This window comes from Halorientalis litorea (assembly GCF_023028225.1).
GTDB classification, from domain to species: domain Archaea; phylum Halobacteriota; class Halobacteria; order Halobacteriales; family Haloarculaceae; genus Halorientalis; species Halorientalis litorea.
The window spans coordinates 2363221-2416939 of the sequence record NZ_CP095482.1 but is presented as its reverse complement, the minus strand read 5'-3'; the positions used below and the strand labels follow the sequence as shown (position 1 = coordinate 2416939).

The 53719-nt window shown below is 66.8% G+C and carries 59 protein-coding genes (1 of these 59 cut by a window edge); 21 read left to right on the top strand and 38 right to left on the bottom strand.

Going from position 1 to position 53719, the window contains the following annotated elements; genetic code table 11:
- Window positions 1–84 precede the first annotated feature (84 nt).
- A complete protein-coding gene (coaBC, locus tag MUG95_RS12970; RefSeq protein WP_247008454.1) occupies window positions 85–1245 on the top strand; it encodes a bifunctional phosphopantothenoylcysteine decarboxylase/phosphopantothenate--cysteine ligase CoaBC in 1161 nt (386 codons plus the stop codon).
- Window positions 1246–1292: 47 nt separating this feature from the next.
- Here the strand turns inward: coaBC and MUG95_RS12965 are convergent, their stop codons facing one another.
- Complete coding sequence (locus tag MUG95_RS12965) at window positions 1293–1727, bottom strand: type II toxin-antitoxin system VapC family toxin (protein ID WP_247008452.1); 435 nt, start codon at window positions 1725–1727, stop codon at window positions 1293–1295.
- Entirely contained in the window at window positions 1728–1973 is a 246-nt protein-coding gene (locus MUG95_RS12960) for an AbrB/MazE/SpoVT family DNA-binding domain-containing protein (RefSeq protein ID WP_247008444.1), read from the bottom strand.
- A 104-nt stretch (window positions 1974–2077) separates the two neighbouring features.
- On the opposite strand from MUG95_RS12960, the gene MUG95_RS12955 reads away from it, so the two are divergent.
- Window positions 2078–2848, top strand: a complete 771-nt coding sequence (locus tag MUG95_RS12955; RefSeq protein ID WP_247008442.1) for an SDR family NAD(P)-dependent oxidoreductase — start codon at window positions 2078–2080, stop codon at window positions 2846–2848.
- Here MUG95_RS12955 and MUG95_RS12950 read toward each other — a convergent pair.
- Genes MUG95_RS12950 through MUG95_RS12910 form a run of 9 tightly spaced genes read right to left on the bottom strand, consistent with a single transcriptional unit; the run spans window position 2845 to window position 10834 of the window.
- Window positions 2845–4560 (bottom strand): Na(+)/H(+) antiporter subunit D, encoded by a 1716-nt coding sequence (locus tag MUG95_RS12950; protein ID WP_247008440.1) that lies wholly within the window; start codon window positions 4558–4560, stop codon window positions 2845–2847. The genes MUG95_RS12955 and MUG95_RS12950 overlap by 4 nt on opposite strands.
- Window positions 4560–6314: a proton-conducting transporter transmembrane domain-containing protein gene (locus tag MUG95_RS12945; RefSeq protein WP_247008438.1), complete on the bottom strand. Its 1755-nt coding sequence runs from the start codon at window positions 6312–6314 to the stop codon at window positions 4560–4562. Before MUG95_RS12945 ends, MUG95_RS12950 begins: the two co-directional genes overlap by 1 nt.
- Window positions 6311–7807: a monovalent cation/H+ antiporter subunit D family protein gene (locus MUG95_RS12940; RefSeq protein ID WP_247008436.1), complete on the bottom strand. Its 1497-nt coding sequence runs from the start codon at window positions 7805–7807 to the stop codon at window positions 6311–6313. The genes MUG95_RS12945 and MUG95_RS12940 overlap by 4 nt, the downstream gene beginning before the upstream one ends.
- Complete coding sequence (locus MUG95_RS12935; RefSeq protein WP_247008434.1) at window positions 7800–8156, bottom strand: cation:proton antiporter subunit C; 357 nt, start codon at window positions 8154–8156, stop codon at window positions 7800–7802. The genes MUG95_RS12940 and MUG95_RS12935 overlap by 8 nt, the downstream gene beginning before the upstream one ends.
- Window positions 8153–8641 (bottom strand): MnhB domain-containing protein, encoded by a 489-nt coding sequence (locus tag MUG95_RS12930; RefSeq protein ID WP_247008432.1) that lies wholly within the window; start codon window positions 8639–8641, stop codon window positions 8153–8155. The genes MUG95_RS12935 and MUG95_RS12930 overlap by 4 nt, the downstream gene beginning before the upstream one ends.
- A complete protein-coding gene (locus MUG95_RS12925; RefSeq protein ID WP_247008424.1) occupies window positions 8638–9174 on the bottom strand; it encodes a DUF4040 domain-containing protein in 537 nt (178 codons plus the stop codon). The genes MUG95_RS12930 and MUG95_RS12925 overlap by 4 nt, the downstream gene beginning before the upstream one ends.
- Window positions 9174–9488, bottom strand: a complete 315-nt coding sequence (gene mnhG / locus MUG95_RS12920; protein WP_247010492.1) for a monovalent cation/H(+) antiporter subunit G — start codon at window positions 9486–9488, stop codon at window positions 9174–9176. Before mnhG ends, MUG95_RS12925 begins: the two co-directional genes overlap by 1 nt.
- A gap of 3 nt (window positions 9489–9491) precedes the next feature.
- Window positions 9492–9767 carry a monovalent cation/H+ antiporter complex subunit F gene (locus MUG95_RS12915; RefSeq protein ID WP_247008421.1) on the bottom strand — a complete coding sequence of 92 codons (276 nt, stop codon included), beginning with the start codon at window positions 9765–9767 and terminating at the stop codon, window positions 9492–9494.
- Window positions 9764–10834, bottom strand: a complete 1071-nt coding sequence (locus tag MUG95_RS12910) for a monovalent cation/H+ antiporter subunit E (RefSeq protein ID WP_247008419.1) — start codon at window positions 10832–10834, stop codon at window positions 9764–9766. The genes MUG95_RS12915 and MUG95_RS12910 overlap by 4 nt, the downstream gene beginning before the upstream one ends.
- A 420-nt stretch (window positions 10835–11254) precedes the next feature.
- Here MUG95_RS12910 and MUG95_RS12905 point away from each other — a divergent pair, with 420 nt between their 5' ends.
- From MUG95_RS12905 to MUG95_RS12895, 3 genes are all read left to right on the top strand, one after another.
- On the top strand, window positions 11255–11776 hold the full coding sequence (locus tag MUG95_RS12905) for a type IV pilin domain-containing protein (protein WP_247008417.1): 522 nt from the start codon (window positions 11255–11257) through the stop codon (window positions 11774–11776).
- Window positions 11777–11928: 152 nt separating this feature from the next.
- Entirely contained in the window at window positions 11929–12477 is a 549-nt protein-coding gene (locus tag MUG95_RS12900) for a type IV pilin domain-containing protein (protein ID WP_247008415.1), read from the top strand.
- A gap of 154 nt (window positions 12478–12631) precedes the next feature.
- Entirely contained in the window at window positions 12632–13192 is a 561-nt protein-coding gene (locus MUG95_RS12895; RefSeq protein ID WP_256463854.1) for a type IV pilin domain-containing protein, read from the top strand.
- A 130-nt stretch (window positions 13193–13322) separates the two neighbouring features.
- Here the strand turns inward: MUG95_RS12895 and MUG95_RS12890 are convergent, their stop codons facing one another.
- Entirely contained in the window at window positions 13323–13913 is a 591-nt protein-coding gene (locus MUG95_RS12890; RefSeq protein WP_247008411.1) for a DUF7110 family protein, read from the bottom strand.
- A gap of 215 nt (window positions 13914–14128) precedes the next feature.
- Between MUG95_RS12890 and MUG95_RS12885 the strand changes: the two genes are divergently transcribed.
- Window positions 14129–15163 carry an NAD(P)/FAD-dependent oxidoreductase gene (locus MUG95_RS12885; RefSeq protein ID WP_247008409.1) on the top strand — a complete coding sequence of 345 codons (1035 nt, stop codon included), beginning with the start codon at window positions 14129–14131 and terminating at the stop codon, window positions 15161–15163.
- Window positions 15164–15210: 47 nt separating this feature from the next.
- Window positions 15211–16671, top strand: a complete 1461-nt coding sequence (locus MUG95_RS12880) for an amidase (RefSeq protein WP_247008407.1) — start codon at window positions 15211–15213, stop codon at window positions 16669–16671.
- A gap of 57 nt (window positions 16672–16728) precedes the next feature.
- Here the strand turns inward: MUG95_RS12880 and MUG95_RS12875 are convergent, their stop codons facing one another.
- From MUG95_RS12875 to MUG95_RS12835, 9 genes are all read right to left on the bottom strand, one after another.
- Complete coding sequence (locus MUG95_RS12875; protein ID WP_247008405.1) at window positions 16729–17667, bottom strand: ferritin family protein; 939 nt, start codon at window positions 17665–17667, stop codon at window positions 16729–16731.
- A gap of 115 nt (window positions 17668–17782) precedes the next feature.
- Window positions 17783–18502 carry an ATP-binding cassette domain-containing protein gene (locus tag MUG95_RS12870; RefSeq protein WP_247008402.1) on the bottom strand — a complete coding sequence of 240 codons (720 nt, stop codon included), beginning with the start codon at window positions 18500–18502 and terminating at the stop codon, window positions 17783–17785.
- Window positions 18503–18504: 2 nt separating this feature from the next.
- Complete coding sequence (locus MUG95_RS12865) at window positions 18505–19575, bottom strand: ABC transporter permease (protein WP_247008400.1); 1071 nt, start codon at window positions 19573–19575, stop codon at window positions 18505–18507.
- Between the two features lie 54 nt (window positions 19576–19629).
- Window positions 19630–20787, bottom strand: a complete 1158-nt coding sequence (locus tag MUG95_RS12860) for a hypothetical protein (RefSeq protein WP_247008398.1) — start codon at window positions 20785–20787, stop codon at window positions 19630–19632.
- A gap of 122 nt (window positions 20788–20909) precedes the next feature.
- Window positions 20910–22595, bottom strand: a complete 1686-nt coding sequence (locus MUG95_RS12855) for an AMP-binding protein (RefSeq protein WP_247008396.1) — start codon at window positions 22593–22595, stop codon at window positions 20910–20912.
- Window positions 22596–22728: 133 nt separating this feature from the next.
- Complete coding sequence (locus MUG95_RS12850) at window positions 22729–22983, bottom strand: DUF6199 family natural product biosynthesis protein (RefSeq protein WP_247008394.1); 255 nt, start codon at window positions 22981–22983, stop codon at window positions 22729–22731.
- Between the two features lie 68 nt (window positions 22984–23051).
- Complete coding sequence (locus MUG95_RS12845; protein ID WP_247008392.1) at window positions 23052–23372, bottom strand: 2Fe-2S iron-sulfur cluster-binding protein; 321 nt, start codon at window positions 23370–23372, stop codon at window positions 23052–23054.
- Between the two features lie 45 nt (window positions 23373–23417).
- Window positions 23418–24116, bottom strand: a complete 699-nt coding sequence (locus tag MUG95_RS12840) for a type 1 glutamine amidotransferase (RefSeq protein ID WP_247008382.1) — start codon at window positions 24114–24116, stop codon at window positions 23418–23420.
- Window positions 24117–24149: 33 nt separating this feature from the next.
- Complete coding sequence (locus MUG95_RS12835) at window positions 24150–25250, bottom strand: glutamate-cysteine ligase family protein (protein WP_247008380.1); 1101 nt, start codon at window positions 25248–25250, stop codon at window positions 24150–24152.
- Window positions 25251–25680: 430 nt separating this feature from the next.
- On the opposite strand from MUG95_RS12835, the gene MUG95_RS12830 reads away from it, so the two are divergent.
- Window positions 25681–27090 carry a geranylgeranyl reductase family protein gene (locus MUG95_RS12830; RefSeq protein WP_247008378.1) on the top strand — a complete coding sequence of 470 codons (1410 nt, stop codon included), beginning with the start codon at window positions 25681–25683 and terminating at the stop codon, window positions 27088–27090.
- Between the two features lie 33 nt (window positions 27091–27123).
- Here MUG95_RS12830 and MUG95_RS12825 read toward each other — a convergent pair whose 3' ends face one another.
- Complete coding sequence (locus MUG95_RS12825) at window positions 27124–28401, bottom strand: amidohydrolase (RefSeq protein ID WP_247008376.1); 1278 nt, start codon at window positions 28399–28401, stop codon at window positions 27124–27126.
- Between the two features lie 60 nt (window positions 28402–28461).
- Window positions 28462–28782: an uS10/mL48 family ribosomal protein gene (locus tag MUG95_RS12820; RefSeq protein WP_247008373.1), complete on the bottom strand. Its 321-nt coding sequence runs from the start codon at window positions 28780–28782 to the stop codon at window positions 28462–28464.
- A 108-nt stretch (window positions 28783–28890) separates the two neighbouring features.
- Between MUG95_RS12820 and MUG95_RS12815 the strand changes: the two genes are divergently transcribed.
- The gene (locus MUG95_RS12815) at window positions 28891–29316 is read left to right on the top strand and encodes a bis(5'-nucleosyl)-tetraphosphatase (RefSeq protein WP_247008372.1); all 426 of its coding nucleotides are present in this window, start codon (window positions 28891–28893) and stop codon (window positions 29314–29316) included.
- Window positions 29317–29387: 71 nt separating this feature from the next.
- Here MUG95_RS12815 and MUG95_RS12810 read toward each other — a convergent pair whose 3' ends face one another.
- Window positions 29388–30170 carry a DUF7847 domain-containing protein gene (locus MUG95_RS12810; RefSeq protein WP_247008370.1) on the bottom strand — a complete coding sequence of 261 codons (783 nt, stop codon included), beginning with the start codon at window positions 30168–30170 and terminating at the stop codon, window positions 29388–29390.
- Window positions 30171–30261: 91 nt separating this feature from the next.
- On the opposite strand from MUG95_RS12810, the gene MUG95_RS12805 reads away from it, so the two are divergent.
- The gene (locus tag MUG95_RS12805) at window positions 30262–31341 is read left to right on the top strand and encodes a DUF5787 family protein (RefSeq protein WP_247008368.1); all 1080 of its coding nucleotides are present in this window, start codon (window positions 30262–30264) and stop codon (window positions 31339–31341) included.
- Here the strand turns inward: MUG95_RS12805 and MUG95_RS12800 are convergent.
- Window positions 31338–31820 (bottom strand): DUF5797 family protein, encoded by a 483-nt coding sequence (locus MUG95_RS12800; protein WP_247008366.1) that lies wholly within the window; start codon window positions 31818–31820, stop codon window positions 31338–31340. The genes MUG95_RS12805 and MUG95_RS12800 overlap by 4 nt on opposite strands.
- 188 nt (window positions 31821–32008) lie before the next feature.
- Here MUG95_RS12800 and MUG95_RS12795 point away from each other — a divergent pair, with 188 nt between their 5' ends.
- Window positions 32009–32782 carry an enoyl-CoA hydratase/isomerase family protein gene (locus MUG95_RS12795; protein ID WP_247008364.1) on the top strand — a complete coding sequence of 258 codons (774 nt, stop codon included), beginning with the start codon at window positions 32009–32011 and terminating at the stop codon, window positions 32780–32782.
- 66 nt (window positions 32783–32848) lie between these two features.
- Here MUG95_RS12795 and MUG95_RS12790 read toward each other — a convergent pair whose 3' ends face one another.
- Genes MUG95_RS12790 through MUG95_RS12780 form a run of 3 tightly spaced genes read right to left on the bottom strand, consistent with a single transcriptional unit; the run spans window position 32849 to window position 35519 of the window.
- The gene (locus MUG95_RS12790) at window positions 32849–33334 is read right to left on the bottom strand and encodes a Mut7-C RNAse domain-containing protein (protein ID WP_256463853.1); all 486 of its coding nucleotides are present in this window, start codon (window positions 33332–33334) and stop codon (window positions 32849–32851) included.
- Window positions 33331–35067 carry a DNA polymerase/3'-5' exonuclease PolX gene (polX, locus tag MUG95_RS12785; RefSeq protein ID WP_247008362.1) on the bottom strand — a complete coding sequence of 579 codons (1737 nt, stop codon included), beginning with the start codon at window positions 35065–35067 and terminating at the stop codon, window positions 33331–33333. The genes MUG95_RS12790 and polX overlap by 4 nt, the downstream gene beginning before the upstream one ends.
- A complete protein-coding gene (locus MUG95_RS12780; protein WP_247008360.1) occupies window positions 35067–35519 on the bottom strand; it encodes a DUF5788 family protein in 453 nt (150 codons plus the stop codon). Before MUG95_RS12780 ends, polX begins: the two co-directional genes overlap by 1 nt.
- A 139-nt stretch (window positions 35520–35658) precedes the next feature.
- Between MUG95_RS12780 and MUG95_RS12775 the strand changes: the two genes are divergently transcribed.
- From MUG95_RS12775 to MUG95_RS12755, 5 genes are read left to right on the top strand one after another with little or no spacing between them, the layout of a single operon-like run.
- The gene (locus tag MUG95_RS12775) at window positions 35659–36627 is read left to right on the top strand and encodes a rhomboid family intramembrane serine protease (protein WP_247008358.1); all 969 of its coding nucleotides are present in this window, start codon (window positions 35659–35661) and stop codon (window positions 36625–36627) included.
- A gap of 1 nt (window position 36628) precedes the next feature.
- Window positions 36629–37441, top strand: coding sequence for an endonuclease V (locus tag MUG95_RS12770; protein ID WP_247008344.1), 813 nt, complete (start codon window positions 36629–36631; stop codon window positions 37439–37441).
- A 35-nt stretch (window positions 37442–37476) separates the two neighbouring features.
- Window positions 37477–38304 (top strand): SDR family oxidoreductase, encoded by an 828-nt coding sequence (locus MUG95_RS12765; RefSeq protein WP_247008342.1) that lies wholly within the window; start codon window positions 37477–37479, stop codon window positions 38302–38304.
- Complete coding sequence (locus tag MUG95_RS12760) at window positions 38305–39636, top strand: glycerate kinase type-2 family protein (RefSeq protein ID WP_247008340.1); 1332 nt, start codon at window positions 38305–38307, stop codon at window positions 39634–39636.
- A gap of 47 nt (window positions 39637–39683) precedes the next feature.
- The gene (locus tag MUG95_RS12755; protein WP_247008337.1) at window positions 39684–39884 is read left to right on the top strand and encodes a hypothetical protein; all 201 of its coding nucleotides are present in this window, start codon (window positions 39684–39686) and stop codon (window positions 39882–39884) included.
- On the opposite strand, the gene MUG95_RS12750 is transcribed toward MUG95_RS12755, so the two are convergent.
- The gene (locus MUG95_RS12750) at window positions 39881–40966 is read right to left on the bottom strand and encodes an ArsA family ATPase (protein WP_247008335.1); all 1086 of its coding nucleotides are present in this window, start codon (window positions 40964–40966) and stop codon (window positions 39881–39883) included. The two genes, MUG95_RS12755 and MUG95_RS12750, sit on opposite strands and share 4 nt — an antisense overlap.
- A gap of 440 nt (window positions 40967–41406) precedes the next feature.
- Window positions 41407–42453 (bottom strand): RNA-guided endonuclease TnpB family protein, encoded by a 1047-nt coding sequence (locus MUG95_RS12745; RefSeq protein ID WP_247008333.1) that lies wholly within the window; start codon window positions 42451–42453, stop codon window positions 41407–41409.
- A gap of 109 nt (window positions 42454–42562) precedes the next feature.
- Here MUG95_RS12745 and MUG95_RS12740 point away from each other — a divergent pair, with 109 nt between their 5' ends.
- Entirely contained in the window at window positions 42563–43330 is a 768-nt protein-coding gene (locus tag MUG95_RS12740; RefSeq protein WP_247008331.1) for a VOC family protein, read from the top strand.
- A 6-nt stretch (window positions 43331–43336) separates the two neighbouring features.
- Here MUG95_RS12740 and MUG95_RS12735 read toward each other — a convergent pair whose 3' ends face one another.
- Window positions 43337–43492 carry a DUF7563 family protein gene (locus tag MUG95_RS12735; RefSeq protein WP_247008329.1) on the bottom strand — a complete coding sequence of 52 codons (156 nt, stop codon included), beginning with the start codon at window positions 43490–43492 and terminating at the stop codon, window positions 43337–43339.
- 62 nt (window positions 43493–43554) lie between these two features.
- On the bottom strand, window positions 43555–46017 hold the full coding sequence (locus MUG95_RS12730) for an ATP-dependent DNA helicase (RefSeq protein WP_247010490.1): 2463 nt from the start codon (window positions 46015–46017) through the stop codon (window positions 43555–43557).
- A 164-nt stretch (window positions 46018–46181) separates the two neighbouring features.
- On the opposite strand from MUG95_RS12730, the gene MUG95_RS12725 reads away from it, so the two are divergent.
- Window positions 46182–47447, top strand: a complete 1266-nt coding sequence (locus tag MUG95_RS12725; protein ID WP_247008327.1) for an MFS transporter — start codon at window positions 46182–46184, stop codon at window positions 47445–47447.
- Here the strand turns inward: MUG95_RS12725 and MUG95_RS12720 are convergent.
- Window positions 47435–48535: a pyridoxal phosphate-dependent aminotransferase gene (locus MUG95_RS12720; protein WP_247008325.1), complete on the bottom strand. Its 1101-nt coding sequence runs from the start codon at window positions 48533–48535 to the stop codon at window positions 47435–47437. The genes MUG95_RS12725 and MUG95_RS12720 overlap by 13 nt on opposite strands.
- A gap of 210 nt (window positions 48536–48745) precedes the next feature.
- Between MUG95_RS12720 and MUG95_RS12715 the strand changes: the two genes are divergently transcribed.
- Window positions 48746–49546, top strand: coding sequence for a hypothetical protein (locus MUG95_RS12715; RefSeq protein ID WP_247008323.1), 801 nt, complete (start codon window positions 48746–48748; stop codon window positions 49544–49546).
- On the opposite strand, the gene MUG95_RS12710 is transcribed toward MUG95_RS12715, so the two are convergent.
- The 5 genes from MUG95_RS12710 to MUG95_RS12690 form a co-directional block, all read right to left on the bottom strand.
- A complete protein-coding gene (locus MUG95_RS12710; protein ID WP_247008321.1) occupies window positions 49543–49902 on the bottom strand; it encodes a DUF5658 family protein in 360 nt (119 codons plus the stop codon). The genes MUG95_RS12715 and MUG95_RS12710 overlap by 4 nt on opposite strands.
- Before the next feature lie 287 nt (window positions 49903–50189).
- Window positions 50190–50663 (bottom strand): PKD domain-containing protein, encoded by a 474-nt coding sequence (locus MUG95_RS12705; protein WP_247008319.1) that lies wholly within the window; start codon window positions 50661–50663, stop codon window positions 50190–50192.
- Window positions 50660–51208 (bottom strand): signal peptidase I, encoded by a 549-nt coding sequence (locus MUG95_RS12700; RefSeq protein ID WP_247008312.1) that lies wholly within the window; start codon window positions 51206–51208, stop codon window positions 50660–50662. Before MUG95_RS12700 ends, MUG95_RS12705 begins: the two co-directional genes overlap by 4 nt.
- Window positions 51205–51831, bottom strand: coding sequence for a TasA family protein (locus MUG95_RS12695; RefSeq protein ID WP_247008310.1), 627 nt, complete (start codon window positions 51829–51831; stop codon window positions 51205–51207). Before MUG95_RS12695 ends, MUG95_RS12700 begins: the two co-directional genes overlap by 4 nt.
- A gap of 53 nt (window positions 51832–51884) precedes the next feature.
- Entirely contained in the window at window positions 51885–52547 is a 663-nt protein-coding gene (locus MUG95_RS12690; RefSeq protein ID WP_247008309.1) for a TasA family protein, read from the bottom strand.
- A 191-nt stretch (window positions 52548–52738) separates the two neighbouring features.
- Between MUG95_RS12690 and MUG95_RS12685 the strand changes: the two genes are divergently transcribed.
- Entirely contained in the window at window positions 52739–53266 is a 528-nt protein-coding gene (locus MUG95_RS12685; protein ID WP_247008307.1) for a CinA family protein, read from the top strand.
- A gap of 60 nt (window positions 53267–53326) precedes the next feature.
- A protein-coding gene (locus MUG95_RS12680) for a metal-dependent hydrolase (RefSeq protein WP_247008305.1) crosses the window boundary here: on the top strand, window positions 53327–53719 show its 5' portion. It continues 102 nt past the right edge of the window; only the first 393 of its 495 coding nucleotides appear in the window; the start codon lies at window positions 53327–53329; its stop codon lies off the right edge, out of view.

Sequence of the window (53719 nt, the reverse complement as noted above, 5' to 3'; positions counted from 1 at the left end):
GTTTGTGTCCGGGACGGGCGGCGAGCGGCGACGGTACCTCGCGGCCCCCGGAATTTACCACGGAGAGCCACCAACCGCCGTGCAATGCTCGATGGAGTGAACGTCGCACTCGGTATCTCGGGGTCCATCGCCGCGGTGAAGACGGTCGAACTCGCCCACGAACTGCGCCGTCGCGGCGCGACGGTCAGGGGCGTCATGACCGAGAGCGCGCGCGGCATCGTCCACCCGTGGGCCGTCGAGTTCGCCACCGAGAACCCCGTCGTCACCGAAATCACTGGACGAGTCGAGCACGTCGAACTCTGTGGCCGCGACGGGTGGGCCGACGTGTTGCTGGTCGCCCCCGCCACCGCGAACACCGTGGGGAAGATGGCGGCGGCCGTGGACGACACCACGGTGACGACGTGTGCGACGACGGCACTGGGTGCGGACGTACCGGTGGTCGTCGCGCCCGCGATGCACGAACCGATGTACGACCACCCCGGCGTGCTGGACACCATCGACCGCGTGGAGTCGTGGGGCGTCGAGTTCGTCGACCCGCGCATCGAGGAGGGGAAGGCGAAGATAGCGACGGAGGACGCCATCGTCACCGCCGTCGCACGGGCGACGACGCCGGACTCGCTGGCCGACCAGCACGTCGTCGTCACGAGCGGTGCCACCACCGAGTCCGTCGACCCCGTGCGGACGCTCTCGAACCGGGCGTCGGGAAAGACCGGACGTGCGGTGGCGAAAGCCTGCTGGATTCGCGGCGCGGACGTGACGCTCGTCCACGATGGGGACAACGTGCCCTACGCGGACGTGGAACGGGTCGAGAGTGCCGCCGAAATGCTTGCCGGCGTACAGGCCCACGCCGACGACGCCGACGCGCTGGTCTCGGCGGCGGCCATCTCGGACTACACCGTCGATGCCGCCGGTAAGAAGATTCGGTCGGGACAGGACGACCTCACCGTCGAGTTGACGCCGACGCCGAAACTCATCGACACCGTGCGCGAGGCCCACCCCGACCTCACCATCGTCGGCTTCAAAGTGGAGACGGAGGGCGGCGAGCGCGAGCTAATCGAGCGCGCCCGCGAGACGCTCCGGCGGGCGGGACTGGCCTTCGTCGTGGCCAACCGCGCCGACGTGATGGGCGAGGCCGAGACGGCGGCACTCGTGGTCCGAGAGGACGCGGCGGACGACTACGCCGGGAGCAAGTCGGGACTTGGCGCGCGTGTGGCCGAAGAGTTGGCGGCGGAGCTGGGTGCGTAGGCCCGAAGACTACGGTCGAATCTTCACGGGTCGAGAACGTGTCCCAGTCAGTCGGGGTCGTATGGATTGGTCGCGGTATCGAGGCGGTAGACGTCCGCGACGGCATCGAAGTCGTCGTCGAACGCGTAGAGGTATCCCAGCCCCTCGGCTTGCATGTGCGCGACGATGCAGGCGTCGACCAGCGAGAATCGCTCGTACTGGCGGAAGAGTGCTTTCGACGTGGCGAACGCGTCCGCAGTCAGGGAGTCGACGTGGAACCGCGCGTTCTCCTCGACGCGGTCGAGGAAGTCCACTGCGGCGTCGTGACCGGCCCGAGTCGTCAATCCGTTCAGCGTCTCCGCGAGCACGTAGTCGAGCACAACCGCTTCCGGGAGGTCACCGGAGTCGATTGCCTGTAGAATCGGAAGCGCGGCGTCGTGTGCACCGTCACGACGGTACGCCGCCGCGAAGAGGACGGTCGTATCGACCAGCGCACGAGGCATCTACTCGACGCCCCACGCGTCGTGGTCGGCCGTGACCGTCGTCCCGCGGTCACCGTCGTATCCCCCGAAGTCACTGAACGTCCCGCGACGCTGCTGGACGACTTCGACGCGGAGCGTCCCGTCGCCCTCGACGTGCCAGCGGAGTCTGTCACCGTCGTCGATATCGAGTTCGCGGCGGATGTGAGCGGGGATGTTCGCCTGATTCCCCGACACTTTGCTCTCCGACTCGGGACCCTCGCTACTCATACATCAAGCTAGAAGACGACGCGCCATAAAACGTAGTGTGTGGGCACACTTGCTCCGACGGCGGCGACCCAACGAATTTCCCGGTGGCCTCCGTGGGCAGTGCCATGCTGGAAGAGGTCACCACGTTCGTCACCGGCGCGAGCCAAGGTATCGGGCGGGAAATCGCACTCACGATGGCCGACTACGGCGCGAACGTCGCGCTCGCGGCCCGGGGCGAGGGCATCTACGAGACGGCCGCGGACATCGGGGACGACGACCGGACGCTCGCCGTCGAGACGGACGTGACCGACGAGGAGAGCGTCGCCGCAGCCATCGAGGCCACGGCGGAGTCGTTCGGCGGCCTCGACTGTCTCGTCAACAACGCCGGTATCGCCGGCCCGGTGGACCCCTACGACCGGGTGGAGGAGGCCGACTGGGAGCAGGTGCTGAACGTGAACCTCACCGGCGCGTGGCGGTGTGTCAAGCACGCCGGCCCCTACCTCCGTGAGAGCGACCGCGGGAGCGTCGTCAACATCGGCTCTATCGGCGGGAAGCGACCGTACCCGAACCGGACACCCTACGCCGCCTCGAAGATGGGACTCGTGGGGTTGACGCGGACGCTGGCCTACGAACTCGGCCGCGACGACGTGACGGTCAACGTCGTCCAACCCGGACCCGTAGCGGGCGACCGTATCGAGGACGCCATCGCGGCACAGGCGGAGTTGGCGAGCGTCGAGAACGCCGAACCCGCCAGCATCGGAGACGACGACTTCGCGCTCCCGGACTACCTCATCCAGCCAGAAGACGTGGCCGAACAGGTGGCGTACCTCGCCGGGCCACACGCCCGCAAGATAACGGGACAGGAGATAGCCGTCGACGCCGGCGGCACCTACTAGAGGACCAACACCAGCGCGAGTGCCAGCGCGGCGGTCACCAGCAACACCGAGGTGCCGATGTCGGCTTCGAGGTCGACACGGTCGGTTCCCACGAGGTCACCGACGGCCCGCCCCGGGTCGCTGACGGCGGCGACGACGCCGCGGGAGGCCCGGACGACGAGGCGGTCCGTCGCGGCGAACGTCTCGGTGGTCACGAACACCACGGCACGCGTCGCGTAGAACGTGAGCGGGTTGTAGAGGCTATCGATGTCGGGGACGCGCCCGACGAGGGAGAGCGGCGACTTCAGCAGGACGAAGCCGACGACGCCAGTGGCCGCCAGCGCGACGCCCTCGATGAGGTGGCCGGTGGTGAACGCGGTAAATTTGAAACTCCCCGGGACGATGGCGTACAGCGCGCCGGGCGCGACGCCGTAGACGACACACAGGCCCGCCACAGTGACCATTGCGACGCTCTGTCCGAGGTTGGCGTCCCGGACCTCGCCGTCGTACTCGCCGTGGTAGAAGGCGTAGTAGCCCAGTTTGATGAACGAGAGGAAGGTGCCAACGCCCCCCGCGAGCAGGAGGTACCACAGCACGTCGATGTGTTCCTTGTGGGCCGCCGAGATGACCATCGTCTTGGAGACGAAGCCGTTGAACCCCGGGAAGCCCGCGATGGAGAGCGCGGCGACGGTGAACGTGACGGCCGTCAGCGGCATCTTCCGGCCGAGGCCGCCGACCTTCTTCAGGCTCTCCTCGCCGGTGCGATAGATGACGACGCCGACGGTCATGAACAGCAGGCTCTTGTAGAGGATGTGGTTGAACACGTGCCCGAACGCGCCCGCCGTCGCCAGCGCGGTACCAATGCCGACGCCCGCGACCATGTAGCCCACCTGTGACTGGATGTGATAGGAGAGCAGGCGGCGCATGTCGTTCTGGAGGAGTGCCATCCCCGCGCCGAAGAGAGCCATCAGCCCCCCCATGTACGCGATGGCGAGTTGGCCCTCGGGGAAGACACGGTACATGCCGTAGACGCCCGTCTTGGTCGTGAACACGCAGAGGAAGACGCTGGCGGCCACGTGCGGGCGCGGGTACGTGTCCGGGAGCCACGCGTGCAGGCCGACGAAGCCGACGTTGACCCCGATACCGATGGCCGCCAGCACGGGGGCGACGACGCCGGCCATCCCCGTGGCGTCGGCGAACAGCACCGACCCGACTTCGGCGTAGTGCCAGACGACGGCCCCGAGCAGGAGCGTCCCGCCGACGCCGTGGAGCAGGGCGTAGCGGAACGCCGCCCGAACCGCCCGGCCGCCGTAGTGCCACACCAGCAGCGTCGAGGTGACGGCCATCAGCTCCCAGAAGAAGACGAGTGTGAGCCAGTCGCCGCCGAACACCGCACCGAGGCTGGTACCGACGTAGCCCAGCGCGAAGGCCGTCTGAGCGGCCTCGGCCTCGCTGGCCCACGAGTACAGCACCGCCACCGCACCGATGAACCCGAAGATGAGGCCCATCAGCCGCGAGAACGCGTCGACGTTGAACAGCACGGCGTCGAAGCCAAAGAGCAGCGTCGGCAGGTGCGCGCCCTCGGGGACGAGGAGGACGTAGGGGACGACGGCGGCTGTAGCGAGGATGCCGAGCGCGTGCCCGACGCGCCGCCCGACGAACGGCAGGAGGAGCGCGGCGACGACGACGGGCACGAACGGCGGCACGACGGCCGGGAGCGTCGCCTCGACCATCAGACGCTCACCCCCGTCACGAGCGAGACGACGAGACGGACGATGCGTAGGAACACCGCCGCGTCGGGGACGATGCCGAGGACGACAGAGCCAGCGGCCGCGAAGCAGATGGGTGCGAGCATGAACCACGTGGACTCGTCACCGCGCCAGCCGCGAGGGTCCCAGTCGCCACCGTGTTCGTGCTCGTCGAGGTGGTCCTGTCCCGCGTGGTCGTCGGCGAAGCCGTGTTCGACGTGGGCGTCGGTCGGGTCCTCGCCCGGAGCCCCACCGTCGGGTCGCGGGCCACCGTCACCGCCCGCCGCGGTACCGCCGTCCGTAGCGGCGTTGCCCCGGCCGAACCACCCGCCGGGCGGTCCTTCGAGGAGCGGTTTCCGGTCGGCCGTCCCCGGCGACTCGAAGAAGGCGGTGTAGACGACGGGCCAGAAGTACGCGATGTTGAGGACGCCCGAGACGAGTAACGCGGCGGCGAATATCGTCCCCCCGGCCGAGACGGCCCCCACGAGCAGGAAGTACTTGCTGACGAACCCCGCCACGAGCGGGATGCCGGCCATCCCGGCCGCCGCGACGGCGAACGCGCCCATCGTCAGCGGCATCCGCTTCCCGATACCGGCCATGTTGCTGATGTCGTCGGTGTGCGTCTCGACGTGGATGGCCCCCGCACAGAAGAACAGCGTGAGTTTCATGAACGCGTGTGCGGGGATGTGGAGCAAGCCGCCGACCAGCGCGAGTGCCACCGCCCGGTCGGAGACGCCGGCGGTCCCCGCGGCAACCGCACCGACGGCGAGGCCGAGGACGATGTAGGAGAGTTGACTCACCGTCGAGAACGCGAGCCGGCGTTTGAGGTTGTCCTGCCTGAGTGCGATGACGCTGGCGGCGGTCAGGGTGAAGGCCGCGAGCGCGGCCAGCGGCAGGCCCATCCCCAGCTCGCCGGTGAGGTTCGGGCCGAACACCTCCAAGACGACGCGGGCGATGCCGAACACGCCGGACTTGACGACGGCGACGGCGTGGAGCAGCCCCGAGACGGGCGTCGGAGCGACCATCGCGTCCGGAAGCCACGAGTGAACGGGCATCAGACCCGCCTTGACCCCGAACCCGGCCGCCAAGAGGGCGAACGCCGCGCGGGCGAGCGTCGGGTCCGCAGTCGCGAGGGCCGCGATGCCGCCCGGTGCGAACGTCGTCGTCCCCGTCAGCCAGAACACCAAGACAGCCCCGGCGAAGACGGCGACGCCGCCGCCGAAGGTGTACGCGAGGTACTTCCGTCCGGCGGCGCGGGCCTCGTCAGTCTCGTCGTGAGCGACCAGCGGGTAGGTCGCGACGGTCAGCAGTTCGTAGAACACGAACAGGACGATGAGGTTGGCCGCGAAGGCGACGCCGACGGCCGAGGCGAGACTGGCGGCGAAGGCCGCGAAGTAGCGCGTCTGTGCGTGTTCCGAGAGGCCCCGCATGTAGCCGATGGAGTAGAAACTCGTCACCAGCCACAGGAGGCTGGCGAGCAGACCGAAGAGGAGGCCGAGCGCGTCGGCCCGCAGCACGAAGCGGATACCGGGGAGGAAGGTACCGAAGTCGGTGACGTAGGCGTTCCCGGCCAGCACGGCGGGCACCATGCTCGCGACGATGCCGAGTTTCGTCACGGCCGCCAGTATCGTCCACAGCTCCCGGAGGTTGGGCCGCCCGTGAGAGGCGAGAATGAGCGGGATTGCGACTACCGAAACCAGTACTGCCAGTGCCGGTCTGAGGGAGACGATGTCGGTCATGAGAGGAGTGCCTGAACCGTCGGTTCGAGCAACTGTCCGTACTGTGCGACTGCGAGGCCGAGGACGACGGCCAGCAGGGCGGCCGCCACGACGGCGGCGTACATCCCCAGCGAGACGCGCCCCCCGTCCGTGACGACGGCGGCCTCGGCCTCCGCGCTAGCCTCGGACGCCGCCGCCGGGGCCGGGTCACGGAAGTACATCCGCTCGACGAGACGCGCGAAGTACGCGAGCGTCAGCAGCGTCGAGAGGAGGATGACCGCCGCGAGCGGCCACAGTTGCCCCTCGACGGCCCCCAGCGCGATGTACCACTTGCCCATGAACCCGACGGCCGGCGGGACGCCGACCATGGCGAACGCGAGGACAGCGAACGCCGCCGACGCGACGGGCATCCGCTCGCCGAGGCCGTCGTAGCCGTCGAGGGTTCGCCCGCCGGACCCCGTGCCGATGAGGCCGGCGGTGAGGAACAGACCGCCCTTCATTACGGCGTGGCCGAACAGGTGGACGGCCGCACCCACGAGTGCCGTGCCGTTCGTCACGGCGAGGGCACCGAGGACGAGGCCGAACTGCGACACCGAGGAGTACGCGAGCATCCGCTTGATTTCGGACTGGGCCACCGCGAGGACGCTCCCGGCGACGATGCTCACCATCGCGCCCGCGGCCAGCAGGTCACGGGCGAGAGGGTTCGCCGCGAGGAACGAAGGGGTGAACACGTCGAGGACGACGCGGACGAGTGCGTACGCGCTGACCGTCGAGACTAGCGCGGAGATGAGGCCGCTGACGCTGTCCGGCGCGCCGGCGTAGGCCTCCGGTTGCCACGTGTGCAGGGGGAAGACGGCCACCTTGATGAACAGGCCAATCACGACGAACGCGAACGCCGTCTGGACCAGCGTCGAGGTGTAGCCGACATCGGCGAGTTTCACCGCGAGGTCGGCCATGTTGAGCGTCCCCGTCGCGATGTAGGCGTAGCCGACGCCGAGCAGGAACAGCGAGGCACCGACGGTGCCCACGATGAGGTACTTGAGCGCGGCGACGGCCGACCGCCCGGAGTCCCCGCTGGCGACCAGCGCGTAGGCGGTCAGCCCCACGATTTCGAGGAAGACGTACATGTTGAACACGTCTCCGGTCAGGCACATGCCGCTCAGCCCCGCCACGAGCAGGAGGTACGTGGCGTAGAAGGGGTTCGAGCGCGGTCCGGCCTGTCGCGCGTACGCGAGGACACCCAACCCGACGACGGCGACGAGGACGAGCATCGACGCCGAGAGGCCGTCGACGACCAGTTCGATGCCGAACGGCACCTCGAACCCGCCGACGACGTACCGAATCGTGCCGGTCGTGAACGCCCTGACCGCGAGGACGCCCGCGATGGCGGTCTGAAGGCCCATCGCGGCGAGCGCGACGTACCACCCGGTCCCCGAGCGGGCGATACCGACGAGCAGTGCCGCGACAGAGAAGGCGATGGGCGCGGCGACGAGGAACGGCAGGAGGTCACTCATCGGCACGCACCTCCGCCAGTACGTCGGTTTCGAGGGTGCCGTACTCGCTGTAGATGCGGACGACGAGCGCCAGCGCGACGGCGGTGAGGCTCACCCCGACGACGATTGCCGTCAGGATGAGGACGTGCGGAAGCGGGCTGACGTACGGCCCCGGTTGCGAGAGGACGGGGTTGGTCGCCCCGTCGAGGAACGCCGCGGCGATGAAAAACAGGAAGATGCCCGTCTGGAAGATGTTCATGCCGATGATCTTCTTGACGAGGTTGCGGTCGGAGATCATCATGTACGCACCGATACCGAGCAGGAGGAACGTCGCCACGTAGTAGAGGTGGTTGTCGAGGAACGGTATCACAGCAATCCCCCCTCACGGTCGGTCTCGTCGTCGTCCTGTGTGACGCCGGCGGCGATGGCGAAGAACAGGCCGACGACGATGCCCGAGACGATGACGCCGATGGCGAGTTCGACGAACTCGATGCCGTACTTGCTCGCCTTCGTGATGGGCAACACCGGGTAGTCGAGGAACGCGCCGCCGAGGGCGACGGTGCCCATCCCGACGAGCAGGAAGGCACCGACGCCGACGCCGACCACCGCGACGACGGCCGCGGGGTCGAGCCACTCCCGGACGGGTTCGATGCCGAAGGCGATGCCCAGCATCAGGATGACGGTGCTGACGATGACGCCCCCTTGGAACCCACCGCCCGCGGAGTCGGCCCCGTGGAACATGATGTAGAGACCGAACGTGAACACGAACGGCGCGACGACCCGGACCGTCGCCATGATGATTGGACTCTCGACGTAGAGGCGACGCTCCCGGCCGTCCTCCGGGTCGGTACTCATTCGAACACCTCCTTGTTCAACACGACGAGCAGGCCGACGCCCGCCGCGAACACCACCACGGCCTCGCCGAGCGTGTCGAACCCACGGTAGGCCGCGAGCACAGCGGTCACGGCGTTCTTGACGCCCGCCTCTTTGTAGGCGTTTTCGAGGTAGTACTCCGTGACCTCCGACGTGGCCACGGGTGTCGCGTCGCTGCCGACCGGCGGGAGTGCCCCCAGCGTCGTCAACAACACACCGACCAGCAGGGCGGCCACCGCGAGACCCTTCGGGTCGGGGGAGACCAGAAGGCGGTCGCCCGACGGCCGCACCGTCTTCGCGATGGTCAGCAGGAACAGGACCGTCGTCACGCCGGCACCGACCGCGGCCTCGGTCAGGCCCACGTCGGGGGCACGGAGGACGACCCAGATGATGGAGATGCCGAGGCTGTAAGCGGCGAAGGCGATGATGGCCCCGAGCACGTCCCGGAGGACCGCCGTCGCCAGCGCGCAGGCCAACACCAGACTGAGGAGCGTGAGAGCGAGGGGGTCGACCATCAGTCGTCACCCCCCTCGGTCGTCCACGGTTCGATGTCTTGGTCCGCGGCGGCGCGAGCGATGGCGTGTGCAGCCGTGGGGTTCGTGATGAACAGGAACACCAGTAGGAGAACGGTCTTGACGGTCGGCAGTTGTGCGTTCAGGACGAGCGCGACGGCGGCGAGCGAGAAACCCGCACCGAGGGTGTCGGTCTTCGAGGCGGCGTGGGTCCGGGTGTAGAGGTCCGGCAGGCGGACGATACCGACCGCCGCGACCAGTCCGAAGAACACGCCGCCGGCCAGCAACGCGACGACGGCGATTTCGAGGGGCGTCACCATTTACAGCACACCTCCGCGCTCGACGGTGAACTTCGAGATAGCGATGCTCATCAGGAAGTTCAGCAGGGCGTAAATCAGCGCGATGTCGAGGATACCGGCGTTGTCCGTCGCCGCGGCGACCAGCGCGATGATGACGACAGTGTTCGTCCCGACGACGTTGACGGCGATGACCCGGTCCTGCATCGTCGGCCCGCGGACGATGCGGTAGACGATGACCACCGAGAGGAGGACGAACGCCGCGACGGCGACCCACAGCGCGTCGGTCACGAGCGTCATTCGGCGGTCCCTCCGTCGGTCTCTGCGGGGGTACCAGCGGTCCCGTCGGCGGCCCCTTGCTCGACACCTTCCCCGCGCTCACGGGGACTCGGGATGTCGGCCGGCCCGCGGCCGTAGAAGACGAACCGGACGGCACGCTCTAACCCACCGGCGAACAGGTCCTCGCGGGCACCGTCCGTCAGCGTGTGGACGGTGAAGTGCCGGCGCGTCACGTCGACGGTGAGCGTCCCCGGGGTCAGCGTGATGGAGTTCGCGAGCGTCGTCACCGGCAATTCCGACCAGACGGCCGCGTCGAACTCCACCATCTTCGGGTCGATGGGGAGGTTCGGGTGCAACACCACGTAGGCGATGGCGACGTTCGCCTTGACGATTTCCCACAGGAGGTAGGGGACGTACAGCCCCATTCGGGCGACGCGGCCCAGCAGCGTCGCGGGCCGCGTCGGCCCAGTCAGCGACACGCGCCAGAGGAGCGTCGCCACGACGGCGGCACTGATGGCACCCGTCACGAGTTCGAAGACGGCGAGTGACCCGCTGACGAGGAGGTAAAACGCAAACGAAAGGCCTGCGAGGAGCAGGTACTGGCCGAGGCCGCCGGGGCGAACGAGACGCGGGCGGCGGGTCTGTCGTTCCACCGGTGCCTCTGAAATCGTCAGTCCGGCGCGTTCGAGTTCCGCCTCCAGTGGCGGGAGGAGGGGCGTCGCACCGGTCGGGTTGAACTCGGGGTCCAGCAGGACGGTATCGAGATCCTGCTCGCGCGCGTATGACTCGATAGCATCGGCGTAATCGCCCGGCCCGAACAGGTACTGGTCGGCACCGACGACCGTTGTCTCGATGTCCACGGCCCCCTCGTCATCGCCGAGGTCCTCGCGGGCCCAGACGGTGACCCGTTCGAGGAACTCCGTCGCGGTGGCATCCTCGCCCGACCTGAGTCGGCGGGCGAGCGGATAGACGAAGTGGACCACCGGCTCGGCGTCCGGGGAGTCCTGTGCCCGGCGGACGGCGTGCGCGACCGTGTTTCGGATGGTCACCGATTCGCTCACCGGTACCACGAACCGGCCAGTCGTCATCCTGTCTCACCCGGCCGCCGAGCCAGAATCGACACCGCCTCCAACGGCGTCCCGGGCAGACGAGTTGTGGCCGCAGTCATACTCTCTCGTCTTTGTTGGGTCGGAGCAAGGCCATTTTGCTTTCGGTACGGGGTCGACCACGGTTTCCCCGGGAGAGATACCGACAGATAGGGGGGTCCTTCTCGCAGTATCAGATTTGCAAATTGGTTGCGGTATTAATCTCATATCGTATTCCCGTATTGCGGTTAACGGGCCAATACACCAGTAAACACTGATTAAAATAGAGCGAGGGTTTATATTCAGGCGCGCACTCGCTCTACTAAGCACGCCCTACAACCGACCGGACCAGAACTGCGGCGTTCCGTGGTCGGTGGCGTCGCCCGCACGGCCCGCGGGCGAGCGTGTGACCCCACCCCAACCATGCAACTGAAACAACTATTCGACGACGACAACGCGGTGAGCCCGGTCATCGGGGTCATCCTGATGGTCGCGATTACCGTCATCCTCGCGGCAGTCATAGCAACGTTCGTACTCGGCCTCGGTGAGCAGGTGAGTTCGACGACGCCGACGGCGAGTTTCACGACCGAGTTCAGCAAGCTCAGCGGACAGAGTAGCGGGAATTTGACGATTACCCACGACGGCGGTTCCACAATCGCGGCTGGCGAGGTGTTCATCCGCGGGCAGAACGGCTCGAACGGCGGGAACGACATCTCGAACTACAACACGGCGTGGTCACACTTCACCAACGCCAGCAGTCCGTACCCGAGTGGGAACTTCAAATCGGCAGGGACGAACAGCACGTCCATCGGTGGAGAGACGGCAATCGGTGCCGGTGACTTCCTCCGGTTCCCCGTCGGTTCGGACGCGGAACTCCGCATCATCTACGACGGTGGCGACGGACAGACGTCCACGCTAGCGACGTTCAGCGGCCCCGACGCGTAAGCAGTCTTTACGCTTTTTTCCGACCGTAAACGCACCATTAGCACGCCCCGTCTTGCGATTCGGTGGGGGTGTTAATGACCACATACAAACTGTCGTTTCAGCGACCGTGCTGACCCAAATTTATAAGTACACCTCCATATTAACGGTTAGCCATGCAGGTGCGAGAACTGCTTACAGACGACGACGCAGTCAGTCCGGTCATCGGGGTCATCCTGATGGTCGCAATTACCGTCATCCTGGCGGCCGTCATCGCCTCCTTCGTGCTGGGGCTGGGGAACACACAGAGTGCCACACCGACTGTCAGCTTCAACACTGACTATACGGAATTCAACGACGACGAGGGTAATCTAACCGTTACCCATGACAGTGGTGAAACCGTCCTCGCAAGCGAGGTTTACGTCCGGGGGCAGAACGGCTCCAACGGTGGTAATTCCGTCACGAGTTGGAACACTCCGTGGATTGCGTTTGCTAACAGTACTAACTCACGGCCGGCAACCGAGCCAAGCGGGACCTACGGCGACACACCCGGTCTCCGCTACAAAGCGACCAACAGCTCGGATGTCTCGGGCGAACCCGCTGTCTCGTCCGGTGACTTCCTCCGGTTCCCTGTCGGCTCCAACGCCGAGATCGACATCGTCTACGTCCCGGCGGACTCCGGTAACACTGCGACGTTGACCGAGTTCAACGGTCCCGACGCGTAGACAGCGCGCTAATTCCGTTTTTTGTAGTGAATGTAGACCCGATAGCGACAGCACTACCTCGTCTGTTGTCGAAGTAATAGCTACTTAATCAACTATTTACAGCGGTTGTTTTAGTGCAAAGCAATAAGTAAAGTAGGTTTATACTCTATCAACGATGCGAATTCAAAAACTGTTAACCGACGACGATGCAGTCAGTCCGGTCATCGGGGTCATCCTGATGGTCGCAATTACCGTCATCCTGGCGGCCGTCATCGCCTCCTTCGTGCTGGGGCTGGGGAACACACAGAGTGCCACACCGACTGTCAGCTTCAACACTGACTATACCGAAGCAACTAGCGACGACGGGAACCTAACCATCACCCACGACAGTGGTGAAACCGTCCGAGCAAATGAAATCATTATCCGGGGGCAAAATGGTTCTAACGGTGGGAACGCAATCACCAGTTACAACACACCATGGGTCGCGTTCGCCAACGCTTCCGGTTATGCACCCACTGCGAACACTGCTCCCGAGTCACTCTACGCTGATTCGACGGCCAGTCACGCGCGATACGAGGGAACGAACAGCTCGGATATCTCGGGCGAACCCGCTGTCTCGTCCGGTGACTTCATTCGCTTCCCCGTCGGCTCCGACGCCGACCTCGATGTGGTCTACGTCCCAGCTGACGGCGGGTCAACAGCTACCTTGACCGAGTTCACCGGTCCCGACGCGTAGACCAGTAATCACCGCGGTTCACTTTTCATTTTATTCACGGTCGATAGCGACAGCACCGCGGTTCACACAGAGTATCGACGGCGATGTGACTGGGGGTTAGGAGCAACACGGAGCAAGGTCAGCAGAGCAGTTACGAGATGAACTCGTTGTCGCGCCAGTTGACGCCGTTCGCGCCGTCCTCTTCGCGGGGTTCCTCGACGACGTTGACCGACGCCGGGCGGTCCTCACCGTCCACGATGCGGGTCGCCTGCAGTTCGCCGTCCACGGCGACGACTGCGGTCAGCGTCCCCTTCTCGGCGATGCGGGCGATTTCACAGAGTACCTCGAACATCGGGTACTGGAGGGCGGTGTTCTGGAGGACCGTCTCGCGGTCGCCCTTGAAACAGGCGTACTCGACGAGTTCCGATTCGATTTCTTCCTCTTCCTCTTCGAGCGTGCCCCACTGCGGGCCGCCCGGGCCGCCACCGGGACCACCGGGGCCGTCTTCCGGTTCCTCCTCGTACACCCGGTTCTCGGTTATCGAGGCCTTTAGCTGGGCCGTCGGGGTGTACTTGCTCATGCTCTCGTCGGCCGCGACAGCACTGATAATGAGGGTGTTGTTCCGGCGGGTGATGTCGATGTCCTGCATCTCCACCGGGAGATTGGGATTCTCGAAGTGGTCGTACACGTCTTCGAGTGGCAATTCGAGTGTCGAGTGAAGTCTGTATACACGGCTGGTCATTGTTGTGGAGTACTGAGGCCCGGTGACGCCGGTCTGTTCACCCTAATATACGCACCCCTCGCATATATGGGCTGTCCTTCGTGTGACTCGGGGAGAGTTTAGTTCGTGGTAACGTCAGACATACCGGTGTCGCCGCCGGAGTCGGTGCGGAGTGCGGGCGATTACGTCCGGGTTACGGGACAGTTTTAGTGGGCCGAGGCCCTACCCCGGACCACATGAGCGAGCCACAGGAGTACGAAGTCGTCGTCGTCGGCGGTGGCCCCGCGGGGTTGACGGCCGCCCTCTACACGACGCGGTTGGGTCACGACACCGCGATTATCAACCGCGGTGGCGGCCGCGCGGCGATGATGCGGGACACGCACAACGTCATCGGGATTACCGAAGACACGTCGGGTAACGAGTTGCTCCAGACGGCCATCGAGCAGGTGAAGGGCTACGGCGCGGACTACCACCGCGACTTCGTGACCGACGCGGAGCGGTTGGACGACGGCCGCATCCGACTCGAAGCCGGGGACGTGACCGCCGTCACCGACCGGGTGGTGCTCGCAACCGGATTCAGCGACGGCCACCCCGACCCGCCGGTCCCCCGGACGGGGCGGGGCCTCCACTACTGCCTGCACTGTGACGCCTACATGTTCGTCGACGAGTCGGTGTACGTGATGGGCCACGGCGACAGCACCGCACACGTCGCCATGATAATGCTCAACTTCACCGACGAGGTGGACGTGCTGTTGGACGGCGACGACCCGACGTGGAGCGACGAAACCGACGAACTCGTGCGCGCACACCCGGTCGATATCGTCGAGGAAGAGGTTACCGGCGTGGAGAACGGGGAGGACGGATGGCTCAACGCACTGGAGTTCGCCGACGGGACCCGCCGGGAGTACCGCGGCGGCTTCGCCATGTACGGCGCGGAGTACAACACCGACCTCGCCGAGCAATTGGGCGTCGAGGTGAACGACGACGGCACCGTCGCCGTCGACGACCACGGCAACACCAGCGAGGACGGCGTCTACGCCGTCGGCGACATCGTGCCCGGCCACAACCAGATTCCGGTCGCGATGGGGCAAGGCGCGAAGGCGGGCATCGACATCCACTACGACCTCCGGACTTTCCCGATGTCCGTGGACGAAATCGAGGCACGCGATGGTATCGACGCGACGGACACGCCTGCCGTCTCGGACGAACTCCGGGCGCACGCGGCGGCCCACCGCGGCGAGGACGGCGGCGAGGCGACGGCCGACGACTGACGGGCACGGCTCAATCTTTTTGTTTCCGCCACTGTTGTCCCGAGAACATGGTCGAAGAGAACTTCGAGTCCGCGACAGCCCTCGCGGCCGCCGTGCGGGCGGGCGATGTCTCACCCGTCGAGTTGGTCGAGCAGTATCTGGACCGCATCGAACGGCGTGACGACAACCTGAACGCCTACGTCACCGTCCTCGGCGAGCGGGCGCGCGAGCAGGCACGGGAGGCCGAACGGGCAGTCGAGACCGGCGACGAGTTGGGGCCGCTCCACGGCGTGCCCGTCGCCATCAAGGACCTTCATCAGCCAATCGAGGGCGTCCCCAACACGATGGGGCTGAAGCCGCTGGCGGACAACGTCGCCGAGGAGACGGGACTCATTGTCGAGCGACTCGAAGCGGCCGGTGCTATCGTCCTCGGGACGACGAACACGCCCGAGATGGGGCACACGATGCGGACGTACAACGAACTCGTCGGCCCGACGGCGACGCCGTTCGACCCCGAGGGCGAACGCAACGCCGGCGGGTCCTCGGGCGGGTCCGCGGCGGCACTCGCGGACGGCCTCTGCGCGCTGGCCACCGGGTCCGACGTTGGCGGGTCACTTCGGATTCCGGCGGCCTGCTGTGGCGTCGTCTCGGTCAAACCGACGTTCGGGTTGGTGCCCAAGGACAACCGCCCCGACGCGTTCAGTTCGGCGACGCCGGTGGGCGTCCTCGGTCCGCTCGCCCGGACCGTCGAGGACGCCGCGCTGATGCTCTCGGTGGTCGCGGGCCACGACGACGCCGACCCGTTCAGCGTCCAGACGCCCGACCACGACTACGTGTCCGCGACCGACGGCGACGCGACCGACTACAGCGTGGCCTACACGCCGGACCTCGACACGTTCCCGGTGGCCGAGTCCGTCCGCTCGGTCTGCCGAGCGGCCGTCGACGCGCTGGACGGCGCGGGTGCGACTGTCACGGACACCGACGTCGACGCACCGCCGAAAGGAGACCTGAACTTCGCCTACGGGACGACGGCGACGCCCCTGTTCGCCGCTCGCGCCGAGTGGTTGGACGAGGCCTACGACGTGGACGTGACCGGCGACGACGCCGACGACCTCTCCAGTACGTTCGTCCGGACCGTCCAGATGGGGCAGGGCCACGACACCGTGGACTACCTCCGGGCCAACGAGACGCGGACCACGCTGTACGACGCCGTCGAGGCCGTGCTGGAGGGCCACGACGTGCTGGCGATGCCCGCGACGGCGACGCCGCCGCTCACCCACGACGAACCCTATCCGACGGAGATAGACGGCGAGGCGACGGGCGGCCTCCCGATGGACTGGGGGCTGGCGTGGCCGTTCAACATGACCGGCCACCCCGTCGTGACCGTTCCGGCGGGCCTGACCGACGACGGCCTCCCGGTCGGATTACAACTCGTTGGGAAGCGGTACGGCGAAGCCGACCTGCTGGCCGTCGCGAGCGCGCTCGAAGCCGAGCGTCCGTGGGCCGACACCTACCCCGGGACCGAGTAATCACACGGAGAGTCACGCGTCGCTCGCGAGCAGGCACCAAAGAAGGGGCGCGTGGCGTCAGTCGGCGGCGGCCGTCTCGTCGCTGTCGTCGAGTTTGACGAGGTCGTCGACACCGGGAATCTCTGCCTCGGCGTCGGTGATGATTTCGATGCGGCGGGTCAGTTTGTCCCGGGCGTAGTTGACCAGCGGCACGGGGTTGATGTTCTCCTCGAAGTCGCTCACCGTCCCGGCGATGTGGGGCATCAGGTCCTGCAGTACCTCTTGGACCACGGACTCGTCGACTTCGCCGCGCTGGACGTAGCCCCGCACTTTCTGCATCCCGAAGCCGACGTGGCGGCCCTCGTCGGAGCGAATCTTGCTGATACCGTTGACCAAGCCATCGGAGTCGGGCCAGTCACCGAGCGCGATATCGTCGGCCCCTCGGTCGCTGAACGAGGACGTGATGCCGTAGTACCCCGTCTGTGCCAGCACGCTCTCGACGCCGAGGTGGTAGTGGCAGTACGCGCGAACGCGGTTCTCGGGCGTGTCCTCCTCCAGCAGTCGTTCCATCGCCGCTTCCGTCTTGTCGAAGACGGCGATGTAGTCGTCGTTGAAGTATCGCTGGTCCGTCGGGTCCGTCACTTCGAGTCCACACTCCTCGGCGACGGGGTTGAACACTTCGCGCCAGTAGCGGTCGAAGAACTGGGTGTGTTTCGCCTCCTCGTAAATCTGGCTGGAGATGAACATCTGGTCGTTGATGTCCTCCAGAACCAGTGCCAGCGGCATCAGGTCCTCCGTCACCGCTTCCTCCCCCGCACCGAACCGCGCGACGGACGTCCGCGTCTCCTCCATCTCGCTCTCGGTCGGGTCGTACTCTATCATCCGCTCTCGGTCCTGCTCCAACCCCTCGATGTCGTACGGGTCCCAGTGCCGATAGACGGCGTTTTTGAAATAGCCCTGCGCGAACGAGTCCGGGTCGAGCCGCATGTCGCGGCTCGCGTCCTCAACCTGTGTCATGGTAATCCATTACAATAACACGGAGAGTTACAGGTTACAACTTCCCCCAAATATTTCCGGTTGTTTATAACCACTACTGTCCGAGTCGTTCGGACCCGTCGCCTCGGGTCCCCGCTCAGGCCGTCCCGGACTCGCGCGCACGGACGGTGGCGAGGTACAGTTCGTGGAGGCTGCCGTACTGGCCGGTGTCGATGCGGTCCGCCGGCGCGTCGAGTACCACGTCGCCGTCGTAGAGGACCGTCAATCGGTCGAGATACGGTTCGAAGTCGTCGAGGTGGTGTGTCGAGACCAAGATTGCGTTGCCCTCGTCGCGGTAGGCCGCCAGAAACTCCAGCAGTATCTCCTTGGACACGTCGTCGAGGTCACCGAGCGGTTCGTCCAGCAGCACGACCGACGGCCGGTCGAGCAACGCGAGCGCGAGGTCGAGTTTCTTCGCGAAGCCACCCGAGAGGTCGCCAGCAGGGCGGTCGAGGACACGGTCCAGTCGGAGGGTCTCGACGAGACGGTCCTGCCACTCCTCGTCGTCCGCACCGGAGAGTGCGGCGAACACGGAGAGGTTCTCCGCGACGGTGAGGTGTCGGTAGAAGTTCGCCCGCTGGAATCCACAGCCGATGCCGTCGGCGGGCCGCGAGACGGTACCCGACGTGGCGTTGGTCAACCCGAGGACGACCTGAAAGAGCGTTGTCTTGCCGGACCCGTTCGGGCCGACCAGACAGTGGAACGTTCCCGCCTCCACGGCGAGGTCGACGCCCGACAGTGCCGTGACGCCGCCGTAGGTCTTTTCGAGGTTGTGAAGTTCGAGCGGTGCGCGGTCCGGGGACATCTCTGCAGTCATACTCAGGCGGTCCGTTTGTAGTGTTCGATGGCCAGTTTCAGCGCGAGCAGCGACGCGAGCGTGAACCCGCCGAGGAGGAGGAACCGGTCGGCAAAGAGCGAGGCGTCGACCTGCTTGAGCGTCAGACTCCGGGACGCGACCATCGAGTGGTGGAGCGGAATCGACCGCGCGAGTTCCTTCCGGAGCGGCGAGAAGAAGCCGACGGGGTAGACGAGACTGGAGAAAGTGATCGACCCGAACAGGAGGGCGACGTTGCAGAACCGCCCGAGCGCGCTGAAGTCTGTGAGAACCATCACCGCCGCGCTGATGGCCGCGAGGTAGACGAACGTCAGCAGGAAGACGGCGATAGCACTGGGTGACAACACGGCCACCGAGTATCCGAGCGCGTTCGCCGCCGCCGCGAACGCGCCGATGGGGACCAGCAACAGCATCGCGTGGTAGAGTATCTTGGTCGCTATCACGGCGTCCAACGAGGTAGAGACGAGTACACGCTCCAACACGTCGCTCTCCCGGGCGAGGTTGTACGGGAAGTAGGTGAACGCGAACAGGAGGACCATCCCCATCATGAACACCGGGACGAGAAACTCCGAGAGTGTCCGCTCGGCCCCGACGACGGTCCGCTCCACCCGGATGTCGGCGGGGAGGTTCTGGTTCAGACGCGGTTCCATGATGTTGCGGATGGCGATGGAGGGGTCCCCGAACGGAACCATCCCCCCGTCGATTGCGAGCGTGAACGTCGCATCCGTCGTCGACTCGTCCAAGATGCCGGGCGGGACGACCAACACGGCGTACACCTCTTCGCGCCTGAGTGCCCGCATCGCGCGCTCCTCGCTCTCGTATCGCTCGGGGGCCGAGAAGAGGGCGGCACCACCCTCGATGATGTCGAGGCCGTCCGCCGACACGTCGTCGGTTTCCGGGACGATGGCGATGGGCGTGTCCTCGGGAACGACGGTCTGGAAGATGACCGTCGTGTACGCAAAGAAGGCCGGGAGGAGGAGCAACAGCAGGACGAGCGTGAGGATTCGGTGCCGACTCCAGAGGAGTTCTTTCCTGAACAGCGACGGGAGACTCATCGCGGGTACGAAAACGGTCGGCAGGTGGGGACTTGAGGCTGGCGTTCGTGTCGGTCAGCCTGCCGCTTCGGTCGCCGTCTCGCTTCCGGACGCGCTCCCTGACGTGCTGGCGGACGCCGACCCGGAGAACGCACCGGAGCGCGCTTCGGCGGCCGCCTCGAAGGTGTCGACGAGCGTGCTGGCTTCCATCTGGAAGGTCATAGTGACGGCCGTCCCGTCCTGTTCGACGGTCACGTTGTCCAGCAGTGCCGCCGTCTCGTCGGCACGGGTCAGCTGCTTGCCCGTGGCGATGCCGCCGTCGGTAATCGACTGGAGGTCGTCCGCGTCGCTCTCACTCCCCGTGGTCATGCGGGCCACCATGCCGATGTCCTCGCCCTCGGTGTAGTAGGACCCGGCGACCACCTCGACGTTCCGGACGGCACTGAACTGTTCGGCGGCTCCCATCCCGGAGTCTGGAATCCGCTCGGACGGGACGGTGGCCGCGAACCGGAGGTAGCCGTCGTCGCGGGTACTGTCGTACTCGCTCCGGAGTTGGCCGCCGAACGACTCCAGCGCGCCGCGGTCGGTGTCGATTGCGTCTCTGGTCGCGTTTTCCGTGCCGAGGACGTACCGGCCGTCAGCGAGGACGCCGACCCACAGCGGTGGGCTGTCGTCACGGAGGTACTCCGGCACGTCGGACTGGTCGTCCTGCTGTTCGACGTAGACCGTGTAGCCCTCGTACTCTCTGGTCTCGAACTCCGTGTCCGAAAACTCGTCGACGAACTCGTCTTCGCCCCACTCCGAGTCGACGACGAGGCCGAAGTAGCCCGACTCCGAGAGTTCGCCGGCCACCGAGGAGTCGTCGGTCCGGTTCGGGTACTGCCCGTAGAAGACGACTTGGTTCAACCCGTCGGCACTGAGGTTCGTCTCGCCGGTGGTCTCGTTGAGTAACGCCTCGTAGTCGTCCGGCCCGTCGTAGAACTCGTTGTTCTCCTTCGAGATGTCGATGAGGCCGTTCGCGACCGTCGCCGTCGTCTGGTCCGTCGCGACGGCGGTGTCGAAGTAGACGACTGCGTCGACACCCTCCGGGACCGACTCCGCGGCGTCCGGACCGCCGACGCCGGCGAACCCGTCCGTCGCGACGTAGGCCGCCGCGGTGCCGCCACCGACGACGACGAGGCCCGCGACCAGCAGTTGTACCTTGCTCGCCGCCAACGCCTCCGCTATCGCCATCCCGACACCTCCCGGACCGGAACCTGTGTCGTACTACCGAACTGTCGCCGCGTGGAGGACTGGTTGTAACGCATACACTCCGTGGCCGTTCGACCCTGAAAGGGTTTTCTCTCCGGAGTGGCCTACTCGTGGCGTTCTTTGAGTGCTTGCTTGTCCGTCTTGCCAACGTCGGTCAGCGGAATCTCGTCGAGGATGTGGACTTCCTCCGGCATGGCCTGCTTGGGGACCTTGCCGTCGAGGTGGTCACGAACGTCGGCCTCGGTCAGGTCGCCGTCGTAGTCGGCCTCCTCCTCGACGTAGATGACGACGATTTCGCTCCCGGGCCGGTCCGGGTCCGGGGCACCGACGGTCGCCGGGCGGTGGATGCCCGGATGCGAGAACAGCACCTCGTCGACTTCCTCGGAGTAGACCTTCAGCCCCGAGACGTTTATCATGTTCTTCACCCGATCGACGATGTAGAACCGCCCCATCGGGTCGATTTTGGCCACGTCGCCCGTGGCGACGAAGCCCTCGTCGTCGAACGGGTCCTTGTCGTCGTCGAGGTAGCCCTTCATCCGCTGGGGGCCGTTGAGCAGCATCTCGCCCTCACGCTCCTCCTCGATGGCTTCCTGTAGGGGAATCTCTTCGCCCGACTCGACGTCGACGAGTTTTACCTCGGTGTCCGGGGCCGGAACGCCAATGGTGGGCATGTCGAAGCCCTGTTCGCGAGTGTCCTTGCCCAGCAGCATGTCCTGCAGCCCGCGGACGTTGAAGTGTGTGATGGGGGACATCTCCGAGAGCCCGTAGCCCTGCGAGACGCCCTTAGACTTCTCCTCGAACTTCTCTTTGGTCTCGCTGGCCAGCGGTGCGGACCCGGAGAGGCCGATAACGTCCTGTTCGAGGTCCTCGTTGACGATTTCCATGAACTGCGTCGGGACGCCCATCATCACGAGCGGTTCGTGGTCCTCGATGAGGCTCGTCATCATCTCCGTGTCACGGGCGTCCGGGACCAGCAGGATTTCGAGACCGAGTTCGATGAGCGAGTGCTGGACGGAGTAGCCGTAGGCGTGGTACAGCGGCAGTGCCAACACCGCCGTCTCGCTCCCGCGCATCATGTCCGCCATCCGTGACTGGACGGCGTTGCCCTGCAGGGCGTTCGCCACGAGGTTCCGGTGGGTCAACTGACAGCCCTTCGGGAGGCCTGTCGTCCCGCCCGTGAACAGTACGGTGTGAACGTCTTCGGCCACGTCGAACTCGACATCCGGCGGGTCCGGGTCGGTGTTCTCGATGACTTCGGGGAGCCACTCGACCCCCGCCACGTCGTCGTGGTCGGGCGTGTCGTCGCTGTAGTCTTCGATGTCGGTGAGGATAACGTCGGAGAGGCCGAGTTCCTCCTTGAGCGACATCACGAGGTCACGGTGTTTGTTCTGCCCGATGAGTACCTCCGGGTCACCGGTTTCGAGTCGGTACTTCAGGTCCTCTTCCGCGTCGAGGAAGTCGTTGGGGATGTGTTCGCCACCGGCCCGCGAAATCGCGTTTTCGGCGACGATGAACTGAGCCGAAGTCGGTAGAATAGTCGCAACACGGCTCCCTTTCTCGACACCGCGCTCCCGGAGTGCCGTCGCGAGACTGTCCACGTGGTCGGCCAGTTCGGGATACTCGTACTTCTGGCCGAGTTGCACGAGCCCCTGGTCGGGGTAGGACTCGGCAGCGTCGTAGAGGAACTGGTGAACTGGCTGGTCTGGATACGGTTCGAGTGTCTCTGGCACCCCAAACGAGTCGTACTCCCGGAACCACGGTTTGTCCGGAATCTCGGATACGTCAGACATCTATATCTCACCTCATTTTCTACCGTGATAAATCCGTCCGCGTTCATTTACGGGAGTTAAAAACAGTCAGAACCCGCCGGTACTTCCGGGGGCGCGATTGAGACCCTAGACGGGACGCGGTGACCGTGGGGAATCACCCAACCACGCCGGTCACGTCGAGGACGACGGCGAGGGCGGCGAACAGGACGAGTACGCCACAGATACGGTACGCTGTCACGGCCCAGTCAGCAGGTTCGACATCGCGGTGGTTGCGCGTGCTACCGATGGCGTCCATCTGCTCGTTGAACTTTGCGACGCTGTACGGTCGTGCCACCATGAGACCGCCGACGAGACTGAGGAGGAGTATCGGGACCGCCCAGAGGAGGCCGCCTGCGGGTGACGCGAGCATGCGCGTTTCCACTACGTAGATAGACATAACGATGGTGGTCACCGGCACACGAAGCGGCGGGACGCGCGTCAGTCGTCGGCGGCCGTGGCGTCGCGGGCGTCGTCCTCGATGCTCGGCGGGTACGACCCCCTATCGAGCACCAAGTCGGACTGGGGGCGGGCCATGCAGGTGAGCGCGTACTGCTCTTTCTCGGCGTCGGTCAGTCCGTGCGCTGCGGGCTGTACTACGTCGCCCTCCAGAATCTCCGCCGAGCAGGCGAGACACATCCCGACGCGACAGGAGTACTCCTGTGCGATGCCCTCGTCGATACACCGGCGCAGGATGGTCTCGGTGTCGGAGACGGTGATGGTCTCCCCCGTCCCAGCGAACTCCACCGTGTAGTCTGTCATGGCCGGTGGTTGCGGGGGCCTCGGCAAAACTCTTTACAACGGGTATCAGGGGGTGGCCCGCTCGGCCTGGACCGTCCGGACGAACCCGAGGAAGTTGTCGAACAACTGCTTGACCTCACAGGCGGCCGCGTAGTTCTCGGCCGTGATGCCGTCGAGGACGCGCTGAATCCGCTCGTCCGGGAGTTCGTCTTTCCCGCGTGTCACGGCCTCTGCGGTGTCCGTGTCGTACTCGGGGTGGAACTGGACGGCGAAGACGCGCCCCTTGCGGAACCCGTGGATGCCGTACTCGTTCCGGGCGAAGACCGTCGCGCCGGGCGGAGCCTCGACCACGCGGTCGCTGTGGGTCGTGAACACGGTAAAGTCGTCGTCGATGCCGTCGAGCAGGCGGTTCCGACCGTCCTGTTCGACGGTACGGTAGCCGAGTTCGTACTCGCCCATCGCCTCGACGCGGCCGCCGAGGATGTCCGCGAGGAGTTGGTGCCCGTAGCACACGCCGAGACCGGGGATGCCCGCCTCGACGGCGGCCCCGACCCACGTCTTGAGGTTGCCGATCCACTCGCGTTCCCAGTAGACCGACGCGCTGGACCCCGTGACGACGAAACCGTCGTACTGGAAGGTCTCGGGTACCTCGCCCTCGGGGCAGTTGAACTCCACGAGGTCGGCGTCGAGTTCCCGCCGGAAGTTCCGCCGGGTGTCCGCCGCCTTGTGGGCCGCGTTCAGCAGGGCGAGGCGTGGCCGGTCCATCGCTATCGCCCCCACTGCCGCGGACGGCGTCGGTCAGTCGGCATAGCTGGTCCGTCGGACGGCGTGTTCGAGTCGGTCCGCGTACGCGAGTCGGAGGCGGCGCGCCTCGTCTCTCGTGACCGACTTCTGGACTTCCAGTTGGTGGGCAATCGGCTCGTAGGCTGCCACGTCGAAGCCCATCCGGTCGAGGTACGACTCCAGCGCGGTCGCCGACAGGCCGTCCTGTATCGCGGTGTCGACGTACTCGCGGACCGCGTCGAACGTCGGGAGAACCACCTCCTCGGCCGAAAAGGACCCGCGGTCGCCCTCGATGCGAACGTCGGCCGACCGCAGGGTTTCGACGGCACTGGCAAGCCGGTCCGCGAGGCGGAGTACGTCGCCCGGGAGCGCGGTGTCGGGCGACCGCCACTCGACGGTGCCGAACGAGTCGCGCAACTGCACGGGCGTCCAGACGGCACTCTCGGGGTCGAAGTTGTCCTCGACGGTCGCCCGGTCGACGCCGGCGTCGGCGGCGGCCGCGACGAACGACTCGTAGCGGTCTTGCAGGCGGGCGTTCCATTCCTCGCGCGCGTCGAGGTACGGCCAGAGTTGCCCCTGCCCCGGCAGGCACTCGTACGCCAGCCGCCGGTACAGTTGCGAGCGCGCCCCGGTTGCGAGGGGGCGGCCCCGGAAGTGCGGTGCGGAGTTGACCAACGCCAGCGCGGGGTCGAGTGCCACGAACGTGTTGTACTGGTCGACCACGCACCCGGGCTGTTGCTCGACGTGGATGTGGGTCCCGGCACAGTGGCGCACGTACTCGAAGTCGGTACCGAGGACGCGGTCCTGAACGTTGGTCCGCTCGCTCGGTCGGTCCCGAACGTCGCCGTAGTCCAGCGGCGTCGCCAGCGGGACGAGACGCTCGCCACGCTCGTCGGCCAGTCGCAGGGCGCGGCGGATACGGTCGAGTAACTGCTCGCGCAGGACATCGGTGGTCGCACAGGGGTCCGTCTTGATTTCGAGCAGTGGCTCGACGAACTCCCGTTCGACGCCCGGACCAGCCTCGGTGAGGCCGTCCGCGCCGGTGAGTCGCCCGGAGTCGTCGACGACCCAGTATTCGACTTCGATGCTCCGCCGTATCGGCTCCGGTGCAGACATGGACTCACGGGGGTGGACTCGCTACGGCGGGGCTGTCGGTCGGTTCGGGCCTCCCAGTCGCCGGCCTGTCGATGGCCGCGGCGCGGCCACTCCGTTGCCGTGGCGGTTCCGAAAGACGTGCGTCCACTGTCTGCTGCATACCCCGATTGAACATAGCACCTGCAATAAAAATACTGGTCAAACGTACTATTATTCCTTATACCAGTTCAGACACCAGCACGAAGATGGGCGAACAGGTGTTTATAATCGCTTCTTTTCGGCCCGAATACGCCACATTGTAAACATCGTGTCGGCGAGCCGTGCCACCCCCGTGACGGGGGAGACCACGCGAGTCCGCGGCGGCGGACGTACGTCACCGCGGCGTGGCGGTTGCACAGGTGGGGTACACCGTTTGTAAAGAGTTTTCTCCGTTCGGTAAGGAGTGGACATCATGGCTACACAGGAGTCCACCACCGGCGCGACGGCCGGTGGGGGAACCCGGACGTACGACGTGGTCGTCGTGGGGGCCGGGACCTCGGGGTGTTACGCTGCGGCCACAATCGCCAACGCCGGGCTCGACGTCGTCGTCGTCGAGCGCAAGGACGAACAGGAGGCGGGCCACATCGCCTGTGGCGACGCACTCAAGGGGGCCGACAAGTTCCCCGACAGCATCCCGAAATCGCAGATAGAACCCGCGTTCACGAACACCGACGTGGACCACGGTCGGTTCGAGATTCCCGCCGAGGACACCGTTCTCGAAATCCCCGTCCCCGGCGAACTCGCCGTCATCGACCGCTGGGAGTACGGCCGCCGCATCATCGAGGGGGCCGACGCCGCGGGCGCGGAGTTCCACTACGACACCGTGGTCAAGGACGTGCGGCAGGACGAGAGCGGCCGCGTCACCGGCGTCGAGACCATCAAGAAGGGGACACCGGTAACCTACGAGGCCGACATCGTCTTCGACGGCGCGGGCGCGCTCTCCATCCTGCAGGACAAGGCCGACCTCTCGGGAGCGACCTTCGACACGAACGTCCAGTACTCACAGTTCGCATCGGCCTACCGAGAAATCGTGGAAGTCGAAGAACCGGTGCCGTGGGACGACGCCCTCGTGTTCAAGCCCACCGAGCGCGCGGCGGGCTACCTCTGGTACTTCCCGCGCACGGACACGGAGATAAACGTCGGCCTCGGCTTCCAGATGAACGAGGAACCGATGGAGTTGGTCGACGACCTGAAGAGAGACGTGCGCGAGCGCGCGGAGTTCGAAGGCGCGGAAGTCACGGATAAACTCGGCGCGGCACTCCCGACCCGCCGCCCCTACGACTCGGCGGTGGCACCGGGGTTCGTGGCGGTCGGTGACGCCGCGGGCCACGTCAACCCGACCACCGGCGGCGGCATCGCGGGTGCGGCCTACGCCGGGCAGTACGCCGCCGAGGAAGCCATCGCCGCCATCGAGGACGGCGACGTGAGCGAGGCGGCAATGTGGGACTACAACAGTCGGGTCATGGACCACTTCGGCGGCCGGTACGCCGCACTCGACGTGTACAACGTCTTCTCGACGGCCTACGACCTCGACGACCTGATGGCGTTGCTGGCCGCGCTACCCGGCGAGCAACTCGCCGAGGCACTCTACTCCGGGTCCGCGGACGTGGGGTTCCTCCTCAAACTCAAGACGGCAATCAAAGCGTTCGGCCACTGGGGGACCATCTACGACCTCTATCAGACCAAGAGCCTCGCCGACGAGTTGCTCGCCCACTACGAGGACTACCCGGACCACCCCGACGCGTTCGCCGAGTGGCAGGCCGAACGCGACGACCTGATGGACCAAGTGTACGAGACGACCGGGGCCGAGCCGAAGTACTGAGCCGCGGCCGCACGTTTTCGAGTTCTTAACGCCTCAGAACCCGTCCGCGAGTCGCCGGAGTGCAGTCGCGAGCGTTTCGATGCCCGGTTCGAGCGACGCCTCGTCAACGTCGAACGTCGCGGTGTGGTGGCCGCCGGGGTGGTCGGTGCCGACACAGACGAAGGCGGCCGTTCCGCCCTGTTCCTGCACGCGGCGCATCAGGTACGTGGCGTCCTCACTCCCACCCAGCGGTGCGTGACGGACCACCGAGTCGATGCCCTCGGTGTCGCTTGCGGCGGCTTCGACGACATCCACCACGCTGTCGTCGTTGTCCGCGCTCGGGGCCTCGCCGGTCCGCTCGACGGACAGTTCGCAGTCGTGCATCTCGGCCGCGTTCTCCAGCACGCGGTCTGCGTGGTCGCGCATGTACTCCATCAGTTCGGTCGTCCCGCCGCGGACCTCCCCGCCGATGTACGCCGATTCGGGGATGATGTTGCTCGCCGTGCCGCCGCCCACGTTCCCCGCGTTGACGCGGGTGATGCCGCCCTCGTGGCGCGGGATGGCGTAGAGGTTCTGGACGGCCGTCGCCATCGCTTGGACGGCGTTGCGGCCACGGGCCGGGAGGCCGCCGGCGTGGGACGCCGCCCCGGCGAACTCGGCGCGGAACTGGCTGACCGCGAGGAAGTCGGTGACGCCGGCGACCACCTCGCCCGTCGGGTGGCCGAGGCCGACGTGTACCGCGAGGAAGCGGTCCACGTCGTCGAGGCGGCCGCTCTCCGCGACGGCCGCCGCGCCGCCGACGACTTCCTCGGCCGGTTGGAAGAGGACTTTCAGCGTCCCCGGGAACTCGCGGTCAGCGAAGGCTCCGACGACGCCGAGGCCGAAGGTGATGTGGGCGTCGTGGCCGCAGGCGTGCATCGCGCCCTCGTTGCGGGAGCGAAAGCCCTCCGCGGCCGGGACGTGGTCCTCGCCGGTCGCCTCCTCGCGGGGGAGACCGTCGATATCGACTCTGAGGCCGAGCGTCGGCCCCGGCTCCGACCCCTCGATGACGGCCATCGCGCCGGTGTGACCGCCCGCGAGTCTGTCGAGGGTGTCGGGGTCAGCACCCGTCTCGCGGGCGCGGGCGAGCCACGTGTCGAGTTCGTCGTCCTCGGGGACGGCCATCCGGGCTTGTGCGTCCAGTATCTCCGGGCCGACGAGCACGTCGTCGACGCCGATTCGGTCGAGTTCGTCGACGATGCGTGCTGTCGTCCAGAACTCACGCCACGCCGGTTCCGGTCGTTCGTGGAACTCCCGGCGGAGAGAGACGAGTCTGTCTGTATCGAGTGCCATACCGTCGGAAGCGGCGCGGAGGACTTAAACTGTCGCCGGCCGGCGCGGGCAGCAGCCGACTCAGCCCATCTGTCGTTGCTGTTCGATTTCGGCGGCGACGTGAATCCCGTCGGGGAAGTCCCGGTGGGCGATGGCGCGGGCGAAGTCGTCGTGGCCGACGATTTCGATGGTGCGGGTGTAGACGGTGTAGCCCCACGAGTCGAACTCCGCGTCTCCGACGAGCGTCTTGGACTGGGGGACGCGCAGGTCGTCCGGCGGCTCCGGGTGTGGCCCCTTGAACTCGACGCCCTTCCGCGCGGCAGCCTCCTTGATAGTGGCGACCACGTCGTCGAGGAGGTGGCGGTCGCCGCTTTCGAGCGTGAGTTTCGTGACGAACGGCATCTACAGAGTGGGGAGACGGTCGATGGCTAAAAACCCACCCCTTGATGGGCGAGCGTTCCGGTCGTCGCTCCGACATTCTCTTAAGTACCGGTCGTGTAAATCTCGCCAATGAAGGAGGCCACGAGCGCGGGAGCCATCCTCTTTCGCGACACACGTGGCCGCAGGGAGTACCTCCTGCTCAAGAGCCGCCCCGGCGATTGGGAGTTTCCTAAGGGCGGCGTCGAGGGCGACGAGGAACTCCAGCAGACGGCCATCCGAGAGGTGAAAGAGGAGGCCGGAATCAGCGATTTCCGGCTCATCGACGGCTTCCGCCGAGACTACGATTACGTGTTCGAGGCGAACGGGCAGACGATTCACAAGACCGTTCACCTGTTCATCGCGAAATCCCGCGAAGCGAGTGCCGAACTGTCGAACGAGCACCGGGACATGCAGTGGCGCGACTACGAGCAGGCGATAAACACCGTCACGCAGGACGGCCCCCGCGAGATACTCGAAGAGGCCCACGAGTTCATCGAGGAAGAGACGGAGTTCTGACAGGTTCGGGAGGCCATCTGTCCCGTGTCCTCGACAGAGGCGTCGTTGCTCATCGTGCCCGGCAGCGACTGTCACGCACCGTCGGTGACGCGCCGATAGAACTCGACGTGATAGGACAGCAGGAGCGGGTGCAGAAGGATATACCACAGCCACAGCAGCAGGTAGCCGGCGAGCACGGCGACCCCGAGCGACAGAATCGCGGCCCCACTCGGTACCGACCCGGGAGTCAGCGCGACCGACTGCAGTGCCAACAAGAACGAAGCGGCGAACAGGGCCGCTGGCCCGAACAGAAGAACAGCACGGACCACGGAGTACCCGAGGACACTCACGGGGTCGGTGACGAGGAGGGTCGCGCTCTCGGTGACAGCCTCGAAGCTCCCACAGTCGTCGACGACTGCGGCGACGCCGACGAACTGGAGTGCCACGATGGTCAGCACAAAGCCGAGTCCCACGACCAACGCGAGACCCGTCGGCAGGAGGCCACGCGGACCGCCACCGGATTCGGTGATGAACGACGAAGACAGCAACCAAGCGGAACCGACCACGGCCGTGAGCGCGGCGGTAATAGCGTACGACCCCGCGACTGTCGTGTACTTGTTCCGCACTGTCTCGAAGAATACGTCAGTCGAGGTATCGCCGCCATCCGACGCCGCGTCGGTCATACCGATGAGGCCGGTGTTGAGCAACGAGAACACGAGGACTGTGGCGATGTACCACCCGACGAGCGGGACGAAACCCACGACCATCGCCGCGAGATGCGCCGCGAAAACGAACACCGAACCGACTGCCGGATAAATCGGGTGTTCGAGTTGCAGTCGAGCCGACGACCGCAGTGTCGCGAGCGGTTCTCCCATGTAGAGGTCGCATCTGTTGCCTGCATGAAATACCTACCTATCCGATACAACCCACCTCTAAGGGGCGGAGGGTCGTAGGCTGGGACACTGCATGGTCGACGACGCTGGCGGCGTCGGGTCGGAGTTCGTCTTCGAGTTGCGGGTCTGCCAGTGGGTCGAACACAACTGGCCGCCGGGCGGGGAGCGTGACCCGGACACCGCCCTCGTCGTCGCCCGACAGCTCGGGACGAAACACCGCCGCTGGGACACCATCGTCGTGGAGGCGGACCGGTCGGCCCTCGACGCCCGTGCCGACTTCGGCGAGCGGGAACTCGACTCGGACCTCCTGCACGTCGTCCGCCACGCCCCCGAAGAGTGGGCGTGGTACCGCGACGCCCTCCCCGACCCGGGCTACCCGTGGCGGTACGTCCGCGAGGCCGTCCACCGCGCCAGCGACCGTGGCCTCGTGGCGACGCGGGACGGCACGAACGGCCGCATCGAACTCCGGCGGAACTGGACGTACCCGGAGTGGGTTCAGCGCGTAATCGCCATCGAGAACAAACCGGACCTCGACGCGAGTGCCGCCCGCGCCCTCGCGCCACAACTGGAGCGGGACGTCGCGCTCTCGCTGGCCGACGAGGTGTGGGTCGCCACCGCCGCGACGGACGGGTCGGTCGAACCCGCGTTGTTCGAGGACATCCCCGTCGAGGCCGGTGTCCTCGCCGTCGACCCGACGAGTGCCGACTTCGGCGACGGGGCGGCGGTGGCGTGGCACCCCCGGACGTTAGCCGTCGCGGACCCCGGCACTTGCATCACCGACCGGCCGTCCGGCGGCGGCCACGACGCCTCGGCGGCCCGCTTCGAGTACGCCGACCCGGCGTGGAAGGAGCGAAAGCGGCGCGAAATCGCCGAGCGCGCTTACGAGCGCGGGTGGCGGAGTTACGTCGACACGATGCGGCCGGACTGCCGCCACTTCGAGGTGCGGACCGCCGACGGCGACCGCTTGCCGTGGTGTGTGACCAAGGAGTGCCAACAGAGCGCGGCGGAGTGTTCGGGCCGTTGTCCCGAGTACGAACCCGAACCCCCCGCGTGGCGCCAGCACGGGTGGCCTGTCGCTGGCGGCCCCGGGAAGGCGATACAGCGACTCCTCGACGCACAGCGACGGCGACGGCGGCCCGGGTTAGAAGACTAGTCCAGTTCTTCGACGACGAAGGCGTCCCGGGGCGTCGCCAGCCGGTAGGTCGGGACGGTCCGCTGGATTCGCTCGGCCAAGCCCTTGTCGACGAGGCTGCGGAGGGTCGCCCGAACGTCGTCCACGTCAGCCTCGTGGCCCGCGTCTTCGAGGGCGTGGAGCACGGACACGACGCTCTCGGACCGCTCGTCCGGCCCGGCGAGAACGTCGAGGACGGCGGCCTGCAGGGGCGGCGCGCGGACGATTCGCTTGCCGTCCTCGGTTTCGGTTTCGGCCCCGACGAGTTCGGCGGCGTCCTCGGTGGCACAGATGAGGCTGTCGTCGTTGCGGTAGTAGTACTCCTTCAGTTCCGATTCGAGGTACTGGTGGACCTCGCTGCCGCCATCCAGCCCCCACCGCTCTTCGAGTTCGGCGTTCTTCGTTGGCTGGAGCGCCACGAGTTCTTCGAGTCGCTCCCGGGCCTCCTCCGAGAGAGTCATCTGACGGCGATTACACGAGGACCTTTATCCGCTTTCTGAATCCCGACCGTCGGGTCGACCGACCGCCGGACGCCGGTACCGGCGCGAACAGCCCGGAGCGGGTGCCACGAGGTCACTGTAGGCTGAATCGCGCCCACGCCGGTGCTGGCGGGGCCAGTGCTTATGTCCGCGCTGGCCGCAGGGTGGCTATGGACTGGGAGACAGTCTCGTTCGACCACGAGAACCACGTCACGACCATCACCGTCGACCGTCCCGACCGGCTGAACGCCCTCAACGTCGAGACGCTGGAGGCCTTCGACGAGGCACTCGACGAGGCGGCGGCGCGGGACACGCGCGTCCTCGTCGTCACCGGCGCGGGCGACGACGCCTTCGTCGCCGGGGCGGACATCGCGTACATGAAGGACATGTCCGTCGCCGACGCCCAAACGTACGCGGAACTGGGCCACCGCGTGGTCAACCGGCTCGAATCGTTCCGCGCGCCGGTCATCGCCGCGGTCAACGGCTACGCCTTCGGCGGCGGTTGTGAAGTCGCGCTGGCGGCGGACATCCGCGTGGCGAGCGAGCGTGCCGTCCTCGGACAGACCGAAATCGACCTCGGCATCGTCCCCGGGTGGGGCGGCACCCAACGCCTCGCCCGCCTCGTCAACGACGAGGTGGCCCGTCGGCTGGTCTTCTTCGGGGAGCGCGTGGACGCACAGGACGCCGACCAGTACGGCCTCGTCGGGGACGTGGTCGCCCACGACCAACTCGACGCCGTCGTCGCGGACATGGCCGCGGACCTCGCCGAGAAGCCCGCCTTCGCCCTCCAGTCCGCAAAGGAGGCACTCAATCAGGTCCACCGGATGCACCTGGACGCCGGCCTCCAGTACGAGCAACGCCTCTGGAGCGGCCTGTTCGGGACCGAAGACCAGAAGGAGGGGATGACCGCCTTCGTCGAGGACCGGGAACCGAACTTCGAGTAAACACCATCCGCACACCCGCCAGTCGCACGGAGTGAACCGCGCCGCTTCGTGCCGCGGATGCTCACACTACAGCCCCGCCAGCCGCTCGGCCACCTCGTCCCAGTGGCTCCCCTGCCAGAAGTGTTGCCCACAGTCGAGACACTGCCAGACCGACACCTCGGCAGGGTCGGGCGCGTACTCGGGCGTCCCGTCGTCGGCATCGACGCGCTCGACGGGACCGTTACACCGGCCACACCGGGTCGGTCGGTCGGCGAGTGCGAGCGGATAGCCGGCCTCCCGGAGTTCGCGCAACTGGTCGGTAACGTCGCGGGTGGTGAGCAGGACGGCGTCGTCGGCCCGGCGGGCCACGTCGCGGTCACGGGTCAGAACCGTCCGGTCCTCGTCGCGGGCGATGGCGAGCAGTCGGTCGTCGTCCTCAGCGTCCCGGTCCAGCGCGTACGCGGCATCGTACCCACACATCCGCAGGTAGGTGGCGAGTTTCCCGAGCATCGCGTCGAGCAAGAGCGCGTCGCGGGCGCGTTCGTCGCCACCCGTCGGGCACTCGTCGGTCACAGGCCGAGGGACTCCCGGACGCCGTCGGCGTCCTGCGCGTTCAACACGTCTCCGGCCTCGGCCCACCCGCGGCGGGCGGTGTGGACACCGTAGCGGACGTACGCGAGGGTGCCGGGCTGGTGGGCGTCGGTGTTGACCGCGATGGTCGCGCCCGCCTCGAGTGCCGTCTTGACCGCGGCCCCGGAGAGGTCCAACCGGCGTGGGTCGCTGTTGATTTCGAGGGCGACGCCGTGGTCGGCGGCGGCCGCGGCGACGCGTTCGACGTCGATATCGAGACCGCTCCGTTGGTTGAGCAGGCGGCCCGTCGGGTGCCCGAGGATGTCGACGTGTGGGTGTTCGACCGCGCTGACGAGGCGGTCGGTGCCGTCGCCGTCGAGTCCGGCGTGGGGGGATGCGACGACCACGTCGAGGTCGCCGAGTAGGTCGTCGGCCACCGACACGGTCCCGTCGGCACCGATGTTGGCTTCGACGCCCGCGAACACGTCGATAGCGGCGTCGTCGGCGGCGGCCCTGATTTCGGGGAGTTGCTCGCGCAGGTCGTCGTCGTCGAGGCCGACGCCGCCGACCATCCCGGGGCCGGTGGCGTGGTCGGTGATGGCGACGTAGTCGTGACCGAACTCGGCGGCTCCCTCGACCATCTCGGCGACGGTGTCGTTTCCGTCGGACCACTCAGTGTGGGTGTGGAGGTCACCGCGTACGTCGCTCTCTTCGAGGAGGGTCGGCAACTCGCCCGAGGCGGCGGCCGCGATTTCGCCGCGGTCCTCGCGGAGTTCCGGCGGTATCCACGGCAGGCCGAGGGCCTCGTACATACTCGCCTCGGTGTCGCCGGCGATTCGCTCGCCCGCCCGCTGGTCGTCGCTGTCGGTGTCGCTCACGTCGAAGACGCCGTACTCGTTGACCTTCAGGTCGCGCTCGATGGCGCGGTTCCGGAGGGCGACGTTGTGGTCCTTGCTTCCGGTGAAGTACTGGAGCGCGCTCCCGAACTCCTCGGGGACGACGACCCGCAGGTCGACGCGGAAGTCGTCGGCCCGGAGGCTGGCTTTGCTCGTGCCCGCCTCGATGATGTCGTCGGCCGGCGGCCAGTCGGTGAACGCCGCGACGACGGCGTCTGCGTCCTCGCTCCCGACCAGTACGTCCACGTCGCCGATGGTCGGCCGCCACCGCCGAATCGACCCGGCGAGTTCGACCCGCTCCACGGCGTCCTGCTCCCCGAGGTAGTCGCGCACTCTGTCGCCGTAGGGGCGGGCCTTCCCGACGAGTTCCCGCTCGCTCGCCTGCCGGGCGAAGGCCACGTTGTCGAGGATGTTCTGCTCCGTCTTCGCGCCGAACCCGGACACGTCGCGTATCTCCTCGGCGCGGGCCGCGGCTTCCAAGTCGTCCACCGTCTCGATGCCGAGTTCGCGGTAGAGCGTGCCGACCGTCTTCGGACCGACCCCTTCGACGCTGGTGAGTGCCTCGATGTCCGCGGGGAGGTCGGCACGGAGTGCTTCGAGTTCCTCGATTTCGCCCGTCTCGACGTACTCGACTATCTTCGCGGCGATGGCGTCGCCGACGCCTTCGATGTCGGTCACGGCGGCCTCGCCCTCGGCGGCCAACGCCTCGATTGCCGCGTCGGAGGCACGGACGTTTTCGGCGGCCCGCCGGTACGCGCGGGGTTTGTACTCCACGTCGTCGGCCTCCAGACGGTCGGCAAACTCTTCGAGCAGGCCCGCGAGTTCCTCGTTTCGGCTCATCAGCGACCCCGTCCGTCGACGCCGACGCCGCTGTCGGCCTCCTCGTGACCGAGTGCCTTCCGGAGGAACTTCGTCCAGCGTTTCCGGTCGGCGGTCTCCTGTGCTTTGCGTTCACGTTCGATGTCGGTCGGCCCCAGACTCTCCAAAGCGTTCAACGCCCGGTCGATGCCGATAATCGCCCGGGCGAGTTCCTCGCCTTCCGCGAACGAGATGTCGTCCTCTTCGATGCGTTGTTTGCGCTGGAGGCGTTCGCGCCGGAGGTTCTTCTTTGCCTGCTCGACGCGTTCGCGCTCGCCCGCGGGAACCGTGTCGCGACGCTTTATCTCGAAGACGAACGCCTGGAGGTCCACCGTCTCGCCTTGGACGGTGATTCTCTCGGGGATGTCGACGCCCACCGTCGCGCCCTCCCGCTCGACGCGCTCGATGAGCTGTTTGCGCTCGTACTCTTGCACACTCCACTCTCGGTGTGCCACCGGCAAAACACTCTCGGACGGGTGCAGTCCGATACGGGTGCCGGACGGCAGACCGGTCGTCCGCGGGCCTCGCCGCGGTGGGGAAGACATTTCCGGAGCGGTGCCCTACCGCGTCGTAATGGCGAAGTGCGACGAGTGCGGCAGGCAGGAGAACATGCCGTACCAGTGTCGACACTGCGGCGGGACGTTCTGTGCCGACCACCGTCTCCCCGAGAACCACAGCTGTCCCGGGTTGGAGCAGTGGAACGACCCCGACGGCGTGTTCGACAGCGGGTTCGACGACTCGGTGAACAGCCGCGGCCGCTCACAGGGCGGCCGAAGCCCGTTCGACCGCGTCAACATCGACACCGGACCGGGCGGCATATTGGGCTACTTCCGCGGGAACGTGACTTTCCTCTTCCTCGGGTTGATGTGGGTCACCCTCCTGTTGGAGTACCTCGCCGCGTTCGTCCTCGTCGGCACGCCGAGTCTCGGCGTCGCGAGTCGTGCGAGTCCGCTCTGGAACGCTATTTTCGTCCTGTCACCGGCACACCCCGAGTACGTCTGGACGTGGTTCACCTCCATCTTCGCCCACGGCGGGTTCTTCCACATCGCGCTGAACAGCATCGTGATTTACTTCTTCGGCCGACTGGTCGAGCAGTACGTCGGGTCCCGGAAGTTCGCGCTGTTGTTCCTCGGGAGCGGTGCCCTCGCGGGCCTCGGGCAAATCGGTATCCAGATACTGCAGAACCCCGGCGTGCTGGGGAGCGCGAGCGCGTCGGGCGTCCTCGGTGCCAGCGGTGCCGCGCTCGCGATAATGGGCGTGCTGACGGTTCTGAACCCGAACCTCAAGGTGTACCTCTACTTCATCCTCCCGGTGCCGCTGTGGCTGTTGACCCTCGGCTACACCGCCGTCACCGTCTTCTCCATCTTCAGCGGCGGCGTCGGGTCCGGGGGCGTGGCACAGGTCGCTCACCTCCTCGGACTCGGTATCGGCCTCGCCGTCGGCCAGCGCGTCAAGGGGAGCGTGCGCGCGCCGTCCCAGTTACAGTTCGGCGGCGGCCCCCGCGGTGGTCCGGGCGGCCCCGGTGGCCGCGGTCCCTTCTGAGATGGAGCCAGTCCACCCCGAGTTCGTCCCGGACCCGTCGTCGTCCCGCGAGGCGATGGAATCACTCCAGCGGACGCTCGCGGAGCGGGCGACGTTCGCCGACGACTTCGCGTTCGACGCCGGAGCGGTCTGTGCCGGGCAGGAATCCAACCAGCGACGCCTCGGCGATAGCGGCGGTGATACAAGCCCCGGCGACGCGGACACACCGGTCGTGGTCGGCATCGACCAAGCGTTCCTCGGCGACGACCGGGCGGTCAGTGCCCTCGTCGCACTCCGGGGTGGCGAGGTGATAGAGCGCGTCCACGCCGTCGCGCCCGTCGAGATTCCGTACGTTCCGGGCCTGCTCTCCTTCCGCGAGGGCGGGGCCATCCTCGCGGGCTTCGCCGAGTTGTCGGTCGAACCCGACCTCGCGGTGTTCGACGGGAGCGGCCGCATCCACTACCGGGAAGCGGGACTGGCCACCCACGTCGGCGTCACGCTGGACCTGCCAAGCGTCGGCGTGGCGAAGAACCTTCTCTGTGGGACGCCCGCTAGGTCGACGGACGGTCTCGAAACCGGCGAACGCGTCCCCATCGAGGCAGACGGGGACGTGACCGCACCGGCGGGGACGATTATCGGCCACGCCGTCCAGACCCGGCAGTTCGACTCGCCCAACCGGCACGTCAACCCTGTCTACGTCAGTCCCGGCCACCGCGTGAGTGCCGAGACGGCCGCCGACGTGGCGTTGGCGTGTGCGGACGGGTACAAACTGCCGGAGCCGACGCGACTGGCGGACGCGTACGCCGGGGAGGCGACGGCACTCGTCGAGAGGTAGAAAAACGTTACTTCCCGGGACGTGACGGGGCACCCATGGAAGACAAGACGGTGCTGATTACGGGGTGTTCGTCGGGTATCGGTCGCGCCACGGCGGAGGCGTTCAACGAGGAAGGCTGGACGGTGTACGCGACGGCGCGTGACACCGACGACATCGAGGCGTTGGCCGAGGCTGGCTGTAAGACACAGGAACTCGACGTAACCGAGGACGAGGACGTCGCCGCCGCCGTCGAGCGCGTCGTCGAGGAGGACGGCCGCATCGACTGCGTGGTCAACAACGCGGGGTACGGCCAGTTCGGGCCGATGGAGGACATCCCCGTCGAAGAACTCCACGCACAGTTCGACGTGAACGTCTACGGGCCACACCGTCTGGCCCGCGCCGCGCTTCCGCACATGCGCGAGCAAGGAGAGGGGACTATCGTCAACATCTCCTCGGTGGCCGGACGGGTCGCCTCGCCGGGGATGGGTGCGTACAACGGCTCGAAGTTCGCCCTCGAAGGAATCAGCGACGCGATGCGGCCGGAGGTCGACCCGCACGGCGTCGACGTGGTGCTGGTCGAACCCGGCCCGGTCGAGACGAACTTCGGCGAACGGCGAAACGAGGAACTCGACCGCAGAACCGAGATGTCGGGTGCCTACGACACGATTTACGACTTCCACGAGGACCAGCAGACGCTCGGCGGCAAGAACACGGTCGCAGTGCTCCCGGAGGACGTGGCCGAGACGGTGCTGGAGGTCGCCGTCTCCCCGGACCCGAAGGCACGATACCCGGTCGGGCAGTTCGCCCGCCTGACGCTCCTGTCGCGGTTCGCTCCCGATACCCTCCGTGACGCCTTCTACAGAGTGTTGCGGAAGTTCGCCTGAATGATTCACGACCGCGACGCGCTGGCCGATTCGCCCGCGCAGGAAGTCGCACTCGACTGTATCGAGGCCGGCATCGCGGCCGCACAGCCGGAGCGCGTCGTCCGCGAGTCGGTGACGCTCGACGGCGACCAGTTGCGCGTCGGCGACGAAATACTCGACCTCGGCGCGTTCGAGACAGTGCTCGTCCTCGGGGCCGGGAAGGGGGCGGCACACGTCGCCCGCGTGCTCGAAGAGGTCCTCGGCGACGCCCTCGACGGGGGCGTCGTCGTGACAGACAACCCCGTCGAGACGGCTCGCCTCGAGGTACTGCCGGGTGACCATCCGGTCCCGAGCGAGCGCGGTGTCGAGAGCGCGGCGACGGTCCGGGAGCGTGCGACACGGGCGGACGGGGAGACGCTCGTCCTCGCCGCGTTCACGGGCGGCGGGAGCGCGCTCCTGCCGGCCCCCGCCGACGGCGTCTCGCTGTCGGACCTGCGGGCTGTGACCGACGCGCTCCTCGACAGCGGCGCGCCCATCGAGGACGTGAACGCGGTCCGCAAACACTGCTCGGCACTGAAGGGCGGCCAACTCGCTCGGGTCGTCGCACCCGCCACGGTGGTCACGCTCCTGTTCTCGGACGTGGTCGGCGACGACTCGGCGACCATCGCCAGCGGGCCGACGGTTCCCGACCCGACCACGTTCGCGGACGCGCTCGCGGTGCTGGAGCGGTACGGAATCGACGCCCCCGACGCGGTTGCCGAGCGACTGCGGCGGGGAGTGGCCGGCGAGGTGCCAGAGACACCGACCGACGACGACGCGGCCTTCGACCGGGTCCGAACGCACGTTCTCGCGGACGCGTGGACGGCACTCGGTGCGGCCCGGGAGGCGGCGCGTGCGGCGGATTACCGGACGCTCGTCCTCTCCTCGCGGGTCACGGGCGAGGCCCGCGAGGCGGCCGAGACGCACGCCGCCGTCGCGGCGGAGATGGTCGCGACCGGGAACCCCATGGACCCGCCCGCAGTCGTCCTCTCGGGTGGCGAGACGACGGTGACGGTTCGGGGTGACGGTGACGGTGGCCCCAACTGCGAGTTCGCGTTGAGTGCGGCCGGGTCGCTCCCGGACGGGGCCGTCGTGGCGAGCGTCGACACCGACGGCAAGGACGGCAAGAGCGGCGTGGCCGGGGCACTGGTCGACGCGGAGACGGTGACCGACTGGCGGGCGGCCGACGCCGCACTCGACGACAGCGACGCCGCGACGTACCTGCGACAACGGGGCGCGCTGGTCAAGACGGGGCCGACGGGGACGAACGTCAACGACCTGCGCGTGATGGTGGTCGGGACGCCGAGTGAGTGAGCGGGCCGTTTCGGACCGTTTTTGACCGGCGGGGCCGAGAGCCGAGTATGGCTCTCGGTATCGACGTGGGTCCGAACGTCCCGACGAGCGTCCTCGTCCTGCACGTCGTCCTCTCGTTGCTCTTCTTCTGGTTGGGGCTGAACAACCTCGTGAACGGCCGACCGATAGGGTTGGTCCTCAACGGTATCATCGGCGTCCTCATCATCGGCGTGGGCGTCGCCGCCGCCCGCATCATCGGCCGCCGCTAGCCGAGGCAGGCGGCGACGACGGTCAGCAGTTTCTCGCCGCGCACCTCGTCGGCGAACAGCGGGACACGGCGCACCTCGTGGCCGCGAAAGAGGTCTTGGGCCTCACGGAGCGCGCCCTGTTGGACCTGCCAGCGTCGCTGACAGAACTCACAGTCGTCCAAGTCGGGGGTGACGAACCAGTCCGGGTCCGCGTCGGTGACGTCCGAGAGGTCCTGCATCACGCGGTTGACGACGACGGTACCGACGGGCACGCCGAACGTCTCCAACTGGTCCAAGAGCCGCTGTGATTCGAGGACGCTGAGTTCCTCGGGCACCATCACGACGCGGAAGTCGGTCTTGGCGGGGTCACGCAACACCGCGCGCAGGTGTTCGATGCGCTCGCGGAGGACCTCCAAATCTTCGAGGCCGGCCTCCGCGTCGGGCGTCTCGCTCTCCCCGAACAGCCCCGTGATGTTGTCGACCATTCCCGAGAGCCGCTGGCGGAGCGTCAGCACGCGACCCAGCATCGAGTCCATCAACTCGGGGAGTTCGAGCAGGCGGAGGGTGTGCCCCGTCGGCGCGGTGTCGACCACCACGCGGTCGAACCGTTCGTCGTCCATGTACTCCAACAGCATCCGCATCGCGGCGGCTTCGTCCATTCCCGGCATCGGGCCGGAGAGCGGGTCCATCTCCGCGGCGTCACCCTGTCCGGCGGCGTCGCCACCGCCCATACCGGGCATCCCACCACCGAGCAGTTGGCCGATGCCGCCCATCCCGCCGAGGCCACCCTCCTCGTCGAAGGGGCCGTCGCCGACCGCCGCGTCGGGGTCGATTTCGACCGCGTACAGCGGGATGTCCTCGCGGATGCGGGCCGGGTCTGCCGGGACGTTCGTCTCCAGCGTGTCCGACAGCGAGTGGGCCGGGTCGGTCGAGACGACGAGGGTGGCCGTCCCGTCGCGCGCGCTGGCGAGACCGGTGGCCGCGGCCATCGTCGTCTTGCCGACGCCGCCCTTGCCGCCGTACAGCACGTAGTCCGCGGCGTCGACGCCCTCGGGAACCGCCGACTCGTCGAGTTCCTCGACCGGTTCGACCTCGATGTCCATGTGCAGGGCTTCGTCGGCGGCCTTGAGTACTCGTCGGTCTCACTCGACCGTTCGCCTTTGCCCGTGGGGCACGAACGACAGGCAATACCCCATGGCTGACCACCCATCTTCGCTCCCGGCGGCGACCCGCATCGGACGCGTCGCGCTGACCGTTCCCGACCGCTCCGAAGCCGTCGCGTTCTACCGGGACTTGACCTCCTCCCACCCCTAAAGGGGTGGGATTCCCCGACGGGGATATTCAGGTTGCGCGTTTCCTCGGCGGTGAGGGACGCTTTCGCGTCCTGCGTCGGCGGTCGCCGTCCGGTTACGACCCCGGACGTGCTTTCCAGCGCATACAGCCGGGTCAACGCGGCCTTCCTCCCCGGTCACGCCGGGCGGCTGCGAAGCAGCCGGTGGAGTGTTCAGTCCACGAGGCCGCACGGGTCGCGGCACCCGAAGTGCTACGCCGTGCATGGTTCTCCCTCCCGTTGACGGATGTTTTCGGCGGCATTCAGGTCGGCGTGACGGCCACGGTCGCACTCTGGACACGAGAAGTGGTCACCGTCACGCGAGCCCTCGGCACCGCAGGCCGAACAGCGTTGACTCGTCTCGAACGGGTCAACTTCTTCGACGCGAACCCCTGCCTGCTCTGCTTTGTAGACGATGAATTCCTGCAACTGGTGGAAGTGCCACGAGTGGACGCCGCGCCAGTCGCTCCCCTCTCTAATACCTTCCAGATCCTCGATTTTCAGGACGGGATTCTCGAACTGTTTGGCCCAGTCGATGAGGCGACGGGAGGCTTTGTGGTTGAGGTCACGAATCCGGTGCTGCTCTTTGTTACCTACGCGGTTACGTGCGCGAAGCGCACCCGCCTGTTGCAGCGACTCGCGCAGGGAACGATATTTGCGCCGGACGTATTTCGCCTCACGACCGGACACCAGCATCGACTCGCCCGTTTCGGCGTCGGCGGCGAGCAGGTGGTTGTGGCCGATGTCCACGCCGATTGCAGTCTCGTCACCGGTTTCGGCGTCGTATTCGATGGTGAACGTACAGAACCAGTCGTCGTCCCGGCGGTACACCTGCAACCGGGACTTGTCGGCTTCGCCATCCACGAGTCGATCAACGTCATCGGCGATGTCGTCGTACACGTCGATAGGCGTGTACCACCAGCCCGAGATACAGGGAAAACCAACGACGACCGACCCGTTCTCGGTGCGTTCGATCTCCCAGTTCTGGTTGTTGATTGCAAAGGGCTGGCTGGCGTGGTACTCGACGATGCCGTCGTTCTTGTAGTCGGACTTGGCTTCGCGGATGGCCTGATTCTGGATGGCCGAGTAGAGGTCGTTGTCGATGCTGGCCGTGGTCACGCTCATGCCAAACTCGCCGTTCTCCCACCCATCGATGCAGAACTGCTTGGTGTCGCGGTACAGGTGAGTCGCGCGTTGCCACTCCCTGCGGCGCTCGCGGGAGGGGTTGTGAAACGTCGTGGTGACGGTCGTCGTGACCACGATTACAGTTGTAACGTTTGTCTGGATGACAATAAAACGTGGGAATATCAGGCGGGCCGATATCCGTGGTTTCCTCCCCAGTTGTCGGCTTCATACCACCCATGAACGGGTGGGCTTTCGCCTCGCTACCGCTGTAATCGGCCTCTCGGTCCACACGGACGACGGACCCGCGGCACGACTCGGCGACGGCGAGACCGAACTGCTGGTCCTCGACGAGGACCCGGACGCCGACCCGCGCGGCCCCACAGAGGCGGGGCTGTTCCACCTCGCGGTCCGTGTCCCGTCACGGGCCGCACTCGGGGCCACGCTCGACCGCATCCGTGACAGTTGGACGCTCGACGGGGCGTCCGACCACCGCGTGAGCGAGGCACTGTACCTCTCGGACCTGGCGGGCAACGGCGTGGAAGTGTACCGCGATAGACCGCGCGCGGAGTGGCCCGTTGCCGACGACGGCACCGTCCAGATGGACACCATGCCGCTCGACCTCGGCGACCTCTCGGCAGCGAGCGACGGCGCGGCGTCCCTCCCCCGAGGGACGGATGTCGGCCACGTCCACCTCGAACCGAGTTCGCTGGCGGACGCGCGCGCCTTCTACGTGGACGCGCTCGGATTCGAGGTCCGGCAGGAGTGGGGCGAGTCGGCACTGTTCGTCGCCGCGGGTGGCTACCACCACCACGTCGGCCTGAACACGTGGAACGGGCGGACAGACCCTGCGCAGGGGCGAGGACTAGCGTGGTTCGAGGTGGTCGTGCCGACCGAGGCGGCACTCGACGCGGCGGCCGACCGGCTGGCAGAGCACGGAGTTACGCGCCGGGGCGGCGGGGTGGCCGTGACCGACGCCGACGGTATCGAACTCAGACTGCGCGTCGAAGAGTGAGAGAAGTTACGACCGCGAGGAGCGTGCCTCGCGGATGTCGGCACCGTCGCGTATCTTGTCCTCGCAGTTCGGACAGACGCGGGGCGCGTCGTGTACCTCGGGTGTGAAGACCCGGACGTACGCCTCAGTCACGAATGCACCACAGTTCTGGCACTCTGGCATCTGGATGAAAGCGAGGAAGCACCCGACATATGCTTTCTGAATCAGGCCAGCGTTCGGGGCGGTCAGGCGTGGTCGGCCCAGAAAGAGTCGAACTGCTGAGACAGGAACTCGGGCGTCATCCGGACGAACTCGCGCCGCTCTGCCGGTGAGAGGTACTCGTGGACCGAGTGGACCGCATCGGGCGTGTACCGCTCGCCGACCAGCAAGCGGACGCCCACCTCGTCGGTGCCGCGGATGACGCGGCCGATGGCCTGCCGGGCGCGCCGCATCGCCGGGACCGTCAGCGCGTACTCGAAGGCGTTGTCCTCGCCGAACGCCCGGCCGTAGGCGGCCCGAACCGCGCGGACGCGCGGTGACCCGATGTTGACCAGCGGGACGCCCACGACGGCGCAGGTGTGGAGTTTGTCGCCGTCGTAGTCGACTCCCTCCGTGAGCGTTCCCCGGGTGCTGGTCACGAGCACTTTGCCGGGGCCGGCGAAGAACTCGGCTTTCAGGTCGTCGGTGGTCTCCGCGCTGGAACTCTCGTCGACGAGGACCGGCTTCTCCACCACGTCCCGGAGGTACTGGCCCGCCCACGCCGCCTCCCGGTAGTTTGGCATCGCTATCAGCACGTTACCGGGACTGCGCGCGACGGTCCGCAGGACCTGCTCGTACTCGTCGCGCACGCGATTGCCGTGGTCCGGCACCGGGTCGCCGCGGTTGCGCGCGGTGTAGGCCGTCGCGTCTACGAGCCAACTCGCGCGGTTCTCCTCCGGGAAGGAGAGTCCGTAACTCCGCGTCTCGACCGGTCTGCCGGGGTCCTCGTCGTCGGCCGCGAGACCACCCGTCCCCGTCGCTTCGAGGGCGTCCAGTCCCGAGACGCGCGTGAACACGTCGAGCGGTTCCAGCGTCGCACTCATCAGGACGCCGCCACCCAACTCGTCGAAGACGGTCCGCAGTGCCTCCGCCGGCATGCAGTCGTACAGCAACAACCCCGCCGTGTACGCTTCCTGCCACGGTTCACCGACCGCCCGCTCGTCGCTCAGCGCGTGTTCGAGTTCGATTTCCCGGAGGAACGTGGCGTGGTCACGCTCGTACCACCGGCGTGCGATGGCCCCGACGGCCGTGGTGACCGGTTGTCCCTCCCCGAGTTCGTCGAGCGTCTCCTCAACGGCGAGCCCCACGGTGTCGAGTGACCGCCACACCTCGCCGGTGTGGCCGTTCCGCTCGGCCCACGCGGTCAGGTCGTCGCGCTCCTCGTGTTCGGGGTCACGGAGCGGTATCTCGCGGTCCTCCTCGGGCAGGACCGTCGGGTCGCGCTGCCACTCATCGCCGAACTCCTCGTTCAGGTGGTCGGTCACGCGGCCGTCGAGCCACGCGACGACATCGCCGTAGAAGCCGGCGGCCCGTTCGACGGCGTCGATTGCCACCTCGTGAGCGGCCAACCGGTCGGCTATCTCGCGTTCGTGGTCGTCGCTCTGTCGGGCCAACTGCACCAACCGTTGACAGTCGTTTCGCGCGCGGACGAGCGTGTGCCTGCCGAGGCGGTCCGAGAGCAAGTCCCGGACGCGCCCCTCCAGACGGTGGGCCTCGTCCACGACGACGAACGTGGACTCGTCCAACAGTCCGGACAGGAGCGGCCGCGAGTCGGGGTCGAACAGGTGATTGTAGTTGCCGACGACGACATCGGCCTCCCCGAGCAGGACGCTCATCGCGCGGTGGGGGCAGGTCCCGTGCTCGACGCTCGCCGGGAGGAACTCCGTCGAGGTGAGGACGTTCGCCTCGCCCGCGGAGAAGTCCACTGGCGACCCCTTGTTCCGGGCGTACCAGTCCGCCTCGAAGGGACAGTACAGCGGTGGGTCCTCGCCGTCGGCCATCTCGGGGGGCGCGCTCGGTTGCGCCGCGCGGTACGGCGACTCGGCCCCGGCGGTGGCGAGGGTGTCGTCGGCGAGCGTGTTGAACGACTCCGGGTCCCGGCGGGCACCCTTCGTCAGGTCGCTGGCTCGCTGTGGGTCCCACCACTGGTCGTCACCCTCGTCGTCGCCAGCGACGGCGGCGTCTGCGGCCGCCGCGCGGTGGGCGTCGCTCCCCCGGCCCTCGGCCTCGACCAGCGCGGCGGTGTTCTCACGCAAGTCCTCACACCGGTCGTGGACGCTCGCGTCCGGAGGGAACACGTCCTCCCGGCCGTACGGACAGAGGTCTCGCTTGCCCACGAGGGCAATCCCATCGAGCGGGTCGTCGATGCCGGCGTTGAGCGTCCGGAGGTCCGCGACGAACTGCTCCAGCTGCTGTTTGACCGGTGTGACGACGACGACGCGGTCGTAGTCACCCTCCCGAACGAGGGTGGCCCCGGCGGTGAGCGCGGCCATCGTCTTTCCCGTTCCACAGGGTCCCTCCATCGCGAGGTAGCCGTTCCGTCGTCCGGCGTCGATTGCCGCCTCGACGGCGTCCGGTTGGTTCTCGTAGGGAGTCTCGTAGCCGAAGTAGTCGTGCCACTCCGGGCCGTCGTCTGCGTCCGAAGGTTCCGCCCCTGCCTCGTCGCGCATCGCGTTGTCGGTAGTGGTGGCCTCCTCGGGTATGAACGTCCGGTTTCGGTCGCCGGGGCACGTTCGTGTCACCGACGGACTGCCGGGAACCGACAACGCCTAACTTTTGGCCTATGAATGGGTGCCCGTGTACAGCGCGTGCCGACCCTCCCGGCAGGTGAGCTATGGGGATTGACCCGTTCGGTCGGTTGGCGGCACGGACCGAACCGCTCCGCGGCGGGGGGCGTGGCTGGGTCCTCCTGACCGTCGCCGCAGGGTGGTTCGTCACGCTCGGGCTCCGGTTCGTCGTGCCCGCCCTCCTGCCGTACATCAAGGACACGTTCACCGTCGGCAACGCGGCGGCGGGCTTCGCGGTGACGGTCATCTGGGTGACCTACGCCGGGATGCAACTGCCGGCTGGCGTCCTCTCGGATAGCCTCGGCGAGCGGCGACTCCTGACCGCGAGCCTGTTTCTCGCGGGCGGGAGCCTCCTGCTGTTCTCGGTGTTCCCGGTGTTCGCCCTCTTCCTCCTCGCGGCGGGGCTGTTCGGTCTGGGGACGGGGCTGTACGGTCCCGCGCGTGGCCTCGTCCTCTCGCGGACCTTCCGAGACAACGACGGGACGGCGTTCGGGTTGACGCTCGCCGCGGGGAGTATCGGGTCGGCCGTCCTGCCGTTCGTCGCGACGCAGGTGACGGAAGCGGCCGGATGGGAAATCGCGCTCGCGGCGTTCGCGCCGCTGTTTTTCGTCCTCGGGGCGGGTGTCTGGTGGGCGGTGCCACCGAAGAGTGCCGTCGAGACGGTGACGGCCCGGAGCACCGGGGAGGCTCGGGAAGAGGAGACGGACGGCGGGGCGGACCGCGAGCGAACACTTAGTGCGGTGGTCGGAGCAGCGACCCGGCGACGGGTCGTCGTGGCGACGCTCGGTGCCACGTTCATGCTCTTCACGCTCCAAGGGCTGACGGCGTTCTACACGACGTACCTCGTGGAGACGAAAGCCTTCGCCGAGACGACGGCCGCGAGTCTGTTCGCCCTGCTCTTTCTCGTCGGCGCGGGATTCCAGTTCTTCAGCGGGCGAGCCACCGACAGGTACGGCCACAGGCGGGTGCTGGTCGCCCTCGCCCTCCTCGGCATCCCGCCACTGGTCGCGTTTCCGCTCGTCGAGGGGCGGCTGGCAATTATGGCACTGACCGCGGTGCTCGCCGTCCGCATCGGCGTCAGCCCGGTGGTCAACGCCTACGTCGTCAGCGTCATCCCGGCGCACGTCCGGGGGACGACGTGGGGGGTGGTTCGGACCGTCTTCTTCGGCATCGGCGCGACGGGGTCACTCGCCGTCGGGTTCGTCGCCGACGCCGGGTTGTTCGACGTAGCGATGTACGGGCTGGCGGCACTGACACTCCCCGCCGTATTCATCTTCGCCGTCCTCCCTGACCGTGCGGGTCAGCCGAAGTAGTCGGCGAGTCTGTCGGCCGCCGCCTCGGCACGGGGCGTGACCAGCGCGAACCGGAGCCAGTCGGCCCGCGACTCCCCGAACGCCTCGCCGGGCATCCCCGCGACGCCCGCCTCGTCTATCAGTCGCTTCACGTTGGCGAGCGTCCCCGGGAAGCCCTCGAACCGAGCCAGCACGTAGAACCCGCCCTCGGGCGTCGTGTACTCGGCTCCGGCGTCGTCGAGAGCGTCGGTGAACGACTCGATGCGGGACTGGAGCAGACGGCGGTTGGCGGCGTAGTAGTCCGGCGGCGTCTCCCGGAGTGCAGTGTATACGGCGTACTGTGCGGGACGGCTGACGGTCACGTTCGTCAGCATGTGGCGGGTCCGAACGCGGTCGATCAGCCGCTCGGGGAAGACGGCGTAGCCCACGCGAAAGCCCGTTATCGCCATCGATTTCGAGAAGGAGTTCGTCACGATTCGGTTGGGAGAGTCGACGGAGAGCGCGCTGGTGAACTCGCCGGTGTGATCGAAGTGGTCGTACACCTCGTCACAGACCAGCAGGGCGTCGTAGTCCTCGGCGACGGCGGCCAGTTCCTGCAGGGTCGACTCGGGGTACACCGCGCCGGTCGGGTTGTTCGGCGTGTTGACCGCGATGACGGCGGTGTCCTCGGTCGCGGCGTCCCGAACCGCGGCGGAGTCGGCGCGGCCCGCGTCGTCGACGGGGACGTACCGCGCGTCGCCGTCGAGGAGGTTCACCCGGCCGGCGTAGTAGGGGTACACCGGGTCCGTCAGGAGGACTTCGTTCCCGGCGTCGCGGTCCAACGCTTCGACCATGGCGAGGTGGTTCGCCTCGCCGGCACCGTTCGTGACGACGACTCGCTCGACGGGGACGTTCCGGCGGGTGGCGATCTCCTCCCGGAGTGGTGCCCATCCCTCACTCGCGGGGTACTGGAACGCCTCGGGGTCGCTGTCGGCGTACTCGCGGAGGCCATCCCGGAGCGCGTCCGGTGGCTCCCAGTCGGGGTTGCCGCTCACCATGTCGACGACATCCCGGTCCGCCCGCTCGGCATACTGCATGACCCGAAAGAACTGCGGCGTCTCGTAGTCCATACGGGGAGTGGTGACGCCCGGAACCTGTGTCTTTCCAACTCGGTGCTACAAGGTCAGATACAAACCGATGCGCATCCAAGCGGGACGTATGCACCGCGGGACCGAGCGGGGCGGCTACCGCAGTAGAGGGGGCGGCCCAGCCCGGTGCCCCGGACACGACTGCCGGTCGAGTGTCGCCCCAGCACGCCGTTACTGTCGGACCTCCGAGCGATGAGTGCCAGTACCCGACAGGACCCGGACGAGGAGGACGGGCGGAACTGGCGACGGTATCTCTTGCTCCTTCTGTTGCTCCTCATCGCCGTCATCGCCGGGTCGGGGCTGACAGCGTTCATCGGCGACATCGGTCCGGCCGACGAGAATCAGACACGCGTCGACCTCACGCCGACGGGACCTGACGGCGACATCGTCGTGACCGACACGGCAACGCCTGGCGACCGGGAGCCGACGGGGACGCCGGAACCGCCGGAGACACCGACCGAGCGGGCGACGGCGACACCGGACAGGGTGTCGACGGCTGGTGGCGGTGGTGGCGGCGGACAGTCCGGTGGGTCGGTCGCCCTGCGAGCGGTCGGGTCCGGCGTCCTCTTCCAGTACGATGGCGTCGCTCCCGGCGATAGCGGCCGCGAGCATCTCGTCCTCCGAAACGCCGGGACCCAGCCGGGCGAGTTGGTCGTGGCGGACGTGCGCGTCGAAGACTTCGAGAACGGCATCGTCGGCCCCGAGGCGGGCGTCGACACCTCCCCGAACGCGGGCGAGTTGTCGGAGGCCGTCGAAGTCGTCGTCAGCGTCCGTTACCCCGACGGAACGACCGAGTATCTCTACGGAACCGGACAGGGGGCGAAGCCGCTCGCGGCCATCGCCGACGCAGACCCGGCGGACGGTGAACAGTTGGGACCGGGAACCGAGGCGGAGGTCGTCGTCGACTGGCAGGTGCCGGCGTCGACGGGCAACGAAATACAGAGCGACGCGCTGACCGTGGACGTACGCTTCCAGTTGCGGGCGAGGAACTAAACGACCAGCGCGATGTTGTGGGCCGTCACGGCGACGCCGAGGACGGTCAACACGAGCGGCGGTCCGTAGAACACCAGTCGGTCCTCGTCGGCGAGTGCGGTGAGGCTGATGCCGAGGGCGAGGTAGAACACGAGCAGTTTGAGTGCCAGAAACCCCCCGCCGCCGAAGAGTGCGATGGCTCCGGCGATGACGGGGTTCGCCTCGACGTGGAGGGGACTGAACCACACGAGGCCGATGGTGGTCACTATGTCACCGACGCCGTACGTCGCCAGCGCGAGGAGCCAGACGCGGGAGAACGCCTCCGCCTCGAACGACACCCCATCCAAGGTGAGCCACCGAGTTTGTTCAACACCCATCTCAGGTAGAGATGAACCTTCTGGACAAATATACGTGACTTCTCGAGTATCAATACTAATATTTGCACTTTGGCCAACCATCAAATCCCGCGCCAGAACGTCAATTCGACGCCCAGGTCCAGCCTTTAGGCGACTGCACAGCAGCACGGAAGGAGTCAATATCTTGTTATAGATATTGATTTCAGTAATTGGGCTGCGAACGTCGTCTCCTCGAGGAGGGTAAATCGAGGCCGTTCCGAGTTGCAGCGACACGATGAAAAAGCCCACGGCGTTAGCCGTGAGGGCACTCAACCGAGGTCGTTGACCGTGATAGTCGCGGTGTCGCTGTCAGTGTCGCCCTTGTTGTTCGTCACGGTCACTTCGACTGTCACGGTGGTGTCACCGTCCACGTCGTTCGGGGGGTTGTACGTCACCGTCTCTTGGTTCGTCGGTTGCTGGAGGCTACCCGGCCCGCCGAGTATCGTCCACTGGTAGCCCGCCTGTCCCCCGTTCAGGTTCCCTTTGCTGGTGGAACTGCCGCTCGCGTCGAGTGTCACCGAGTTGCCGTTCCCTTCGTCGACACTGTACGGGCCACCAGCGTCCGCGGTTACGGCACCGCCACCGCCGCCACCGGAACCGTACTGTGCGGCACTCACCTGTCCAGTACCGTCGTGTGCGTCGCTGAATTGAGCGACCGACGCCGGTGCGGCGAACGTCCCGACGAGGCCGACTAGTACCGCCGCCACGAGGACAGTCCGGACGGCGTTCCGGGGCCGCATCATACTGGCTCGTCCTCCGTCTCGTCCGTCGTCTCCGTCTCGCTGACCAGCGTGTAGAGTTCGTTGAGGACGAGCAACACGGCGGGCACGATTACCAACCCGACCAGTCCGAGGTCCGTCCCCGCGAACACGAACAGGTAGCCGACCATCGGCACCGTGAACCACACCGTCCCGATGACATCGGCGGCCGGAACCGGGTTCGGGTCCGGGTCCTCGTTGGCGTCGCCTTTCGTTCGGAACTGTCTGCCGTCGGCCGTCTCCTCGACGCCGACGACGCGGTGTGTCACGCGGTCAGGCCCACCCTGACGCGTCGCACTGTATGTAATTACGTCGCCCTCGGAGATATCTGCGGGATCGGTCCCGCGCACGACCACCACGTCCCCCGCGTTGATGCTCGGCGACATGCTGTCCGAGAGGACGGTGTAACTGGCTTCCGCACCGACCACGCTCGGCGCGACGAACAGCATCGCCAGCACGGCGACGGTGACGACTGCCAACAGTGCCACCACACCGCCGACAGTCCGGGCAGTGCCTTGGAGTTCGCTCATAGTCCTGCGTCGACCTCTTGGTCGAGTCTGAACGTGAGTTGGATGCTGACGCTGTCGGTCTGTGCCTCGTTGCCCGTCCCGGCCGGGAGCGACCAGTCCAGGACGAACTGGTCCGACGCGCCGCCGGACAGCGCGTAGTCCACGTCGTACACGTCCCCCGCGTTCGGTTCCGCGGCCACCGTCGTCGGCCCCCACAACGTGGGACCGTTCTGAAAGTACGCCTCGGTTTCAAGATTGTCCTGTAACTCGCCGAGTCCTTGTCCGGGGTCACCACAGGAGTTATCGACGCTGTTCTCGTTTCCGGCACAGCCGTTCTCGGCGTTCGTCACGGACGCGACTTCGACATCGACGTAGCCGGTCACCGACCCGGCGTTGGCCACCGTCATCGTCGCCGTCCCGCTGTCACCTGGCGCGATACCCGTCTCCGAGAGGAACTGTACCGTCGTGTCCTGTCCGTCGAGCGTGAGATTCAGCGTTCCGGCACTCAGTCCGTTGCTGGCACTGGTTTCGGTGTCTGAGTACAGCGCTGCCGTCCCCGCACCGACGCCGGCACCGGTGACACCCACAGTTGCCACTCCACCGAGTAGCCGACGACGCGTCAGCGTGATATCACCCGAACCCATCGTGTCGTGAGCGTCTCCGCGTCCGCACTGAGTCCCAGAGCCTCGTGGACGACTTACTGTTGCTGGAGCGTGAAGTCGAAATCCACGCTGATGGTGTCGCCCTGCGCTGCGTTGTTCGTGCTCCCCAAGCCGGGGAAGTTCCACTCGACGTTGAACGTCACGGGGCCGGCGAAGTCCGTGATGACGTCACTCCACGTCGTTCCGTCGTAGTTGCTTGCCGTCTCGAAGCCACCGTCGTTGCTCGTCGTCGTCGTCCCGTCACTGTTGAGGCCGATGTCGGTACTCGAATCGAACGTGCTGTCCGTCGCGCCACCGAGGCCGAGCCAAAGCTTGAATTCGAGCTGGTCGTCTAGTTCGCCGCCGTCGGTGGTGTCAGTGTTCGTCTCGGCAGGGACGTTGTCGCCTTCACTACTGGTGATCCCGCCGCTCGGAATTGCCACCGAGAGGTCCCCCGGGATGGTCGACCCGGTGTTCTTCTCCAAGTCGACTGCCGAGTTCCCCGTGTCGGTCGGCTTGATGTCGGTCCCCGAGAACGTTATCGTCTGTGTATTGCCCGTCTCGAGGTCGAGCGTCCCAGCACTGAGTTGGTTGCCGGTACTCGATTCCGTATCACTGAAAACCGCGAACGTTCCTGCACCTGCCGCTGCACTACCCGCACCAATGACGCCGAGCGCGGCGAGTGCCCGGCGACGTGTCAGTTTGATTTTTTCTGGCATAGTTAGTATCGAGGTCGTGTCTCGATCCGCACCACGTACCCTTCGTTTGCATACTGAGTAGTCAAATGATAAATACTACACGGAATTGGTTCCAGAAATATAAGCAGACATGATTTTATCTTCATTATTTTCAGCGCGTCACGGGGTGTAACATCGCCGATTTCATACTGGGCCAGTCCCTCGGGTTGGCTATGCGAGAGTTCGCCGCCGACCCGCCGGTCGAACGCGAAGTCGGACAGGCCCTGCGCGAGGCGGACCAGACCGTCGCCGTCGCCGAGGGGTGTACCGGCGGTGTCCTCTCGGCACTGCTGACGGCCACCCCGGGTGCGAGCGACTACCTCGACAGGGCTGTCGTGCCGTACTCCTACGACTCCCTCCGGGAACTGTTCGCCGTCAGCCGTGAGACGCTCGACGAACACGGCGTCGTCAGCGACCCGGCGGCCCGGGAGTTGGCACGCGGCGTGCGCGACACCGCGAAGACGACGTGGGGTGTTGCGACAGCGGGCGTCGCCGGCCCCGAGGGCGGGAGCGCGGAGACGCCCGTCGGCACCGTCTTCGTCGCCGTCGCCTACGCCGGTGAGTGGGGACGCAACGCGTCGACGGTGTCCACCGAGCGGTACGTGTTCGACGGGGACCGAGCGACAGTCCGGGAGCGCGGTGCCCGTGCCGCACTCTCGGAGCTACGCTGTCGTATCGATGAGCGGACAGGTGACAGCTGAAACCGCCAGCCGTCGCCGGCAACGGGAAGGCATATGTCCCGGCCGTGCAGTGACGCTGGCATGAACAAAGACGGACACGTCCTCAACGCGGTGCTGTTGAGCATCGGCCTCGGCTACATCCTCGAACCGTCGGGCGACGTGGCCACGTTCGTGACCATCATCGAGGTGTCGATTCCCGTCACGCTCGGCGCGCTGTTCCCGGACGTGGACACCGCCTTCGGGAAACATCGGAAGACGCTCCACAACCTCCCGGTGCTGGCACTCTTCATGTCGTTCCCGGCCGTCTTCGGGAACCTCCAGTACGTCTGGATCGGTGTCCTCACGCACTACGTCCTCGACATCGTCGGCAGTCGGCGCGGCATCGCCCTGTTTTACCCGTGGAGCAGGGAGTTCGGCCTGCCGGCGGGCGTCACGACGAGCAGCAAGTACGCGAGTGCCGTCACGGTCGCCGTG

What these genes read in the sequence shown, in the direction of transcription:
- MUG95_RS12855 (WP_247008396.1), bottom strand. Translation starts at nt 22,595, where the DNA reads ATGTCTGACGTATCCGAGATTCCGGACAAACCGTGGTTCCGGGAGTAC.
- MUG95_RS12685 (WP_247008307.1), top strand. Translation starts at nt 52,739, where the DNA reads ATGCGAGAGTTCGCCGCCGACCCGCCGGTCGAACGCGAAGTCGGACAG.
- MUG95_RS12840 (WP_247008382.1), bottom strand. Translation starts at nt 24,116, where the DNA reads ATGGACCGGCCACGCCTCGCCCTGCTGAACGCGGCCCACAAGGCGGCG.
- MUG95_RS12715 (WP_247008323.1), top strand. Translation starts at nt 48,746, where the DNA reads ATGAGTGCCAGTACCCGACAGGACCCGGACGAGGAGGACGGGCGGAAC.
- MUG95_RS12860 (WP_247008398.1), bottom strand. Translation starts at nt 20,787, where the DNA reads ATGGCGATAGCGGAGGCGTTGGCGGCGAGCAAGGTACAACTGCTGGTC.
- MUG95_RS12865 (WP_247008400.1), bottom strand. Translation starts at nt 19,575, where the DNA reads ATGAGTCTCCCGTCGCTGTTCAGGAAAGAACTCCTCTGGAGTCGGCAC.
- MUG95_RS12765 (WP_247008342.1), top strand. Translation starts at nt 37,477, where the DNA reads ATGGAAGACAAGACGGTGCTGATTACGGGGTGTTCGTCGGGTATCGGT.
- MUG95_RS12820 (WP_247008373.1), bottom strand. Translation starts at nt 28,782, where the DNA reads ATGCCGTTCGTCACGAAACTCACGCTCGAAAGCGGCGACCGCCACCTC.
- MUG95_RS12905 (WP_247008417.1), top strand. Translation starts at nt 11,255, where the DNA reads ATGCAACTGAAACAACTATTCGACGACGACAACGCGGTGAGCCCGGTC.
- MUG95_RS12725 (WP_247008327.1), top strand. Translation starts at nt 46,182, where the DNA reads ATGGGGATTGACCCGTTCGGTCGGTTGGCGGCACGGACCGAACCGCTC.
- MUG95_RS12805 (WP_247008368.1), top strand. Translation starts at nt 30,262, where the DNA reads ATGGTCGACGACGCTGGCGGCGTCGGGTCGGAGTTCGTCTTCGAGTTG.
- MUG95_RS12955 (WP_247008442.1), top strand. Translation starts at nt 2,078, where the DNA reads ATGCTGGAAGAGGTCACCACGTTCGTCACCGGCGCGAGCCAAGGTATC.
- MUG95_RS12810 (WP_247008370.1), bottom strand. Translation starts at nt 30,170, where the DNA reads ATGGGAGAACCGCTCGCGACACTGCGGTCGTCGGCTCGACTGCAACTC.
- MUG95_RS12870 (WP_247008402.1), bottom strand. Translation starts at nt 18,502, where the DNA reads ATGACTGCAGAGATGTCCCCGGACCGCGCACCGCTCGAACTTCACAAC.
- MUG95_RS12705 (WP_247008319.1), bottom strand. Translation starts at nt 50,663, where the DNA reads ATGATGCGGCCCCGGAACGCCGTCCGGACTGTCCTCGTGGCGGCGGTA.
- MUG95_RS12770 (WP_247008344.1), top strand. Translation starts at nt 36,629, where the DNA reads ATGGAGCCAGTCCACCCCGAGTTCGTCCCGGACCCGTCGTCGTCCCGC.
- MUG95_RS12940 (WP_247008436.1), bottom strand. Translation starts at nt 7,807, where the DNA reads ATGAGTGACCTCCTGCCGTTCCTCGTCGCCGCGCCCATCGCCTTCTCT.
- MUG95_RS12775 (WP_247008358.1), top strand. Translation starts at nt 35,659, where the DNA reads ATGGCGAAGTGCGACGAGTGCGGCAGGCAGGAGAACATGCCGTACCAG.
- MUG95_RS12690 (WP_247008309.1), bottom strand. Translation starts at nt 52,547, where the DNA reads ATGCCAGAAAAAATCAAACTGACACGTCGCCGGGCACTCGCCGCGCTC.
- MUG95_RS12815 (WP_247008372.1), top strand. Translation starts at nt 28,891, where the DNA reads ATGAAGGAGGCCACGAGCGCGGGAGCCATCCTCTTTCGCGACACACGT.
- MUG95_RS12875 (WP_247008405.1), bottom strand. Translation starts at nt 17,667, where the DNA reads ATGACACAGGTTGAGGACGCGAGCCGCGACATGCGGCTCGACCCGGAC.
- MUG95_RS12915 (WP_247008421.1), bottom strand. Translation starts at nt 9,767, where the DNA reads ATGACGCTCGTGACCGACGCGCTGTGGGTCGCCGTCGCGGCGTTCGTC.
- MUG95_RS12890 (WP_247008411.1), bottom strand. Translation starts at nt 13,913, where the DNA reads ATGACCAGCCGTGTATACAGACTTCACTCGACACTCGAATTGCCACTC.
- MUG95_RS12900 (WP_247008415.1), top strand. Translation starts at nt 11,929, where the DNA reads ATGCAGGTGCGAGAACTGCTTACAGACGACGACGCAGTCAGTCCGGTC.
- MUG95_RS12960 (WP_247008444.1), bottom strand. Translation starts at nt 1,973, where the DNA reads ATGAGTAGCGAGGGTCCCGAGTCGGAGAGCAAAGTGTCGGGGAATCAG.
- MUG95_RS12945 (WP_247008438.1), bottom strand. Translation starts at nt 6,314, where the DNA reads ATGACCGACATCGTCTCCCTCAGACCGGCACTGGCAGTACTGGTTTCG.
- MUG95_RS12710 (WP_247008321.1), bottom strand. Translation starts at nt 49,902, where the DNA reads ATGGGTGTTGAACAAACTCGGTGGCTCACCTTGGATGGGGTGTCGTTC.
- coaBC (WP_247008454.1), top strand. Translation starts at nt 85, where the DNA reads ATGCTCGATGGAGTGAACGTCGCACTCGGTATCTCGGGGTCCATCGCC.
- MUG95_RS12880 (WP_247008407.1), top strand. Translation starts at nt 15,211, where the DNA reads ATGGTCGAAGAGAACTTCGAGTCCGCGACAGCCCTCGCGGCCGCCGTG.
- MUG95_RS12965 (WP_247008452.1), bottom strand. Translation starts at nt 1,727, where the DNA reads ATGCCTCGTGCGCTGGTCGATACGACCGTCCTCTTCGCGGCGGCGTAC.
- MUG95_RS12950 (WP_247008440.1), bottom strand. Translation starts at nt 4,560, where the DNA reads ATGGTCGAGGCGACGCTCCCGGCCGTCGTGCCGCCGTTCGTGCCCGTC.
- MUG95_RS12925 (WP_247008424.1), bottom strand. Translation starts at nt 9,174, where the DNA reads ATGGTCGACCCCCTCGCTCTCACGCTCCTCAGTCTGGTGTTGGCCTGC.
- MUG95_RS12850 (WP_247008394.1), bottom strand. Translation starts at nt 22,983, where the DNA reads ATGCTCGCGTCACCCGCAGGCGGCCTCCTCTGGGCGGTCCCGATACTC.
- MUG95_RS12695 (WP_247008310.1), bottom strand. Translation starts at nt 51,831, where the DNA reads ATGGGTTCGGGTGATATCACGCTGACGCGTCGTCGGCTACTCGGTGGA.
- MUG95_RS12800 (WP_247008366.1), bottom strand. Translation starts at nt 31,820, where the DNA reads ATGACTCTCTCGGAGGAGGCCCGGGAGCGACTCGAAGAACTCGTGGCG.
- MUG95_RS12845 (WP_247008392.1), bottom strand. Translation starts at nt 23,372, where the DNA reads ATGACAGACTACACGGTGGAGTTCGCTGGGACGGGGGAGACCATCACC.
- MUG95_RS12795 (WP_247008364.1), top strand. Translation starts at nt 32,009, where the DNA reads ATGGACTGGGAGACAGTCTCGTTCGACCACGAGAACCACGTCACGACC.
- MUG95_RS12700 (WP_247008312.1), bottom strand. Translation starts at nt 51,208, where the DNA reads ATGAGCGAACTCCAAGGCACTGCCCGGACTGTCGGCGGTGTGGTGGCA.
- MUG95_RS12760 (WP_247008340.1), top strand. Translation starts at nt 38,305, where the DNA reads ATGATTCACGACCGCGACGCGCTGGCCGATTCGCCCGCGCAGGAAGTC.
- MUG95_RS12835 (WP_247008380.1), bottom strand. Translation starts at nt 25,250, where the DNA reads ATGTCTGCACCGGAGCCGATACGGCGGAGCATCGAAGTCGAATACTGG.
- MUG95_RS12830 (WP_247008378.1), top strand. Translation starts at nt 25,681, where the DNA reads ATGGCTACACAGGAGTCCACCACCGGCGCGACGGCCGGTGGGGGAACC.
- MUG95_RS12930 (WP_247008432.1), bottom strand. Translation starts at nt 8,641, where the DNA reads ATGAGTACCGACCCGGAGGACGGCCGGGAGCGTCGCCTCTACGTCGAG.
- MUG95_RS12720 (WP_247008325.1), bottom strand. Translation starts at nt 48,535, where the DNA reads ATGGACTACGAGACGCCGCAGTTCTTTCGGGTCATGCAGTATGCCGAG.
- MUG95_RS12730 (WP_247010490.1), bottom strand. Translation starts at nt 46,017, where the DNA reads ATGCGCGACGAGGCAGGGGCGGAACCTTCGGACGCAGACGACGGCCCG.
- MUG95_RS12750 (WP_247008335.1), bottom strand. Translation starts at nt 40,966, where the DNA reads ATGGACATCGAGGTCGAACCGGTCGAGGAACTCGACGAGTCGGCGGTT.
- MUG95_RS12735 (WP_247008329.1), bottom strand. Translation starts at nt 43,492, where the DNA reads ATGCCAGAGTGCCAGAACTGTGGTGCATTCGTGACTGAGGCGTACGTC.
- MUG95_RS12885 (WP_247008409.1), top strand. Translation starts at nt 14,129, where the DNA reads ATGAGCGAGCCACAGGAGTACGAAGTCGTCGTCGTCGGCGGTGGCCCC.
- MUG95_RS12910 (WP_247008419.1), bottom strand. Translation starts at nt 10,834, where the DNA reads ATGACGACTGGCCGGTTCGTGGTACCGGTGAGCGAATCGGTGACCATC.
- MUG95_RS12825 (WP_247008376.1), bottom strand. Translation starts at nt 28,401, where the DNA reads ATGGCACTCGATACAGACAGACTCGTCTCTCTCCGCCGGGAGTTCCAC.
- MUG95_RS12895 (WP_256463854.1), top strand. Translation starts at nt 12,632, where the DNA reads ATGCGAATTCAAAAACTGTTAACCGACGACGATGCAGTCAGTCCGGTC.
- MUG95_RS12755 (WP_247008337.1), top strand. Translation starts at nt 39,684, where the DNA reads ATGGCTCTCGGTATCGACGTGGGTCCGAACGTCCCGACGAGCGTCCTC.
- polX (WP_247008362.1), bottom strand. Translation starts at nt 35,067, where the DNA reads ATGAGCCGAAACGAGGAACTCGCGGGCCTGCTCGAAGAGTTTGCCGAC.